Origin of the sequence: Actinomadura napierensis, from assembly GCF_039529375.1 — a bacterium.
In the GTDB taxonomy this organism is placed as follows: Bacteria; Actinomycetota; Actinomycetes; order Streptosporangiales; family Streptosporangiaceae; genus Spirillospora; species Spirillospora napierensis.
Map to the genome: position 1 here is coordinate 1 of NZ_BAAAMR010000060.1, position 56622 is coordinate 56622.

Consider the following 56622-nt stretch of genomic DNA (forward strand, 5'->3'; position numbering starts at 1 on the left):
GCGGGCGCGGTCGCGGCCCAGCCGGGCGCCGCCCGGGTCGCGCCGGCCACCGCGGCCGCGACGTCCACGGCCGTGCCGACGGGCACCTCGCCCACCGGGTCGCCGGTCGCCGGGTCGGTCACCGTGAACGCGCCGTCCCCGCCGCCGCGGCTCCAACGCCCGCCCGCCAGCGTCCACCTGTCGCCTCGTCGCATGCCCGTGAACCCCCTGTCCCGTGAGATCTCGACCGCGGTCACCTACCCGGGGAGCGGCGCTTCAATGACGGCGGGGACCTGCGTCAGTGCTCACTTACTGGATCGGCTACGGTGGATCCCCACGCGAGTTCGAGGGAGGCGCGGGTGGACTTCGATCTGCCGGAGAACGCGGCGGCGGTGCGCGAGGGCGTGCTGGCCATCGCCGGGAAGTACGACCAGGACTACTGGAGCCGCTGCGACGCCGACAAGCGGTGGCCGGAGGAGGTCTGGCGGGAGCTGGTCCAGGGAGGCTGGCACAGCCTGGCGATCCCCGAGGAGCACGGTGGCGCGGGCCAGGGCCTGCTGGAGCTGGCGGTCGCGCTGGAGGCGCTCGCCGAGGGCGGCGCGGGCGGCGCCGCGTCGTTCATGTACCTGCTCACCCCGGCGTTCGGCGGGCTGACGATCGCCCGGCACGGCACCGAGGAGCAGAAGCGCGAGTTCCTGCCGCGGATCGCGGCGGGCGAGATCGAGACCTGCTTCGCGATCACCGAGCCGGACGCGGGCAGCAACGCGATGAACATCACCACGCAGGCCCGCCGCGACGGCGACGGGTTCGTGGTGAACGGGCAGAAGATCTGGATCTCCGGGGTCGAGCGCGCCGACTACCTGGTGCTGGTCACCCGCACGATCCCGGCGGCCGAGGCCAAGCCCCGCACGAACGGCTTCACCGTCCTGCTGGTGGACATCAAGCAGGCCGTCGCCGACGGAACGCTGACCTACCGGCCGATCCCCAAGCTCGGCACCAACACCGTCGCGTCGAGCATGGTGTTCCTGGACGGGGTGCGCGTCCCGGCCGACCGGGTCCTCGGCGAGGTCGACCAGGGCTTCGCCGTGCTGTGGGACATCCTCAACCCCGAGCGGATCCTGGCCGCGGCGGGCGGCGTCGGCTCCGGCGACCTCGTGCTGAAGATCGCCTGCGACTACGCCACCGAGCGGGCGCCGTTCGGCAAGCCGATCGGGTCGAACCAGGGCATCGCGTTCCCGCTCGCCCGGATCAAGGCGCAGCTGGAACTGGCCCGGCTGATGACCTACAAGGCCGCGTGGCTGTGGGACCGGGGCCGTCCGTGCGGCTCGGAGGCCAACATCGCCAAGCTCACCGCGGCCGACGCCGCCTGGCAGGCCGCCGACCGCGCCTTCCAGACCCACGGCGGCATGGCGTACTCGCTGGAGTACCCGGTCGCCCGGATGTTCCGCGACGCCCGCATCGCCAAGAACATCCCGGTCGCCGAGGAACTCGTCCTGGCCCACATAGCCCAGCACGAACTGGGCCTCCCCCGCTCCTACTGACCGCCGGCTTGCGGCGAGCCGTCCTCATGTCGCGCGCCATGGGGACGGCTCGCCGGTTCTAGCCGCCTTCGGGGAGGCGGACGGACCGCTCCGGGTCGTGGGCGGTGCGCAGCTCCCGCTTGAGGATCTTGCCGGAGTGGTTGCGGGGCAGCGCCTCGACCACCTCGTACCAGCGCGGGCGCTTGAACCCGCCGAGCAGGGCGCGGCAGTGCTCGTCCAGGTCGGCGGGCGTCGTCCCGTCGCGCACGACGACGAGCGCCTTGACCGCCTCGCCCCACCGGCGGTCCGGGACGCCGATCACCGCGGCGTCCAGTACGCCCGGATGCCGGACGAGGACTTGCTCGACCTCGGCGGAGTACACGTTCTCGCCGCCGCTCTTGACCATGTCCTTGGCGCGGTCGACGAAGAAGAAATGGCCGTCGGCGTCGCGGCGCATCAAGTCGCCCGTGTGCAGCCAGCCGTCGGCCATCGGGTCGGGAAGCCCCGCGTACCCGGCCATGACGCTGGCGCCGCGCAGCAGGAGCTCGCCGACTTCACCGGGAGCGTCCGCGCCGTCGAGTGCCAGGTCGAAGGGCGGCAGGGGCAGGCCGACGGTGCCGGGACGCTCCAGCTCGTCGTCCAGCGTGCTGATCGTGACGAAGTTGCCGGCCTCGGTCGACCCGTACACGCCGCGGTACCCGATGCCGAGGTCGCGCAGCGCGGTCAGGGTCGCGGCGCGCTCGGTGGCGGCCATGCCGAACACCAGCCGCAGCGAGCCGGGCGCGGCGGCCGGGTGCCGCAGCGCCCGCCCGGTGCCCATGGGGAAGATCGCGACGGTGACCCCGTGCTCGGCGACGAGCGGCCAGAGCACCTCGGGAGACGGGCCGGGCGGCAGCACGACCGCGCCGCCCGCCGCCAGATGGCCGAGCGCCGCACCGTACCCGGCGACGTGGAACAGCGGCAGCGCGCCGAGGAGCCGGTCGGCGCCGGTGATGCCGAACGCGTGCACCGCGTTGGCGGTGGCGGCGACCCACCCGCGGTTGGTGAGCAGGCAGCCCTTCGGGCGGCCGGTGGTCCCGGACGTGTAGAGCTGGATGATCGGCGCGTCCGAGGCGGGACGCGGAAGCTCGTGCGGCGGGGCCTCGTCGAGCGCCCGGTCGAGGCCGGGCCCGATCGTCCAGTGCGTCAGGTCGAGCAGCCCGGACTCGCGGGCGAGCCCGTCGAGCGCGGGGTGGACGACCGCATGCCGCGCGGCGGCGTCCTCGACCTGGAACCGGATCTCCGCCGGAGCCAGCCGGACGTTCAGCGGCACCACGACGGCGCCGATCAGCGACGCGCCGAAGGCGGCCTCGATCGCCTCCGGCGCGTTCACGGTCAGCAGCGCGATCCGGTCGCCGGCCCGCGCGCCCCCGGCGGCCAGCAGCCCGGCCCAGCGCTCGACGCGGGCGTGCAGCTCGCGGTAGGTGCGGATCCGTCCGTCCCAGGCGAACGCCGTCCGCTCCGGCCAGAGCGCGGCGCCGCGGTGGGCGAGGTCACCGAGCAGCATCCCCCGATCCTTCCGAACCGCGTTCGGATCAGTCAATGTCCGGACCCGTCCGGCCGTTGCCGAGATCACAACGCGGGGCCGCGAGCATGGGGGCGGCATCCCGCCGCAGCGCCGAGGAGAACCGATGCCGAGGGCGTACGCCAGCGCCGTGCTCAACGCCACCGCCGACGAGGTGTGGGCCTACCTGCGCGTCGCCCCGGTGACCGGCACCGGGCAGGCGCTCGTCGAATGGTGGGGCGAGTTCTCCGCCGACCCCGGCGACGAGGAGGCCATGGACAAGACCCTGTCCCACGGCATCTACGCCACCGGCCTGGACGCCCTCGCCAGGCGCTTCGCCTGACGCCCCGGCCCGCCCGGACGCGCCGGACGCGCGGCGTTCAGCGGAACTCGGGCGGGCGCTTCTCCCGGATCGCCGCGACGCCCTCGCGCACGTCCGGGCCGGCGAACCCGAAGAACTCCATGGCCAGCGACGCGTCGAAGGTCGGGCCGGCCAGCCGCAGCCAGTTGTTCAGCGCGTGCTTGGTGAACGAGATCGCCTCCGCCGGCCCGGCGGCGAGCCGCCCGGCGATCTCCAGCGCGCGCTCGTGCACCTCGCCGTCGTCCACGCACACCGAGACCAGGCCGATCCGCTCGGCCTCCTCGCCGGTCAGCACGTCGTTCAGCAGCAGGTAGTACTTCGCCTTGGCCATTCCGCACAGCAGCGGCCAGATGATCGCCGAGTGGTCGCCCGCCGCGACGCCGAGCCGGACGTGCCCGTCGATGATCTTCGCGGAGCGGCCCGCGACAGAGATGTCCGACAGCATGGCCACCGCCAGCCCGGCGCCGACGGCCGGGCCCTGGATCGCGCTGACCACCGGCTTGGCGCAGTTCAGCACGTTCATCACGATGTCGCGGGCCTCGCGCATGATGCGGCGCCGCGCCGCGTGGTCGTCCATCATCTCCTCGATCATGGACATGTCGCCGCCCGCGGAGAACGCCGTCCCCTCCCCGCGCACCAGCACCGCGCGGACCGCGTCGTCGGCGTCGGCGTCCCGCCAGATCTCCGCCAGCTCCCGGTGGCCCACCGTGTCCACCGCGTTGAGCTTGCCGGGCGTGCTCATCGTGACGCGCAGCACCCCGTCCGCCGCCCAGTCGAGCTTCAGCCGCTCGTACCTGCCGTAAACGCCGTCCACGTCGCTCATGCCGCGCTGCCCTCCCGCGCTTGATCGCCGAATGCCGCGCGCAATCGTCGCACAGCGAACTCCATCGCCTCGGCGCCGGCGTCGAAGATCTCCGGGAGCAGGAAGAACGAGTGCACGACGCCGTCGTAGCGGCGCGCCCGAACCGGCACGCCGGCCTCGGCGAGCCGCCGCGCGTAGGCCTCGCCCTCGTCGCGCAGGATGTCGTACTCGGCGGTGATCACGGTGGCCGGGGCCGCGCCGGCGAGGTCCGGCGCGCGCAGCGGCGCCAGCCGCGGGTCCGCGGGGTCGGCGCCGCCCCGGTACAGGTCCATGAACCGGGCGAGCGTCGCCGCGTCGAGCCCGTAGCCGGTGCCGTACTCGCGCCAGCTGGGCGTGTCCATCGCCGTGTCCGTCACCGGGTAGACCAGCAGCTGGTGGGCCAGGGGCAGGCCGCGGTCGCGGGCCAGCAGCGCGACGCCGGCGGCCAGGTTCCCGCCCGCGCTGTCGCCGGCCACGGCGAGCGCGCCCGGCTCGGCGCCGTAGCGGTCCGGTTCGCGGGCCACGGCCGAAAGGACCGCCCAGGCGTCGTCCACCGCCGCGGGGAACGGGTTCTCCGGTGCGAGCCGGTAGCCGACGTTCAGCACGGCGCATCCGGCGCCCGCCGCCAGGTCGCGGCACGCGGCGTCCACGTTGTCGACGCCGCCGAGCACCCAGCCGCCGCCGTGCAGGTAGACCAGCGCCGGCAGCGGGCCGCGCTCCAGCGGCTCGGGACGGTAGAGGCGCACCGGCACGGGACCGCCCGGGCCCCGTACGGCCAGATCCGCCACGTGCGGCAGCTCGCGGCGGTCGACCGGGAAGGCCTCGCCGATCCTGCGGCGCATCGCCTCGATGGCGGGCAGGGCGTCCGCCTCGACCGGCGGGGCGTCCGGGGGCAGGGCCGTCCAGGCGGACAGCAGCTCCAAGAAGCTCACGGTCTGCGGATGCAAGGGCATGCGGCGGCCTCCGGGGGGCGATGTGCGCGGAATCTACCGCTTCGCCTTCCCCGGCACGCGGGGGATCAATCCCCCGTCAGCGGCCGGCGGCCTCGGCCACCAGCGCCTCGAACAGCCGCTTGTCGTCGCCGTCTTCGGGGTGCCACTGCACCGCCAGGCCGAACCGGTGGCCCTGCAGCTCCACGGCCTCGACGACCTGGTCGTCCGCCCAGGCCACGGCCGACAGGCCCTTGCCGAGGCGGCTCACCGCCTGGTGGTGGTAGGTGGGCACGTCGGCGGAGTCGCCGAGGATCTTGCCGACGGCGCTCGTCGCGCTGATCTGCACCCGGTGCGTGCCGATCTTCCCGACCTCGGGGGCGTGCGCCTTGTGCCCCACCGCGTCCGGCAGGTGCTGGACGAGCGCGCCGCCGCGGGCCACGTTGAGCACCTGCATGCCCCGGCAGATCGCCAGGAACGGCAGGTCCGCGTCCACCGCCGCGCGCACGAGCGCCAGTTCGAAGCGGTCGCGCTGCGGCTGCGGCGGCCCGGTCTCGGCGTGCCGCTCGGCGCCGTACAGGTCGGGGTCGAGGTCGCCGCCGCCCGCCAGCACGAGCCCGTCCAGCCGGGACACCAGGGCGGCCAGCCCGCGCAGGCTCCCGGTCGAGGGCACCATGACCGGGACGCCGCCGGCCCGCTCGACCGAGCGGACGTAGGACGCCGGCAGCAGCGCGGCCTCGCGCACCCACACGCCCCAGCGGGCCGGTTCCTCGTACGTGGTAATGCCGATGAGCGGCGGCGCCCCTCCCCCTGCGGCGGGGCCCGGAGCCCCTCGGATCGCCTCTGACATGCGTGGATTCCCCTCTGCTGAGCACTGGCCACGGGTCGGCTACCGATATGTGGTGATTGACCACCGTTGCGTGCACATCATGGCGCATCACCCGCCCCCACGGGCCGCCCCGCCCCCGGCCTTTTCCTGGCAAGCTTGCCGCACGCCCTGGATCCGCGCAGGCCGAAGCCCCCACCCCGGGACCGGCCCCCGACCTGGACGATCATGGTTCCGCGGCGCCGGCCGCGCCGCGTCCACCGCGCGGAGAACATCCCCTACCGGACGAGGAAATCTTCTACCGAGGCGTAGATCCGTCCACTGATCCCGTTCGGTTCCGCTCCGGGGACCGCCGCCCGGATTCGGGGCGACCCGTCCGCGAGCATCAGCGCCTACCGAAATACCGGCAATCCTTGACGATCATCCGGGGCAAAGCAGGTACCGATCAGTATTCACCCCATATGTCACGTTAATTTTGATCACAGAGAATTGATATCCGATTACTCTTCGTGACATCAGAGGTCGGTCGAAGCACGGAACCTTGAGGACGTGGGATTTCCGATGCGAGAATCTCACCGAGCCGGGCACCCGGCGGGCGCGGAGGGCGCCGAGTGGTCACCGGTGCCGGCCGCCATCCGCCGAGGGGACGTGCTGCCATGTCAACGGAACCCCGAATGCTCAAGGAAAGCTTCAACCGCCTCGAAAACCGCTCCGACAAGGCCGTCGGCTATTTCTACGGCCGCCTGTTCGCCGCGCACCCGCGGCTGCGCGCGCTGTTCCCCGTCGCGCTCGGCGACCAGCGCGCCCGCTTCTTCCTCGCGCTCACCCGCATCGTCTGGAGCCAGGACAACCCCGAGGAGCTCGCCGCCTACCTGACCGGCCTCGGCCGCGGCCACCGCAAGTACGGGGTGACGGCCGAGCACTACCGCGCGGTCGAGGACGCCCTCATCGCCACCCTGCGGGTTTACGCGGCCGACGTCTGGAGCCCGCGGGCCGAGGAGGCCTGGGTCGAGGCGTTCCGGTCCGCCTCCGCGACGATGATCGAGGCGGCCGAGCGGGACGCGGGCGGCGCCCCGCCGTGGTGGACGGCCGAGGTCGTCGAGCACGACCGCCGGTCCGACGACCTCGCCGTGCTGACGCTGAACCCGGAACGCCCGCTGCCGTTCGCCCCCGGCCAGTACCTGACCGTGCAGACCTTCCGCTGGCCGCGCGTCTGGCGGCCCTACTCGATCGCCAACGCGCCCCGCTCGGACGGCCGGCTCCGGCTGCACGTGCGGGCGCGGCCGGGAGGATGGGTGAGCGGCGCGCTGGTGCGCGGGACCGCGCCCGGCGACACCGTCCTGCTCGGGCCCGCCACGGGCACGATGACCCTCGACCCGGACTCCGGCCGCGACCTGCTGCTGGTCGCCGGCGGCACCGGCCTCGCCCCGGTCAAGGCGCTCGCCGAACAGGCGGTCATGTCCGGCCGGGAACGGCGGGTGCGCCTGGTGGTCGGCGCCCGCACCGAGTCCGACCTGTACGACCTGCCGGACCTGCGCCTGCTGGAGGCGGCGTACCCGTGGGTTCGGGTGCACCCCGTCCTGTCGGACGAACCGGGGTCCGGCGGCCCGCACGGCACGCCCGCCGACGTCCTGGGCGATCTGGACGACTGGGACGGAGCCTGGGACGACCGCGACGCCTACGTCGCCGGACCCGCCCCGATGGTGCGGCGGACGGTGGCCTGCCTCCAACGGCTCGGGGCGCCGCTGGAGCGCATCCACCACGACCTGCTGAAAGCCGAGGAGTGACGGGCCCTACCAGCCGGCGCGCTCGCGCAGGAAGGCGGTGGTCGCCTCGTCCGCCGGGTAGAACGACTCGATCGCCAGCTCGGCGACGGTGATGTCCACCGGCGTCCCGAACGTCGCGATCGTACTGAAGAAGGAGAGCTCCCGGCCGCCGACCCGCATCCGCAGCGGGACGAAGACGTCGTGGTCCGCCGGCGGTGCCATCGCCTCCCCCACGTCCCCGGGGAAGCTCCGCAGCTCCTGGTACAGCTGCGTCAGCGCCGAGTCGGCGGTGAGCGCGACGTGGCGGCGCACCCGGTCGATCATGTGGGCGCGCCATTCCGCCAGGTTGAGGATGTTCTTGGCCATCCCGTCGGGATGCATGCTGAGACGCAGCACGTTCAGCGGCGGCTCCAGCAGTTCCGGAGGCGCGCCCTCCAGGAACAGCTGCGCGGCCCCGTTGGAGTCGATCAGGTTCCAGAACCGGTCCACCACCACCGCCGGGTACGGCTCGTGGCCTTCCAGCACCTGCCGCAGCGCCGCCCGGACGCTGTCCATCCGGGGTTCCTCGATCGGCGTCTCGTCGAACACCGGCGCGTAGCCGGCGGCGATCAGCAGCAGGTTCCGGTCCCGCAGCGGCACGTCCAGATGCTCGGCCAGCCGCAGCACCATCTCCCGGCTCGGCACCGACCGGCCCGTCTCCACGAAGCTCAGGTGCCGGGTCGACACGTCCGCCTCCGACGCCAGCTCCAGCTGGCTCAGCCTGCGCCGCTGCCGCCACGCGCGCAGCTGGTCTCCGATGGGTCGCACGTCGCTCAACGCCGTCGTCATTGTCGTCACGCCCCGACGCTACCGGCGCCGCGTCATGCCGGCGATTACCCCGCAGGTAATCCGCCCACCCACGTCAGCCGCCTCCCGCGGCCGGAAGGAAGCCAACTCAGGCGGACTTGCTCCCTGGCGTCTCCGACCCGGCGCTGAAGACCGTGTCCATGACCTCGGCTCCACCCGTGATCACGGGCCTGAGCCGGTGACGTGTGGGCCGGCGTTGTATTGGGCGGCGGCGACGCGTGGAGTTGGGTGCCGGCTTTGGCCCAGGCGTATTGGGTGAGGCCGGAGCAGTCGAAGCCTTTGGTGCCGGCGCCTTGGGCGATGCCGTAGCTGGGGCCCGCTGAGCCGCCGCCGCCCCAGGAGTAGGGGGTGCCGAGCCAGTGCAGCGCGGCGCGTACCGCGATGGTGCCGCGGCCGCTGGCGGCGGGTGCGGGGGTGGCGTAGGCGGCGGCTTGGTCGAGGACTTTGTGGACGTACCAGTCGGCGTGGTTGTACTGCCAGATCGCCTGGTGGAGGTGCCGGCCGCCTTGGCCAGCGTGGTTGGCGCACAGGTAGTGGGCGGCGCCGTAGATGGCGTCGGCGGGGTTGTAGCGGTCGGTGTGTCCGTCGTGGTCGCCGTCGACCCCGTAGCTGGCCCACGTGGCGGTGAGGAACTGCATGGGCCCGCCGGCGCCGGCGCTGTTTTGGCCAGTGTGGATGCCGAGATTAAGACGGAATCAGCTCACGGACATCATCAACCAGCTCGAGCAGCACATGGAGCGATAAGACCGTGAAATGGCGCAAGAGTTCCTTCAGCGGCGGAGCAGACGACCAGCACTGCGCTCAGCTGGGACGTCTTGCGCCAGAGGTCGGTATCGGGGTGCGGGACTCGAAGAACCCTGGCGGCGGGCATCTCACCCTCACGTCCACCGAGTTCGCCGCACTCCTGACGCGCATCAAGCGCGCCCCGGCCCCCTGACCCGCGCGCCCCCGGGCGGGGACGTGCTTGTGCCAGGGGGCCGTCGGCCAGGGCGAGGCCGAGGCCGTGCGATGTGAGGAGACGCCCGATGCTCGGTCACACGACGGCCCCGGCGCACGAGGGTCAGGCCGCGTCGTCGTCGGTGACGACGAGGCGGGCGAAGCCGTCGCCGATCTCGGCGTTCTCGGGTGCGGACGCGACCACCTGGTAGGACTGCGCGACCGTCGCCGCGATCGTGTCACCGGCCAGCGGCACCTCGAAGGACGCCGCCGTCGCCCCGGCGGGGACGACGACCTGCCGGGCGACCTGCGCGATGACCGGCGCCGCGCCGCTGGCGATCGACTGGACGTTCACCGTCACCGGGACGGTGCTCTTGCGCGACAGTGCGAGCGTCATCGTCGCGGTGCCCGGACCGTCGCCCTCGGGGACGGTCAGGTCCCGCACCGACACCTGCGGCAGCGCCGACGCGTCGGCCCTGCCGGTATCGGCGCCGGTGAAGGCAAGGTCGGCGAGGTACACGCTGCCGGTGCCGCTCGCCGCGGACAGGCGGACGGAGGCCACCGAGGACAGTTTGAGGCCCTTCAGCGCGGACACCGGGATCCGCACCGTCCGCAACCAGGTCTTGGGCAGCGGTGAGACGGTGCCGGGGAACGGGGTGAGCGCGTCGCTCACGTCCGACAGCCGGACGCTCTTGCTGTAGCCCTTGTCGTCCACGACGGTGACGGTCAGGTCGGCCGCGGTGGTGGATTCGTCCAGCGCCGCGCGGAACGTCAACGCGTCGTACCGCTTGACGTTCGCGGCCCTGGCGGGGACGGCGGCCGCGACGTACCCGGTCGGGTCCGTCCAGGTGAAGTGCAGGACGGGCGTGGCCGGCACGTTCGGCGCGTAGGTCGCTGGCGTCCACGAGGGCGCCTGCGAGGTGGTGAGCCGGGTAGCGCAGGACGGCAGGCCGCTCTGAATGGAGCGATCCAACATGCTGGCGCAGATCACGCCGGTGGCCGCGCCGCCGACGGTGACCGAGCCCGGCAGCGAGGTGAACGCGGCGACGTCGGAACGTTCCTTCGCCGGAGCCTGGGCGACGGTGTGCACGACCGCGCGGCCCGCGGAGGCGGCCGTGCCGCCGCTGCCGTCGAACAGCGGGAGGAACGCGTCCTCACCGCCCTGGACGAGGCGGAAGAATCCGGCGATGTAGGCCGTGCCGACCTTGTACTGCTCGGCGGCCGACAGCCGGGTGGGCGCGGTGTTCCCGCAGACCGGGTCGGCGTTGTTCGACCAGTCGTCGCCCGCCGGGAAATGCGCCGTCCCCGGCGTCCACTCGGTGTTGAAGAAGTTGTGGTCGGCTCCCATGACCAACTGGGCGGCGCGGAACGCGCGGTCGCCGGCGTCCGCGTACAGGGTGTCGTCGTAGAAGTGCTGTCCCTGCTGGTTGGAGACGTCGCCGTCGCAGTAGGGCAGCAGCACCCCCATCGGGATGTTCGGCAGCGTCGCCCGCGCGAAGTCGGTGGGCGCGAGCGGCAGCACCGCCTTGATGCCGTAGGGGTGGTCGCGGCCGTCGTTGAGCAGCGCGGCCTTGACCACGCCCTCGCCGCCGCGCGAATGCCCCATCAGCCCGATGTCGTTCATGTCGAGCCGGTTGTCGAAGATCGCGCCGAGCGGGCCCTTGCCCTTGGTGCCCTGGGCCAGCAGGTCCAGGTGGCGCATCACCAGTTCCCCGCGGGCGAGGGCGCCGCGGTCGTCGCTGTAGGGGTTGTCGGCCGCGTTGACGCCGTTCGCGCTGATCGACACGACGGTGTAACCGTGGCTGGCGAGGACCTTCGCGGGCTCCTGGTACCCCTTGTAGCTGTCGATCGGCTTCTGCCCGTCCGGGCAGGGCCATTGGGAGTTCGACGTCGTCCAGGCGACCGGGTCGTAGCAGGCCGAGTGGCGGCCGTGCAGGAACAGCACGAGCGGCCCCTTGCCCCGCTTGTCCGGCAGGTACGCCTCCGCACGGACCTCGGCCTTGCGGCCGCCGAGGCCGGACGGCTCCATCGCGGTGTCGCCGAGGTCGTAGCCGGTCACCTTCACGCTGTACGGGCCGGGATCGGCCGGGTCGACCGGGAGCTCGCCACCCCGGGCGGACGGCGCGGGCGCCGGCGCGGCCTTGGCCGACTTCGGCGCCGTGGCGGACGGCACCTCGCCGTTCCATGCCACCTTGACCGACGACGGGTCGGCGGCCTCGGGGGCGGCGGTGACGATGGTCAGGGTCCTGCCGTCGGGGGACTCCTGCGCCGGGCCGAGCGATCTCCCGTCCACGGCCAGTTCGGGGACGGCGTCGCGGACGGGCAGCGGCGCGTCCAGCTTGAGGGTCAGGCGATGCCCGCCCTGGACCGGTTCGACCGTCCAGGCCGGGGGGTTCGGTGCGGCGTTGACCGGGGAGACGGACAGGACGGCCGCCGCCAGGGCCGTCACCGCCACGGCGGCCTGCCGGCCGCGTCTGTGCACGCGCATGCGGTGCCTTTCGAGGACCAGACCCCGGAGCGTCGGGCGACAGGTGTGTCACACGACGTCTGAAGAGGTTTGTGAGGTTTGTCCTCGCATGGGACCGCAGCCACCGGCGCGATCGCGTTACGCGATCATTGCCTCCCCGTTAACCTCGCGACCGTCCGGCCGAGGCCGTCCACCGGACGGCCCGCGGCCCTGCGGGGCCGCCCGCGGTGCCGCGGACCGGGCGCTTCGGGGAGGACGTGCGGAACGTCCTCGCAGCGTCCATCACCGACGTCCTCACCCGCACCGGCACCACGCTGCAGGACGGCGACACGCCACCACCCTCAAGCAGTGGCACATCCTGCGTAAGGCCCGCCGCTCACCCAGCCGCATGACCGCTGTGTTCAAGCGATCCTTACCCTCGAATACTAGGACCGATGACGATGGAATCACCTCAATGATCACCCGCTTCCCACCAAGATCACTTTCCATAATTGGAGAGATACCGCCCAGGTCACTGTCGGTTCTCAGAGTCCTCCGCCCTGATGCCCGAAGTCGTGTGCGCTGCTGTCCGTGGCACGTGTCTGATGATTGACACCCCATCCACCGTTCATACCGCGATGAACACCTGGTCCGGCGCCTGGGCCTCTTCCCGGCGCCGTTCGGCTGCGGCTCGCCAGGCGGCGGCTTGCTGAGCGCGCTCCTCAATGATCTTTATGGTGGTGATGCAGGCGCTCGTGTCGGTATGGCGTTCGTCGCATGGGAACTGGACCTCGCGCCATCGTGAGGCGTCGAAGTAGCCGCAGGGGTTGATCAGCAAGCCTGACCCGCCGGTAACGTCTCAGACGAGCGGGATCGAGGGCTGCCCACTCCGGCAGGCCCTACGGGCGTGCGGCGTGGGTGCCGGTCCCTCCGGCTGTGCCGATCGGACGGCGAGCCACTCAGGCCGCCCTTGCTCGTCTGAACCCGACATGTCGGCCTCGTGAACGTGACTTTCGAGGCGGCCGGTTCAGCAAGCCCCAGTTGACGATCTAGAGCGCGTCCAATAAACATCGATCTATCGGTCCGGTCGTTGCCGGCCGATAACGCGGCGGTTCGAGCCGGGTGCGAGTCCGCCGAACTTTAACGCCACCCCATCCGCTCAGCGGGATCAGTCAGCAGACTCGGCAGAATGATGCCGCCTGTTCCCTTCCAGAAGGCCATCGATTCCATCCAGAATCCGGGTCAGACCGAAAGTCACATCGCTGTCGTCGATGACGTCTGAATAATCAGACCCCACCATCAGGGACGCCACAATCGGATATCCGTGCTCGTGCAGCAATGGCAGCAGGAATTCCTGCACGGCGGTCGATTGAACGGAGTCCGCGCCGTTCTGCCTGAGGTCGCGGCGCACGCCGGCGATCCGGCGCGCATACAAGTCGAGCAGTAGCGCGCATTGAATCGCCTCCTTGGGGTCGAGTCCTGCGCCGGTAAAGGTTTGCAAAATGACCTCGGTCCAGCGCAGCAGGTTCGGCGTCAACGGCGCGCCCCGGGCGGGCAGGTCCACCAGCCAGGGATGGACATCACATCGGTCGATCATCGCCTGGGTCCAGGCCGTCGCCGCGGTTCGCCAGCGACCGGCATCGGACTCCAGATCCGGGGCGGGGCCCCACCCGGCTTCGGCGACCAGCACCAGAAGCTCGTCCCTGGATCTGACATACCGGTAGATCGCGTTGGCCGTGAGGCCGAGCTTCTTGGCGAGCTTCGGCATCGACAATGCCGCGAAGCCGTCCGCGTCGGCCAGGTCGACAGCCGCCTCGACGACCTGCTCGACACTTCGGGACGGCGTCCGCCCGAGCCTGCCCGTCTTGCCGGGCAGCCCCCAGGCGAGGGCCACCCCCGGCGGTAGCTCCAGCGGATCAACGCCAGTCGACATCAGTGGATCGCCCTCACAGAACTTGCCGAACGCTTGACTTCGTGCGCCCCTTACACTTTTATTCGTGTGAGCCTTACACGAAGAGGATCGGGGACGTGAACACGTGAGATGCCTCCCGCAAGGCCCAACAACAGGTCGCAACCGCTCGCGGCCCACCATGCCAGGTCACCTACGGACACTACTCGCCGCAGCGGTGCTCTTCGGCGCCTCGGCATGCGCCGAGGCGGCCGATGTCAGGCCGGCGAACCACGCCGAGACGGGCCGCGACTACCCTACGGTGATCTCGACCGATGCCGGCGCCGTACACGGCATGCTCACCGCGAACGCGCGGTTGTTCCAGGGAATCCCGTACGCGGCGCCGCCGTCCGGGCCGCTGCGCTGGGCCTCCCCCCGGCGTGCCGCATCATGGCCGGGAGTCAGGGACGCGACCAAGCCCGCCAACCGGTGCGCGCAGGCGAAGGGATTGATCGATGACGCCAGCGACGCTGAGGACTGCCTCTACCTCAACGTCGCAACGCCCCGCCACAGCAGCGCTCGCAAACTGCCGGTGATGGTGTGGATCCACGGCAACGGCTTCATCAACGGCGCCGGCAGCCTCTATGACGCACAGCGCCTGGCGAGCACGGGCAACGTGATCGTGGTGTCACCCAATTACCGCATGGGCATCTTCGGATTCCTTGCACATCCCGCCCTCGATCACGGTGCGGCACGGCATCTTTCGGGCAACTTCGGACTCGAGGACCAGCAGGCCGCGATGCGATGGGTCCAGCGCAACGCGTCGGCATTCGGTGGTGATCGGGCGAACGTCACCATATTCGGCGAGTCGGCAGGAGGTACGAGCGTCTGTTCCCATCTCGTGGCCCCCGGCTCGGCAGGGCTCTTCCAGAAGGCGATCCTGCAGAGCGCGCAATGCACCGGAGAGAGATGGTCACCGGGTCCGCCGACCTGGTTCCCACTCCCTCGCAAGGAGCGCGAGCAGCACGGACTCGACGTCGCCTCCAAACTCGGCTGTCCCAAGGTCCGCACGGCCGCGGCCTGCCTGCGACGCAAGTCACCGGCGGAACTCGCCAAGTGGTCCGACGTCGACCTCGGATCCGGGCCTACAACGGGTGGCGGCGTGCTGCCCCTCAGCCCGCAGAAGGCGTTCACCACGGGCCATTTCACTCGCGTGCCGCTCATCGAGGGAACCACGCGCGATGAGCATCGCCTCTTCACCGCCGCCATGGAGGTCGCGACCGACAAGCAGACGACCGACGCCAGCTACCGGGATGAGATCCGCAAACTCTTCGGGCCGAGCGACTCCGCACGGGTCCTGGCTCGATACCCCGTCGCCGCTTTTCACTCCGCCGGCGAGGCGCTGTCCACCGTCGTGACGGACTGGGCATGGGGCTGCCCCGTTCTCGATCGAGACCGCGTGCTGGCCGCACACGTGCCCGTCTTCGCTTATGAATTTAGCGACGAGGGTGCCCCGTGGTTCCCCGACCTGGCGAAGCCGAACTTTCCCACCGGTGCATTCCACGGCGGTGAGCTGCAGTACCTCTTCGACGACGAGCAGCTTCCCGGCCCGGCGACGGCAGCGCAACGCCGGCTCTCGACACAGATGATGCGCTACTGGGGCCGATTCGCGCATACGGGAAACCCGAACGGTCCCGACGTGCCGAAATGGTCGCCATTCCAAGCGGGCGAACACGTCCAATCGCTTGCGCCGGGCGCGATCGAGTCGGCGGATCTCGGCAAGGAACACGGGTGCGCCTTTTGGGCCTCGATCGGCGACTGATCGCATGATGCGACCCGCGCACGCGGGGACGGCCCGGCGAACTGATGACCGCTCTCGGCGTCCAGCATCGCTCTCCGCACGCGGGACCATCGGAACCGGTCTCCCCCACCGGACAGCCGATCCATCAGCCAAAGCCGACCACAACCCCTGGCCGCAGGCCGCCCGGCAGTTTCCAGGGCTGTCCGAACAGAACCCGCTGGGACGGGTTGATGCGTTCGATCACGGCCAGGATGTTCGTCACCCTTGATGACGTCGTGCAGGGGCTCGGTCGCCCGGACGAGGACACCCGTAACGGCTTAGCGCACGGTGGGTGGGCCGCAGTACAACGAGGAGGTCACGAGGCGCGAACTGGCCAAGGGATGAGCAAGCCCGTGGACATGCTCTTCGGCCGCCGGACCTGGGAGGATGCCACTAGAGAAGAGGAGCTGTGATCACATACGCCTTTGACGAGGACCGTCACGCCATCGTCGCAGTGCGTGAAACCGGCTCGAACTGCTCCGCCTCCACTTTCGCGGAACTACCACGCGATATTCCGGCCGCCCCGATCAGCCACCTCGCTCAGGCTCTGCCCCAGTTGTCCGCCCAGGTCTGGCGCGCCTACATCATTGAAAGGGCCGAACTCGGCAATCTCACCGACCGCGCTCGCCAAGCTCTGGCCCTTATGCGCGCCGACGCCTCGCCCGTTCAGGTCCAAGCCGCCGACAAGATTCTCAACGCGAACCCGTTCGGCAATCCAAGTCTGTTCACCGAAATCGAGCCTGCAGCCGCCGCCATAGCGGCGGCGCACTGACTCCAAGCCGCCGCCAATGTCACCACGGAGATCACTCAGGTCGAGATACGCGCCCTGCAGCACCAGGATCCAGGCCTCCCACCGCGCAGACAACGAGCGCTCCGGTGAGCTGGAGCAACGCTACCCGCGGTCGTCCGCTCTCCAGACGACCCGCGCGCATGTTCCGGCGACATCGGGGCATCGCACATCCTCCTCGTGAACCGAGCAGGGACCGTCGACGGGATTGAAATCGGTGGAGGCAGCAGGATGCTGGAACTGCCTGCGAGGAAATGCTTTCAGCAGTGCTGCGTGCTCCCGTAGAACAACAGCGGGGTCAACGTCCCTCGGGTGCCCGCTCCGAGCAGCGCTACGGGCGGCATGATTGAGCCTTCTACCAGCGGGGTGATGGACCGTCGTTGGTCGAAGCCGGTCCGGTGTGTTCACAGTGGTTGGCCGGTTGCCCGTCGTTTGTGAGGAGCGGATCGGGCCGGGTCGTAGCGGAAATATCGCTGGTCCCAGTGCCGAGGAGAGGGGCCAAGGCGCCGGTGCGCAAGCGGGCGACCAAGGGCGTGAAGAGGTGACGCAGAGCCAGGCTGACCAGGTAGGCGATAGGAAGGGCGAGGATCGCCGAGCCGATGATGTCGTGGGGATAGTGGCCGCCGACGTAGACGCGGGTGAAGGCCTCCAAGACGGCGAAGACGGCGGCGATGGCGCTCAGCTGGCGGTCGAGCAGGAAGAGCGCCGCGACGGTGGCGACGGCTGCGGTGGTGTGTCCGCTGGGGAAGGCGTAGTCGCTGGGAACCGGGCAGGCCTCGACGATGAACGCATGTGGCATCGAACGGCAAGGCCGGGGTTCCACCGCGATCTTCTTGATGACCTCGGCGGCGGCGAAGGCCACCGCGACGCTGAAGGGCGCGGCCAAGGCGATCGTCATGGCGGACGCGTCACGCCGGCGCGCCATCCACCAGCCCGCCACCATCAGGACGGCGAAGACGACCAGGCCCGCGTTGGTCCACCACTCCATCGGCGCGTTGAGCCACTTGGTCTCGCGGGCGAAGTCGGTGACGGCGGTGAACAGGGATCCGTCGATGCGCGAGCCGTCGAAGGCCAGCGGCACCGGGGCAGCTGCGGTCATCAGGCGAACTTTCCAACTCGGCCCCAGCCGCCGGCCCCGTTCGAAGGGCGTCCAGAGCATCCGGTGGCAGGTTCGGCACAGCACGCCTTCTCGCCCTAGGCAGCACGGTGATGAGGCCGGGGAGCACGCTGCGACGGAACCTGATCTTCTACAAGCTTGTAGAAGATTTATGAGACTCTAGACGATTGCGGATGGGGAACCAAGTCGTGAACGCCGAGCGCACTTCGGCCGACCAACGGCCGAACGGGCGAACGGGGAAGCCGGACTACCGGCCGTCAAGCGCGGCGGGGGACGTCGACTGGCGTTGCTTGAGACGGGAGGCGACGTGAACGGCCCCGTTCACATCACGCACTCACCCGTGCCGCCCGGGTAAGAGTCACCGACGTGGAGCCCGCGCGTCCAACCGAACCGGCGCCGCCTGCCCGCAGCGGGCAGCGCGTTTCGATTCGTGCGCCGCCCGGCTATTGAGTTACTAGGTCTGAGCTGTGGTTATGCGGCGTGCTGGTATTCCTTGGTATGGGCGGCTCGGCGACCAGCGGGCGGCTCCTACGCGCCCCGAGGAACTGGACGAGACGGTCGGGCAGCGCGTCCTGCCGGACTGCGGAAGCGGGCATGACGGTTCCCGCTGACCTGCGTTCCTGACCGTCCATTCGGCCCTCGGTATCGCGAGGTCGTTCGGCCGCTGGACACGAGCGGCCGTCCCCGCATGACAATGGGAGCCGTGAACGTGGAACTGGCTGATGTCGAAGTGTTCCTCGCGCTTGCCGAGGAACTGCATTTCGGCCGCACCGCCGAACGCCTTCACCTGTCGTCCACGCGGGTCAGCCGGCGCATTCAGGTTCTGGAGCGGGAGGTCGGCGGCCCGGTGTTCACGCGCACGACCCGCCAGGTGGCCCTCACCCCGCTCCGCAGACGGCTGCGCGACGACCTGCGCGAGGCGCACGACCGGTTCAGCGCGGCGATCACGACGGCGCGCACCGCGGCCCGGACCCCGGCCGGAGTGCTGCACATCGGATTCGTCGTCACCACCGCGGGCACCGAACTGGACCGGCTCGTCGGCGCGTTCGAGCGAGAACACCCCGACTGCACCGTGACGCTGCGCGAGATTCCCCTGGGGAACCCGCTACCGGCTCTGCGCGGCGATGATATCGACGTGATGGTCAACTGGCTCGTCCTGGACGAGCCCGACCTCACCATCGGGCCGGTGATCGCCGAACATCCCCGCGTACTCGAGGCACGTAGCCATGCCCCGGCGCCTCCATCGCCGCCTCTGCCCGCGGACGTTCGACCGTAGGCTGTGCCGCAAGCGCGGGGACCACCCCTACCGAGCTACTCGTTCACACAAAGGGCCCGCTGGGCACGGCAGGCGTTCCATCTCCCCCCTGGCAAGAGCACGGCATCCTGCGCGCGCTGTTCGACGAGGTCACCTGGGATGAGCAGGCCCGGATGTGGGTGCGCCGGTACCGGATCGCGTATCTGTCGATGACACGCAAGAACGGCAGGACCGAGATCGCCGCCGGATCCCACCACGCAGAGCGTCCCGGCTCTCATCGGCCGAAGCCCCCGACCGCCCGCTGAAGGCGTCACGGCAGGATCCGGGCCAGGACAGCCAGCCTCAGCTCCCCGTAGGCGGCGTCGAGGTCGAGGCCCGACGGGGCGACGAGGTGCTGCTGAGCGATGCCGCGCAGCGCGCCGAGGAACCAGGCGGCCAGGCCGCCGGGGTCCACGTCGTCCCGGATGGCGCCCGCGCCCTTGGCGCGGGCGACGAGGTCGGCGATGCGGCCGCGCATCCGCAGGTCCAGTGCGGCGAACTCGTCCTTGACGGCCGGGTTCCGCCCGATCGCCTCGGCCATCAGGTTGTGGTGGAGCGCGAACATCGCCGGCTGCTCGGCGAGCAGCCGGCGATGCGCGCCGATGCCGGCGGCGACCAAGGCCTCCGGTGACGTCGCGGCGCGTTCAAGATCCGGTAGCAGCATGCGCTGCTCCCACTCCTCCACCACATGCCGGACGATCGCCAGGAGCAGGGCCTCCTTGGAGCCGAAGTGGAAGTTGACCGCCGCGCGGCTCTGTCCGGCGCGGGCGCCGATGTCGGCGACGGACGTGGCGTGGTAGCCGCGCTCGGCGACCAGGGCGATGGCCGCGTCCACCAGTTCCCGGCGGGACGCCGCCGACCGCTCTGCCTGGGTGGGCACCCGCCCTCCTCCCCTCGGAAACCGTGCCGGTGAACCTATCGCGCTTGACACGGGCGGACGGGGTCGATCACGCTTACTAAGCGAACGTTTAGCAAGTTTTGCCCCGGCCCGGTCCCCGCCCAGGCCGTCCGCGCGCGACCACGAACCCGGAGGCTCACATGCACGTTCCGCGCTTACCGCGCCTGTCCGCCATAAAGACCCTGTCCGCCGCAAAGACCCTGGGCACTGCCAGGGCCCTGCTCGCGGCACTCGCCCTACTCCCCCTGACGGCCCTCACCGCGTCCCCCGCCCGCGCCGCCACCCCAGTCCTCCCCAACCCGAACTCGCAGGGCATCACGCTGAACAGCCTCACCGAGGTGAACGGCAATCCGCGCATGCTGGACGCGGTCGTCAGCACAGCGGCCATCTTCGAGCCCGTCCACGTGCGCATCTACCTGCCGTCCACGTACAACAACTCCGGCAACACCACCCGCTACGACTCCCTCTACCTGCTGCACGGGGCGAACGACCCACTGGACGCCGCGCTGCCGTGGGCTGACACGTCCACCGACTCCGGGCAAATCGCGAACACGCTGGCGACGAGCGGCAGCCCGTTCGACGGGATCGTGGTCATGCCGGAAGGCGGCAAGTCCGGCTTCTACACCGACTGGACGAAGGGCGACAAGGGCGGTCGCCGCCCGCTGTGGGAGACGTTCCACATCCAGCAACTGCTCCCTTGGATCGACGAGAACTTCCGGACGGCCGCCGACCGCGGCCACCGCACCGTCGCCGGGCTGTCCATGGGCGGGTTCGGCGCGCTCAGCTACGCGGCACGCCACCCCGACCTGTTCTCCGCCGTCGGCGCGTTCTCCCCGCCGTCCGACATCCGCACCGACACCGGGACGCGGGAGCTCATCGTGTCCAACAACCTCACGCTGATCTCGGGGTCGGCGATCACCGAAGCCGAGCGGCCGGTGAACGGCGGTGACGGCGGCTACCTGGCCGCCGACATCAAGGACGTCTTCGGCGATCCGGTAAGCACCTGGACGCGGCTCAACCCGCTCGACCTCGCCGCCGTCTACAAGAACGAGGGCATCAAGCTCGCGCTGTACTCCGGCAGCGGCTACGACTCCGCGCACGGCGTCGACCTCCTCGAAGCCGGCGTGAAGGGCCAGTCGGACAACTTCCACGGGGCGCTCAACAACGAGGGCTTCACCCACCGCTACTGCCAGGGAAGCGGCACCCACCACTGGGAGTACTGGCGAGCTGACCTGAAGGACTTCCTGAACTACCGGTACGGGACGCCCCCCGCCTCCTGCCCGAACGGCTGGGGCGCGCCCAAGCCGTAGATCCACAGAACCGTAGATTCGGGGGGCGGGGAGGAGGAAACCGTCCCGTCCCCCCGACCGGCGCACGGCATGGACATGCCCTGCACGCTGTCCGCCAACAAGCTCCGGAAGTGGGCGGCGAAGGGACCGCGTCGTGGCGTCGAGGCGTGCTGCAAGCTGGGACGGACGTGTATCGGCGAATCGCCGACCTTACGTCCGCCGAAAACGACGTCCGCGCCGGTCAATCGGCATGTTCATACTCGTTGAGGATTCCGCTCAGACGTTGGGTTCTTCGAACTTTCAGGTGAGCAATCTCCTCCGGTTCGGTGATCGGTGGACGCACGGCTTCAGCGGGCGGGTGTCAGCGATGCCCGCTGAGGCCGACTCAGGTTGTAGAAGGTCGCCGAGCACCAGCAACTCGCCGTACACCCGTCAGTAGCCCCAACTGGGGTTCTCCCGCACCAGGCGAAGGACGAGGGCGCGGATGGAGCGGACGGTCGGTGGGCGGCCCGGACGCTTGGGCGTCGAGCCGGCAGCGTGCCGCCCGGCGACCAGGTCTCGGTGCCAACGCAAGACCGTGTCCGGCCGTACCAGCAACCGCATCCGCCGCAACACCGCGAGAGGCAACCGGTGCGGCAACGCCGCCAGAAGCGCCCGGCCCGCCGCAGCGAACCGCACTCTCTTCCCGGCCGGCTGGCGCTCCAGCCCGGCGATCTGATGCCGCAGCACCAAAATCTCAGCGTCCTTCTCCCGATCGGGGCTGGTCAAGCCCCGTGCCGAAGCCCGCATCCCCTGCGCGTCCCACCTGCACGGGCGTGGTTTTCGGCAGACACAGAGTTCGGCGATGTCGCGCAGCGAGGCCACGGAGTTGCCGCGCTTGCCGAAGCCGACATGTGCCGCCCGGACGATGGCGTCGCGCCAGGCATTGGTCTTGGCGTGCAGGCCGCACGCCTTCTCGGGTTGCATCGCGCGCTTTCCATGCACGGTGACTAGTGTTCTGCGCCTGAAATCCGTTGTGTAAATCTATGTGGGGCCGATGGCGAGGACGGGGCGGCCGAAGGCGCCGTTTTCAGTGACCGCGGTTGAACGAGCGGAGTTGGAGCGCGGGGCTCGGGCGGCGACCTCGACACAGGCGTATGCGTTGCGGTGCCGCATCGTGCCGGCATGCGCGCAGCCCGGTGCTTTCCACACGCATGTGGCCGCCGAGTTGGGCGTCTCGCCGCCGACGGCGCCCCGAGTGGCGCCGCCGGTTCATCGAGCACGGCCTGGCCGGGCTGGCCGACGAGCCTCGCCCCGGCCGGCCGCCCTCGATCCTGCTGGACAAGGTCCAGCAGGTGGTCACGCTCACGTTGGAGCAGACCCCGCCGGGCGCCACGCACTGGTCGAGGGCCTCGAGGGCCGAACGCACCAGGCTGAGCAAGTCCACCAACGGACGGATCTGGCGCCGGTTCGATCTCAAGCCGCACCGGGCCGTGGTCCTGTGCGCGGACGAGCATCGCAGATGCAGACCCTCGACAGGTCACAGCCGGTGCTGCCGATGATGCCGGGCATGCCCGAGCCGACGCACCCACGACTACGCCCGGCACCAGACCACCAGCCTGTTCGCCGCCTTCAACATCGCCGAACTGCACCGCCGACAACGCGCGGCCGAGTTCAAGAAATCCCAGGTCGCGATCGACAAGACCGTCCCGGCCGAGCTGGAGGTGCGTCTGGTCTGCGACAACCTGGCCACCCACAAGACACCGCTCGTGCACGAATGGCTGGCCCGCCACCCCCGCTTCCACGTGCATTTCACCCCGACCGGATCGTCTTGGCTCAACCAGGCCGAGCGCTGGTTCGTTTACCTCACTACCCAGCTCACTCAACGCGGCGTCCACAGAAGCCTCCACGCCCTCGAAGCCGACATCCGCGCCTGGGTCCAGTAGTGGAACACCAACCCCAGACCGTTCGTGTGGACCAAGACCGCCGAAGAGATCCTCGACTCCCTCGCCCGATATCTACGACGGATTTCAGGCGCAGAACACTAGCCCTCGATGAAGATCAGGTCGGTAATGGGCTTGGTGAGCCGGACGGTGTCGCCGGTGACCTCGACAACGGTGTCGAATCCCGTCGCGTGGGCGTCGGAGATGATGTACAGCCGGTCGTTGAGACCGGCCATGTACGTCTTGAACCCGGCCAGCGATGGATCGCCCGGTGCGAGGGCGTAGTACTCGGCGAGGCGGCGAAACAGCTTGGGCACGATGACCAGCCGCTCGGACAGGTCCTGCTGGGCGTGAATGGTGGCGCCACTGGTGGTGGCGTCGGAGTCCCAGACCCCTGCCTTGGCCGCGCGGGCGGTGTCGGCGGCTTCGGTCAGCGTGGCTCGAAGGTCGGGGTAGAGCTTGCTGTAGAAGGTCGGGTAGACCAGCCCGTCCGCCAGCAGCCGGTGGTTCACGCTGGTCTTCAGCAGCGCGGAGTCGGTGAAGACCGGCCGCAGGTCGGGGCGGTCGGTGTCGCCGGCGAAGGCGAACGCGACGGGGCGGCCGTACTTGTCGCCGAACCGGGTCAGGATGTAGCCGGGTGTTGCGTCCGGGCTCGCACTGGTGACGACCTCGCCGGTGCGGATCACGTCGGTGAATCCGAGCAACTCGAGGAGGCGGGCGCCAGCGGCGTGCGCGAGTTCCAGCGGCTGGTGCAGGGTGTGGCCGCCGTGCCCGGGCGGCGTGTAGTGGGTCTCCAGCGCGTCGATCGCGTCCAGTCGCAGTTGGGCCGCACCGCTCGCGCCCAGGCGCACATCCAGGTGCAGTCGGGTGAACGCGTCCGGGGTGCTCGGATAGAAGTGCACGGAATCCCCGTCGGGCTGACTGCGCACGATCCGATACTGGCCCTTGATCAGATACAGCGACACCGCGCTCTCCTCACAGCCGACGACCTCGTACAGACCAGAGTCAAACAGGGGTCAGGCGGCTACGCACCGTCCTAGCCAAGGTTGGCCACAAATTGATGGCTCGGAGCTATCCCCGTCTGCGAGCAAATGAGCACAAACCAGCTGCTTCACTCCCTCTAACACCACCCCGCCTAGCCTCACTAACCAGTACTGCCGGGCGGGAACTAAACGAAGGCAGTGGGCCCGGCGTCGTGATCGCCCGGGTGTCCGCACTTGCCGATAGCTCCATCCGTGCAGGTCAAGTGAGGCCACCGACTGGCATGCCACAAGATCGTCAAGGACCCATGCCGGCTCGTTGTCGGCTCGGCGGTTCCGAACGGACCGGCATGCGGCGGCATACTTCGACACAAAGTTCGGGCTCAATGCGGACAGATCAGCACAGGCTGACACTGAGGGAGCCGCTCTGATGCGACAGTTTCAGACTATTAATCCGGAGGCTACACAACCCTGCATCATTCCAGAATGACACAGACATATTGGACGATCCCTTCCGCTTGATGTCTCCTTGCCCGACCCGCTTCGAGCAGGACGCCTAGAGGGCGTCTGAAAAGGGTCGGGGGCGTGGTGGGGCATGTTGGTAGTTGCCACGTCCTGAACGCGGAGCGCGATGATGGTCGAGCGTCGCCCCTATCCGACCGATCTGCCCGATGCCGAGTGGGAAATGATCGCCGATCTGGTCCCGGCACCATGGCCGGGTGGCCGGCCGCCGGTGCACTCACGGCGAGAGATCATCATCGCGCTGGCGTATTGGCTGCAGACGGGGTGCGCCTGGCGGCTGCTGCCGCATGATCTGCCACCCTGGCAGACCGTCTACCACTGATGGACACTTTCGGCACGGTGCTGCTCGCGTGTGTCGCCGCGGCCAGTGTCGGTGACCGGGACGGAGCCGCGGTGCTGTTGTGGCGGGCGCAAGCGAGGACGGCAGACCTCCAAGAAGTATGGACCAGGGCTACCGCGAGGGTCGACGGGCAGTGCGCTCCCCAGCCGCGGCTTCCGGCTGGTAGACGAACAGGAGCCCGTCGGTGCCGAGTTTCTCGTCGATGACGGATCCATCTCCACCACCGAGCGCTACCTGCACACCCTCGACGACGCCGACAACACCGCCCCCTCGCCGCCTTACAAGATCCACAGCCGCCGTCACACCGATTGACGAAGCCGGACTCGCCGCCCACGACCACGTTCTGCTCGTCCGGCACGGCCACCACACCCCGCAGTCCACGCAGCAGGTCCTGCACGCCATCGCGCCCCGCGCTCTGATCCGCTTCGGCGAGACCTACCTCCCCGGCCACGAACTCGACGACATAGGGGGCGGCTGGCGCGGCGGCCTCGCCGCCCACACCACGCTCCAGATCCGCCACCTGGCCGAACGCGGCCACATCCGCATCGCCCTTGCACTTCCCGACACTGAAACCCCCATCGCCGCCGCCCGAGTGAAGTTCACCCGTCACGCCGCGTCCGAGCTGGGCATTCCCGTTCCGGACGCCTTCGTGGCGCTCGGTGACCCCGCCGCCTGCGTCGAGGCCCTCGGCGCGGTCATGGTCCACCTGCCCGAAACCGAAGTTCTGGCCGCGGACTGGATTGATCGTCGGCCTGACCGCCGTCCACGCGGCCCGCTCGGCGGCCATCCGCCGCCTCACGCTGGACGACCTGGCCCGCCGAACCGACGCATCACTCTCGCCGGCCACGACCGACTACGAAGTCATCGCCGAAGCCGTCTGTTCTCTGGCCGGCGACCGTGCCGGCGCCGTCAGCAGCCAGTAGGCCAGTCGCACGAACACAGCCGCCCATCACCCCGCGGCGACCGCCTTGCCGCCGCCCGTTTCGCAGCTGATCAAGCACGGCACTCGAGCACCCCTCTATGCCTCACCTGCAAGGACGTAATTTTCGGCAAGCGCAGCGTTCTTCGCATGATCGCGGCCGTCCTGAGATTCGAGCGTTTCCGGGACGACGGTCGGCACCTGGCGTTCGGTAACTATCTACAGACTGGTCTAGATGTTATCTAGACCAGTCTGTAGATTCAGGGAGATGCGCATCCATCGTCTGAACTGCGGGACCACCAGACCGCTCGGCGGCCGTCTGGTCACCGGGGCCGCCCGTCCACTGCTGTTCGCCCGGCAGGTGTGCCACTGCCTGCTGATCGAGGCCGGCGACGGCCTCGTCCTGGTCGACACGGGATTCGGGCTCGGCGACACCGCTCATCCTGAGAGGCTGAGCCGAAGGTTCCGCTTCTACTCCCGGCCGGTGCTGGACCCCGACGAGACCGCGGCCCGCCAGGTCGTACGGCTCGGCTACTCGGTCGGTGACGTGCGGCATATCGTGCTCACCCACCTGGACGTCGACCATGCGGGAGGGCTTGGGGATTTCCCGAACGCCAAGGTCCACCTGTCGGCCGCCGAACTCGACGCCGCACACCGTCCGCGCACCGCGCAGGAACGCTTCCGCTACCACGCCCCGCAATGGGCGCACGGCCCGGACTGGGTGCCGCACGCCGCGGCCGGCGACACCTGGTTCGGGTTCTCGGCCGTCCGGGACCTGCCCGGGCTCCCGCCCTCGATCCTGCTCATCCCGCTGGCCGGACACACCCGCGGGCACCTCGGCGTCGTCATCGACACCGGCGGCGACGGCAACGACCGATCACGACGCTGGCTCGTCCACGCCGGCGACGCCTACTTCAACCACGGCCAGCTGGAGCGTGAACCCTCATGCCCGCCGTTCCTCACCGTGTTCCAGTCGCTGCTGCAAGCAGACCGGACCACCCGCGTACACAACCTGGACCGGCTCAACGAACTGGCACTCAACGGCGAAGCGGACATCTTCTGCGCCCACGACCAGTTCGAACTCGACCGCGCCCAGACCTCGCACGTGACCGACGCCGAGGCCGGCCCGGTCGCACAGCCTGTCACCGAAGCGTGATGGCAGCCCGAGGAGAAACCAGATAGATCTGGACGCAGCCACGACCCTGTTCACCGGCAGGGCCACCACGCCACCGGGGTGAGACAGATCCTCACCGAAGCGGCCGCGCCCAAGGGGATTGAGGCAGCCGCGGAGTCGCCCGAAGCCAGTTGGACGCGGCCGACCGGCTACTGGGCCCTGGCAGGTTCCAGGAGGTGTCTGGCGAGTGCGGTGATCCCTGCGACCAGTGTCGCGGGGTCCTTCGTGTCGTCGTGGACGATGGCGTGGTAGACGAGCCCGAAGGCGCCGTGGATCAGCAGTCCGGCGGCCATCTCCACGTCGATTTCGCGAGTGACGGCACCGGACTGCTGGCCTGCCCGGAGCCCCTCGGCGAAGTTCGCGGCCAGCACGGGGGCGATCTGTGCGGCGTCGTCTGCGATGCTGCCGCGTAGCACCACCCTGGAGCGGTCTCTGTCTTCGAACCAGAACCGGACGGTCGAGTCGATCACGGCCGTCGCCGTCTGCCACCACGCGTCCGCTCCCGGCCCTGCCGGCTCAGGGGCGGCCCGTTCGAGGAGGCCGTCGAGCACTGAGCATCGGAGCTGGAGCAGGACGTCGTCCTTGCTGGTGAAGTAGCTGTAGAAGGTCCCCGTGGCCACGTCGGCCGCGCGGGCGATGTCGGCGATGGCCACGTCGGAGAAGCCGCGGGTCGCGAAGAGCCGGGCCGCCGCCGCGAGCAGGTCGGCCTGCACCTGCTCGGCCGGCTTGCTGGTGCGGCGTCGCCGCTGTGGTGCGTTCGCCATCACGCGAACGAGTATGAATGAGGGTCGTTCATGACCCCAAACTCCTTGACTGAATGAATAATGTTCATTCATAGTGGCGCCATGACAACGCGGGTTCGAACACCGAAGGTCAACGGGCTCCGCTTCGCCCGCGACACCTTCCGCCACGGACTGCGAACAGAAGGTCCGGCACTGGACGGCACGGCGGACATCGTCCGGCTGACCTTCAACCGGCATCCCCTTTTCGTGGTCCGCCACCCAGACCATGTCGACCATGTCCTCCGCGCGCAGGTCGACCGCTACCGCAAGTCGGTCGAGTACGAAACGCTCCGCGCGGTGCTCGGCCTGAGCCTGTTCACCGACGAGGGCGGGTCGTGGCGGCGGCACCGGACATTGATCGGTCCGGTGCTCGCCAGGCCCCGGCTCGCGGACCTGTTCGAGCTGATGGTCGACCCGGTGGACCGGCTGCTCACCACGCTCGACCGTGACGGCGATCGCTTCGAACTCGAGATGGCCGAGGCGATGACCGCGCTGACGCTCGACGTGGTGGGCTCCGCCCTGTTCGGACGGGGGATGGCCGACCTCGCCCGGCGCATCGGCCCGAACGTCACGGCGGGGCTGCGCGGAGCCGAGCGCGCGACCCGGACGCTTCTCATCGCGGATCCACCGGCCGTGCTGGTGCGCGCGATCGCCGCGGCGATCCGCCACAGCCCCGTCCTCCCCCGACGGCAGGCCCGGATGCGCGAGGTGATGCGGACGATCGACGAGACGGTCTGGGGCGTCATCACCGACCGCCGAGCCGAGCCCGGTCGGGCGGACGACCTCCTCGGGCTGCTGCTGTCGGTCCGCGACGCGGACGGGCGGCCGCTCCCCTTGAAGCGGGTACGCGACGAGGCCGCCACCTTCATGCTCGCCGGTCACGAGACGACGGCGAACGCCCTGTCCTGGATGTGGTACCTGCTCGCTACCAACCCCGGCGCGCGCAACCGCCTGCTCGCCGAGGTGGACGAGGTCCTCGGGGACCGGCGGCCGGTCTTCGCCGATCTGCCGCGGCTCGCGTGGACCACGGCATGCTTCATGGAGGCGATGCGGCTCTACCCGCCCGCGTGGTCGATCCCCCGGCGCTGCGTGATCGGCGACGACATCGCCGGTCACTCGATCCCCCGTGGCTCGAGAGTGATCATCCCGATCTACGCCGTCCACCGCGACCCGCGCTGGTGGCCCGCCCCAGAGACATTCGACCCCGGCCGCTTCCTGCCCGGAGCGGCACGACAGCATCACCGCGCGGCGTACCTGCCGTTCGGCGGCGGGCGGCGGGTGTGCGCCGGCCAGCACTTCGCGGTGATCGAGGCGACCCTGCTCACCGCGATGCTGAGCCGCCGCTACACCTTCGACCAGGTGCCGGGATTCCCCGTCGAGCCGGAGGCCACCCTCACTCTGCGTCCGAGACACGGCCTGCGGATGATCGCCCGCCGTCGCCTGGGATCGTCATGAACGGGTTCCGACCGCGGGACGCACGGGTGGTCATCACGGGTGCGGGCGGCGGCATCGGCCGCGCCACCGCCATGCTCTTCGCCCAGCATGGCGCTCGTGTCGTCTGCGTGGACATCGACGGGGACACGGCGGCCGCAACCGCGTCGGACTGCCGCTCGAAGGGTGCCACGGCGGACTCGCGACCTTGCGACGTGTCCGACGCGGCCGCGGTCGTCGCCCTGTCACGATGCCTGCGCGCGGACTGGAGCGCGTGCGGCGTGGGCGTCAGCGTGATCTGCCCAGGTGTGATCAACACGCCGATTCCAACACGCGTACGGCTGGTCGGCCCGCTCGCCGGAAGCCGCGACCGAGCCGTGCAGGCGTTCCGGCGTGGTCACTCCCCCGATCTGGTTGCCCGGGCGATCCTGGGCGGCGTGCGGAGGAACGGCCGTCTGGTTCCGGTCGGCGTCGAGTCGACGGTCGCCTATCGCCTGCACCCGCTGGTGCCCGCGTCGCTGCGAGAGCTCCTCGCCCGGGCCGGGAGCCGCCGATGACCGCCGGGCATCATCGCGTCGTCATCATGGGCGCCGACTTCGCCGGGATCGGCCTGGGCGTCCGCCTGCTCGAGACCGAGATGCGCGACTTCGTGATCTGCGAACGCAATCCGCCCCTCGGCGGCACCTGGTATGAGCACACCTATCCCGGTTGCGGCTGCGACGTGCCCACCCACCTTTACTCTTACTCATTCGCGCCCAATCCCGCCTGGACACGGGCCTACCCCGGCAGCCCGAGATCCTCGCCTACCTCACCGACATCCCCGGCCTGGACCGCCTCGCCGGGCACCGTTTCCACTTCGCGCGCTGAGACTGGAACCACGACTTGACCGGTGAACGCGTCGCGGTCATCGGCACCGGACCGGCGGCCGCCCAGTTCATTCCCGAGATCCAGCCCCGCATCGGGCACCTGAAAGTCTTCCAGCGCACCCCCGCATGGGTCCTCCCCCGCCCTGACCGCGCACTTCGCCCCGAAGCGGCCCACATCCGGACCCTGCGCCGCGGCCACCGGTGACCCACCAGGGCGGCGATCGACACGACGGGCGTGCCGTGATGGACAACGACGCCACCACCGCGTCGAAGAACGCATCCGCGCCCACATCAGCCCGACCCGCCCAACCGCCCGTCCGCATCATCCAGCGCACTGACCTGCCCCCAGCGACAGAAAGGCACCCCGGACATGCCATTGCCCCCTCCCCGGCCCGACACCACAGCGCTCATCACCGGTGCGTCCTCCGGAATCGGGGCCGGGCTCGCCCGCGAACTCGCCGGCCGCGGCCACGGCGTCACGCTCGTAGCCCGTCGCCAGGACCGCATCGCCGAACTCGCCCGCCGGCTGTCGGCACAGTACGGAGTACGAGCCGAGGCGCTGCCCTGCGACCTGCTCGACCCCGCCGCCCGCGACGAACTCCCCAGCCGCGTCGACGATCTCGGACTACGCGTCAGCGTGCTCATCAACAATGCCGGAATCGCCAGCGGCGGCGACTTCACCGATCAGGATCCCGGCCACGAGATCGACATGGTCCGCCTCAACTGCGAAGCCGTACTCGGGCTCACCGCCGCATACGCACCCGGCTTCCAAAAACAACCCGGCGCCATCCTCATCGTCGCCTCCGCCTCGGGGTTCGCACCCATTCCGCGGCAGGCGACCTACGCCGCCACCAAAGCCTTCGCGCTGTCTCTCGCCGAAGCCCTCCATTTCGAACTACGCCCGACCGGCACCAGCGTCACCGCACTGTGCCCAGGCCCGGTCAGCACCGAGATCGCAGACGGCTCCCCGGCACTTCGGAACCTGTTCGCACGTGCACCGAGGTTCGCGGTCATCTCCGCTGACCGATGCGCGGCCCTGGCGATACGGGGGCTGGAGAGGAACAAACGCGTCGTCGTCCCGAGCCCGGCCATCCGTACCGCTTCGTTCTTCACCCGAAACACACCCCACCGCGTGCTGATCCCCGCCACCAGAAGGATCTACCGGATCTGACCCTCACCAAGAACACCCGACCGCCATGCACGCCTCCCGCCGCATAAAGGTTCCAGATCAGAGCGCGGTCGAGGAGTTCGCGGGGGCGGTTCTGCGCCCGCCGTTCCCTGACCGCGCCGGTAGCTTTGGTTTGGCTTAGGTTTTTCATCAAGACACAGAAGCCCATTCCTTTACGATGTAGATTTCGAGCCTCGGTGGACGATTGCGTGGACCTCGGGGCGAAGCCCGGGCTGCCCGGCACGCAGGAGCCGCCACGCGGCCTGCTCGCCGCCGACGAGCGAGGTCGCTCCTCGCGGCTGCTGGTGTCATTGCCGCGGGCGTCCGCGGGAGCCAGAACAGGGAGCCTGCGGGCTCGAACCGCTCACGATCTCTTGCGACCCCCTCGGTGCATCGCTGCAGGTAGGAGGCTGCCCGATCGACTCCCTCCGACGTGGTCGGACGCCTCGTTCTTACGCCGCAGGTAATCCGTCCACCCACGTCAGCAGCATCCGCCGGCCGGAAGAGTGCCAATCATCGAGGCGGCCGCCCTGGTGATCTTCTGGAAACCGGCCCGACCCGGTCTGCGTCGGCGGAGTCGGCGCAAAAGACAGCCTGGGCTTCAGCCCCCGGCCACCCCGCCCTTTGGCCAGAACCATCGCGCCGCGTTCGCGTTTTCGAGGTGTCGAGGCCGGAGACGCGGGACGCGGGGCCTGAAGATCGATACCAGTCTGGTTGTGAGACTTCCTCGGATTTGAGGATCGTGGTTCCATAGGCGCCGAGCAAGCGTTTGGGACGATTCGGGGCGCTGAGCGAGGGAGTACCGAATGGGCCGGCGGTTTCTCGGGAGGTCGTGGGTGCCCCTGGCGGCCGTGGCCGTGCTGCTGCTCGGCATGGTGCAGGCGGCGCAGGCGCACATCGAGCGGCCGTCGTACTGGCCGTCTCCCGGTCCCGACTGCTCCGTCAGCCCGTGCGCGGGCGGGACGGTGCCGACACCGCGGAGCCTGGCGTCGGCGGTCGAGACCGTCCCGCGGAGCACGACCCGCGTGGTGTGCCAGAAGGACTCGCTGGAACGGCTGGACGCCTCGATCAAGCGGGCGCTGAAGTCGGGCTACGACGTCCGCCCGCACGACCACCGGACGCTCGGCGCCACCGAGGCCCGGGACCTGAAGCGGATCAACCGGGCGTTGTTCGATCGGTGCCGGTACAGCGAGATCCAGCCCGCGGTGACCGATTCGCGAAACAACGACCGGGTCGTGGTGCTGCCGGGTGTCTACACCGAGCTCACGGCGCGCCAGAAGCCGACCCACGACCCCGCATGCGACAAGTACAAGCTGAGCACGGGCGCGTACTCCTACCTCGGCGAGTACAACTGCCAGAACGACGCCAACCTGATCGCCGTGCTCGGCCGGACCCCCGGCGGCGGCAAGGACCCGGACCCGCCGCTCGTCGACCGGCACGGTATCCCCAACCGGGGCTCATGCGTGCGCTGCAACCTCCAACTCGAAGGATCGGGCGTGAGCGCCGACGACGTGGTCGTGGACGCCGGTGACCCCTCGTCCGGCAACGGAGGCCCGCGCAACTCGGCGAAGGACGTGGGCATCCGCGCCGACCGGGCCGACGGCTTCGTGCTGCGGAATCTGACCGTCCGGCACGCCGACGAGCACGACATCTATGTGCTGGAGAGCAACGGGTACCTGCTGGACCGCTTCAAGGCCTTCTACGCGGGCGAGTACGGCGTGCTCACCTTCGTCGAGGACCACGGCGTGATCCAGAACTGCGAGGCGGCCGGCAACGGCGACTCCGGGCTGTATCCCGGATCGGGCGCGAAGACCGCGGCCGGACGCGACGAGAGCGTCTACCCGGCCGCGCGCTACAGCCAGCAGATCCGCTACTGCGACTCGCACCACAACACCAGCGGCTACTCGGGCACCGACGGCAGCGCCACCTGGGTGCACCACAACAACTTCTACGGCAACGCCCTCGGCTTCACCACCGACGTGTTCACCGCCGCCGGGCATCCCGGATTCCCGCAGCAGGGCGACCTCGTCGAGAACAACGATTTCTCCTCCAACAACTTCAACCCGTACCTGGCGGACAGCGACGTGGTGCCGACCGTGCCGGTCCCGGTGGGGAGCGGGATGTGGATCGCCGGCGGTGACGACAACGTCGTCCGGAACAACACCTTCCGCGACAACCTGCGGCGCGGGGCCATGCTCTTCGCCGTCCCCGACGCGTTCGTCTGCGCCGACCAGCCCATGACGGGCTGCGACCCGCTGAAGCTGTCCACCTCGCACCGCAACCGGTTCTACGGCAACAAGATGACCGGCAACGGCGTGGACTTCTGGTGGGACGCCTTCCCCGGCAATTCCGGCAACTGCTGGTACTCCAACGGCACGGTCACCAGCTCGCCCAATAACCTGCCGGACTGCCTGAACGGCAAGGCGCCCTTCCTCAGCTTCGGGTTCGGCAACCTGGGCAACGAGCTCGAACTGCTCACCTGCATGGCCAACCTGAAGCCCGGCGGCCCGTGCCCCTGGTTCACGACTCCCAAGGCCACCGCCCCGGCCGCATTCAGGACGGCGTCCGCCGGCGACCCCGACCATCCCGGGACGAGCGAACTCGACGACGCGATGCTCGCCGCGATGACCTGCCATTCCTGGCAGGAGATGACGACCGGCCAGCGCGACCACATGCTGGTCAAGATGGCGGTGTTCATGGGCGGCCAGATCGACCATCCGGGGGCTCGCGGCACGACGCTGAGCAACCAGAACGCGACCAGCGTGCTCAACAACGCCTGCGGGCTTTCCTTCGCAGGGCCGTTCAAGCTCTACAAGCTCTACGCCCGCGCGGCGGCCTTCCCTCTCCACCTCCCATAACGGCTCAAGGGACTGAGGCCCGACGGCGCAGACCCCCAGGAACGCAGGTGCTGGCGGCTAGGCTCCTGCCCCGCGGCATTTCGGCGACTCGCATGGGCTTGAACTGGCAGTTCAGCAAGAGCAATCGGCAGCTGGCGCGCGATCTTGCATCGGCTGAAGAATTACCGAATGCTCCACGACCGCTACGAAGCCGAGCAACGCTGAGTTTGCGGTTGCGGAACTACTCAATGGCAGTTTTCAGCTCCGCCAGCTGTCGCTGAATGCGATCGTCGGCCGCAGACATCCCGATGAAGTCGTGCACGCTCACCTGGCCGGGCTCTCCGGAGCTGCAGCCCAGCACGACGATTGTGCCGCCGGGCGTGACCTTCTTGATCGCGCCCGTGAGTGCGGTGCCCCCCACCAAGTGCGCAGCCAGTGCCGCAGGTCGGCAGAGTCGTAAGCCTTGTCGGCCCGGGCCTTGGCCGGTCGCCGGCGGCGTCGACCGCGCCGGGAGCGGACCGGCGGGACGGCCATGAACAGCGACTTGAAGACCCTCGATTTCGTTGATGTTGGCGGCCGAGACGCCCACGACCAGCGGCAGCCCATGGGCGTCGGACAGGACGTGGAGTTTGCTGCCCTTCTTGGCGCGATCGACCGGATTGGGGCCGGTCAGCGTGCCCTTCTTTCGCCCGGACGACGGCGGCGTACCGATCGCGCTGCTCCACGTGCCGCAGCCAGCCGCTCGTCCAGCGACGCCGTCCCACCACCTTGCGGCCTCGGCGAGAACCCCGGGATCAAGGGCATGGCGATCTCCCACAGCTCATCAGGGACCAACCGACGCGCAAGCTCTGACAGGGTTCACGGAGAAATTCGTTCCTCACGCGGGGGACTTGAATGCGGACGTCTCGAGAAGTTCAGCCGCTGAATCGTGGGTCGCGGCCGAGGAAGGCTACAAGCCGGTCACTTGGGCTGGCCACACGCGAGACCGGGACAGGGGCCGCGAACATCGGATGGCGCGGGGCACCGTCAACCAGGAGCGGGCACAGCATGAGCAGGTCGAAAGCCAGGCCTTTGGGAATGGGGTGGCGGCTGCCGCAGGCTGCCAGGATGTCCCAGCCATGCACCGTGATCTCGACAGCGCTCGTGATGGCCATGAACCCGGTCGGCATCCGCTCCCCTGCAACATCAATCGAGTCAGCGCATTTCTCGGCCCACGCCTTCCGGAGGCATCGCACACCCTTCTGGAATGCCACTACAAGGTGAGTTGCCGGGTCTCCTCCACCGCCTTGGTCACCATCATTGCCGGGCATACTCCCTGCCTCAGCTACGTTTCCCAGTTCAGCGGCCTCGTCCACTCGAGCCGGATCCAGATCGACACAGCCCGACGCGATCCCATGGCTCAAAACGCTGACCGATTCATTGAGGTGGAGCAACAGCGTATTCAGGTCCCAATCCGCGCAGGGCGTCGGACGGGACAGCAAACCAGGCGCGACCGCCTCCATGCTTCTGAGCCCGTAGCTGATCGCCCCTTCCAGCAGGGCGGTGGGGCCGGTTGGCATCACGAAATCGCCGGTATACGCGCCGGGGCAAGAATCAACGGTAGGCCGAAACCGGCGAACAGCGCGGGTGCAAGGAACGAGACGATCCGTGAGACCTGCGAGCCGCTCACGGTGAGCACCTGCAACGCATGCGCACGATGGACTCCGTCACGGTCGCGCGCGTATGTCGCGAGCGCCGGCTGCCCATTGGCGGTGGTGCGGACCGACCGGAACACACCGGGTACCGCGAGCACCTTGGCCTCGATGAACCGGCCGACAGCGTCGCGTCCGTAAAACCAGGTCGCGTGCGGAGGCATCTCCATGACGACGTCATGGCGCAGCAGTTGCAACAGGACGTCCATGTCGGCGCTCTCGAACGCCGCCATGAATTGGTCGAGCAACAACCGTTGAGCTGGTTCGTCGGGCTCTACAAGATTGTCTTCCGTCGGCGCCACGTGCTCGAGGCGCGCTCGGGCGCGCTGCAGCGCGCTGTTGACCGATGCCGTCGACATGCCGAGCAGATCGGCGACCTCGACCGCGCGCCAGGCCAGCACGTCACGCAGGATCAGCACCGCCCTCTGCCGGGAGGGGAGGTGCTGCAACGCGGCGATCAGCGCGAGCCGGACACTGCCCCGGGAGGCGATGATCGCCGCCGGGTCTGCCGCCATCGGATCGACGCCCCGCCCGGGCAACGGCCACACCCAATCGGTGCCCGGGGCGAGGGCCAGGGGTTCGTCCGGGTCGTCGCTCGCCGCACCCAGGCCGGACGGCAGCAGACGGCGGCTTCTGTGCCCCAGCGCGGTCAGGCACGCGCTGGTCGCGATCCGGTAGAGCCAGAAGCGCAGCGAGGAACGTCCCTCGAAACTGCCGTAAGACCGCCAAGCCCGCAGGTAGGTTTCCTGGACCAGGTCCTCGGCATCGTGCATCGACCCGAGCATGCGGTAGCAGTGGACGAGCAGCTCCGGACGGAAGGGATCTGCCAGGCGGGCGAACTCTTCGTCATACCGCATTAGTGCCGCCTCTCCACTTCACACAACACGCCGTACACGTTCCTTCACCTGCCAACAGCTCACATGACCGGTCCACGGCTGTGGCCATTTTTGGAAAGAGACCTCAAGCGACGGAGTCGCAATCGTCGATGGCCTCGTCCCAGCCACCGCTCGAGTCATCCGGGTGCGACAACCGTCGAGTTTGCAGCACCCGATGTTGAAGACCTTCCAAACATGAGACTAGGATCGCCAGCCGAACTTCGACGGATTGGAAGCCGTCTTCTCGCCGCGGAACACACTTGCGTTGCGGCGGGCGAACTCGGCGAACGTGGTCGGCCTCACGCCGAACTTCCGGTGGGTGCTCAGGTTCACCCGGGACTCGTCGGCCCCCCGGCGGCGCTGGCTGAACAGCTCCTCCATGGCGTCTGCGAAGTAGGCGGGAACCCCGGCATCGAGCATCGCCCTGGTCTTCTCGGCGGGATCGATGTCGACATAGCGAACGGACTTGCCGGCCGCCAGCGAGATCGTCGCGGCCACCTGGTCGACGGTCAGCGCTTCCGGGCCGGTCATCTCATACCGTTTGCCCTCGTGACCACCACTGTGCAGAAGCGACACCGCGACCTTCGCGATGTCCTCGGTATCCACCGGCGCGATCCGTGCATCGCCCATCGGCAAGGCCAGTACACCTTCGGCACTGATGGCGTGAGCCTCGCGAAAATAGTCACTCATGAACGTGCTGGGACGAAGATGCGTCCACGCCGCCCCTGACTTCTCCAGATACTCCTCGACCTCGGCATGCATCCGGGCGAATCGAAATTCGGCGTCATTCCAGCACCCCATGCCCGAGAACTTGACGATGTGGCGGACTCCAGCATTAACGGCGGAATCAATAAACGAGGATTGCGTCCGCACCAGATCCGGATCAGCAGTAGAGATCAGCAGAACCTTCTGGACGCCCGCGAGCGCATCGCCAAGCGTCTCCGAATCCGCCATGTCGCCCTCGACGACTTCGACGTTCGCCGGCACATCGCCACCTACCCTCGCATGGTCTCGCACCAGCGCACGCACCGGCAACTGGCGGCGCACGAACTCTCCGATGACGGCCGCGCCACTTTCGCCAGTTGCTCCCGTAACCAAGATCATGCCCGTTCTTCCTTCCATTGCTCGAATAGGACACAGGGACGGCCGCCACGGACATTCTTTTTCGTATCGGCAACATCGTCCTGCCAGGGATGAGCTCGATGCGACTGCGCACCCACATGGATATAGACCGAGTTTCAACCCAGGACTCATCTATCCGAGGTGGAAGTGTGACGTGCCTCACAAGGCCGTGACCAACATCCGCGACTCCAGTCGGCATGCCCTACCTGACAGGCCAAGGCGACGAAGTTCGACGTATGCGCGAGCCGGAGGATGTCGAGGATCCTCGCACGAACAGATCGTGGCTGGGCCGCGGCGATCGACGTGGCCAAGGCGACCGGGATGGGCGAGCACCCCGACCTGGAGCGTTGGGTCGAGTCCGGCCCAGCGGCTGAGCGTCGCCGACGGTTCTCGGACGACCCAGGTACGGATGTTGTACTTTGAAGTATCGGATTGTAATCTTCGTGGCATCCTCAGCAGAAAGAGCGAACGACGATCCTCATCACAGGAGCGAACGGGCGGCCCGAGTCGACGGTCGTGCGCGAGTTCACGCCGAACAGGCGGTCGACCCGCGCGCTCGCACGGGAGCCGACAAAAGCCGAGATCCTGCGGGATCTGCCGGGCGTCGAGATCGACAAAGTGGCCTACAAGGTGCTCGCCACACCTGGCCATGAAGGCCAGATCCACCCTATGACCGACCCCAAGGCCCGCACCATGACCAGGCCACCCGCAAAATCTCCGACACCATCGGCAAGCCTGCCCGCTACGTTGACGTGTCCTACGACCAGAAGAACTCGACTTGGAGGCCTGCAAATGAGATACGCCCTCCTCCTTTATGGAACGGCGGACGAAGACGCCGAGCCCGATGGCTCTCGACCGGAGTGGGAAGCGTATTTCGAGGCCACCCGGGAGGCCGGCGTCTTCGTCACGGCGCAGGGTCTCGACAGCGTCGAGACGGCCACGACGGTGCGCACTTCGGCCGGCGAGACCCTGCTGACCGACGGCCCCTTCGCCGAGACGACAGAGCACCTTCTCGGCTTCTATCTGATCGATACCCCTGACTTGGACACCGCGATCCGGTGGGCATCGCGGATGCCGATCACGGACCGCGGCTCGGTGGAGATCAGACCGCTGAAAGACCGGCTGACACACCGGCCTGATCGATACTCCTAGCCTGGACACAGCGATCCGGTGGGCATCGCGGACGCCGATCACGGACCGCGGTGCGGCAGAGATCAGACCGCTGAAAGACCGACGACACACGTCAGCCGCATCCGCTGGCACCCTGAAGAACCGGGCACCTCCGATATGAGTACGCCGAACCTGGACCGCCTCTTCCACGAGCAATGGCCCGCGGTCGTCGCCACGCTGACGCGGCGCCTCAACGACCTGCAACTGGCCGAGGACGCGGCCCAAGACGCCTTCGCCAAGGCCGCGGAACTGTGGCCGCGCGAGGGCGTGCCGCCGCGGCCCGGCGGCTGGCTCATGGTGACCGCGTGGCGTAAGGCGCTGGACCACCTCCGCAAGGAGGGCGTCGCGGCGCGCTACGCAGAAGACCTGTGGCGGATGGCCGGGTCCGGGGAGAGCATCGACGCAGCCGAGATCGCCGAGGCCGGCGACGACGCCCTGGTCTCAGAGGACGATCAGCTGTGCCTGATCTTCATGTGCTGCCATCCGGCGCTGGCGCTCGAGGTACAGGTGGCGTTGACCCTGCGCTACGTCGCGGGTCTGTCGACCGCTGAGATCTCCCGCGCCTTCCTGCTGTCTGAGCCGACCCTCGCTCAGCGCCTTGTGCGGGCGAAACGGAAGATCCGTGCGGCCGGCATCGGCTTCGGCGTGCCCGGCCCGGACGAACTCGTCGGCAGGCTCGCCAGCGTGCGGCGGGTCGTGTACCTGGTCTTCACCGAGGGTTACTCGGCGACGCGGGGCCGGCAACTGGTCCGCGCCGAGCTGTGCGACGAGGCGATCCGACTCAGCCGCCTTCTCTGCCGACTGGTCCCGAAGGACCCGGAGAATCGCGGCCTGCTCGCCCTGATGCTGCTGCATCACGCCCGGTCCCCCGGACGGCAGGACGCTCAGGAGCGACCGATCCCGCTCGCCGAGCAGGACCGTGCAACCTGGCGCCACGAAATGATCGCCGAGGGGATCGGTCTCGTCGAGAACGTCCCGGATCCGCTTCCCCCTGGGCCCTACCGTCTTCAAGCCGCCATCGCGGCGGTGCACGCCAAGGCCCCGAACTTCGCACGGACCGACTGGACCCGAATCGCCGCGCTGTACGGCGAACTCGCCCGGGTCTCCCCGTCCCCGGTGATCGAGGTGAACCGTGCAGTGGCCGTGGGCATGGCCTACGGGCCCCAGGCCGGGCTGTCCATCCTCAATCGGGTACTCGCCTCCGACGCGCTGACCGCCTACGCGCCCCTGCACGCCGCGCACGCCGACCTGCTGCGGCGCGCAGGTGCCGCCGAGGAGGCCGCCGCCTCGCTAGCGCGTGCCGTGGAGGCGACGCAGAACGAGGCGCTGCGCAGCGAGCTCTCGCGCCGTCTCGGCGCGAACGCCCGTCCCAGGTGCGATGATCCGTCCCGTCCTGAGACGGACCCACCGGAGGACCAGGTCGTCCTTGCCACCCCGAAAACTTCCCCGGCCCCTGTCGAATCCGGCGACCCTCGCACGTGGGACGGATGAAGGGGCCGCCGAGGGCGGCCGCGGAATCCTCTCGGAGGTCTCGCCATGGAACTCGAAGACTCCCCACCGACACGCCGCTCCGGCGCCGGCAAGTCCCTGACGGACCCACAGGGCTGGACGCTGGCGCTGACCGTCATGGCGTACAGCATGTGCGCGCTGGACGGGCTGATCGTCATCACCGCGCTCCCGGACATCGGCCACGACCTGAACACCAGTGCGTCCACCCTCCAATGGACCGTCAATGCCTACGCGATCACCTGGGCCGCCGGAATGATCACGGCGGCGGCGATCGCCGACCTGAAGGGACGGCGACGACTGTTCTCCATCGGACTGGCGGTGTTCACCGCCTCCTCCGCACTATGCGCCGTCGCCCCGAACATGGCCGTCCTCATCGCCGGCCGAGCGGTGCAGGGCGTGGGTGCCTCGATCATCCTCCCGCTTAGCCTGACCATCCTTGTCGGCGTGTTCCCGGCAGAGCGCCGCGGCTCGATCATCGGCATCTGGGGTGGCATCGGCGGCCTGGCAGTGGCCCTCGGGCCGCTGATCGGCGGCGCGATGACGCAGAACCTGAACTGGCACTGGGTCTTCTGGATCAACGTGCCGATCGGCCTGGTCTTGCTGGCTCTGGTCCCGCGGCGGATCGCGGAGAGCCACGGCCCGGGACGGAGACTGGATCTGCCCGGCGTCCTGCTGGTGACCGTCGGCGCCGTGGTGACGATCTGGTCCATGGTCCGCGGCGACGACCTGGGCTGGAGCGACCCCCAAGTGATCGGCGGCCTGGCGGTGGGCTCGGCGCTGATCGCCGGCTTCGTCGCCTGGGAGCGGGTGGCCCCGGAGCCGATGGTGCCGTTGCGGCTATTCCGCAACATGTCGTTCAGCGCCGCCAACACGACCGCGTTCCTGATGTCCGGTGCACTGTACGCGGGCAGCATCTACGTTTCCGTGTACTTCCAGTCCGGCCGCGCCACGGCGCCGTTCGCCTCCGGAGTGCGATTCCTGCCGATGATGGCGATGCCATTCTTCATAGCACCGATCGCCGGTTCGCTGTCCGACAAGATAGGCCAGCGTCGGCTGATCGTGACCGGCCTGCTCACGGAGGGCGCGGGCCTTGCCTGGCTGGCGCTGGCCGCCACCCGGACCGTGCCCTACTGGGAACTGGTCGCACCGATGCTGCTCACCGGCGTCGGCCTCTCGATGGCGCTGATGACGACGCCCACCGCGGCGCTGAACTCCGTACCGCCCGCCGACATGGGCCGGGGGTCCGGCATCAACGGCAGCCTGCAGCGCTTCGGGAGCGCGTTCGGCGCGGCCATCGCGACGGCGGCGTTCGCGGCGAGGGGAAGGCTGGACGACCCGTCCGCCGCGGTGAGCGGCGCGAAGGCCGGACTACTGGTCGGCGCCGGCTTCGCCCTGCTCGGCGCGCTCGTCGCACTGGGCATCCGGCGGCGCGCTCCGCATGCTCCACCGCAGCCGACGCCCGCCCCGCCGGTCGCGTCCGTGCTGACAGACCCCAAGGGCGGGAACGAGGTTGGCGGCGCCCGCGAGTAACGCCTTCCGCAGGCCGTAACCCGTCGGGATATCTCAGGAGGCCGAAGTCCGCGGTGCACACGCGTCGCGCCGGTCGCACTGCACGGAGATACGGTGCAGCGGCGACCGGCGCGTCTCCGTTTCGCGAGGGGAAACGATAACGCCGGCTGGCGCCTGCGACTTCCTCTCGCCTTTCGACGCGGTCTCCAACTGCGCGATCCGCCGCCGGGCGGCGACCATCTCGGCGTGTTCGGCCGAGGTCAGGCCTGGTTCCAAGGCCTGCGTCGATGCGGTCTTGGCGCAGCCAGGCATAAACGGTCTGGCTGGGCATCCGCAGGTCCTCAGCCGCCTGCCGGACCGGACGTCCCACCTTGACCAGATCCAGCACCTCGTGACATCACCGAACCCGGGGTACATCAAGGACTTCACCGAACCCGGTGGAGTCCGGGTTCAATCACGGACCTCGCGTTGGCGCTGTTCGGCCTCGATTACGCTGGCAAGAGCCGAGCGCTCGGCCTGATGACGACGAAGGAGTTCACCACTGAACTTCGTCCACGCGGCATCTTGCTCGTCGGTCATCTGCGCTGAGTGAACTTCGGACTCGACATCGGGATGGGCGTCGAGGAATCTTGCGAACAGCGAACCCATCTCCTGGCTGTGCCGCCGGTTGAGCGCGATGCGTCGCGGGTCCATCATCCTTACCTCCAGCAGTCAGCAGCCTATGCGCCCCGGTAGGGCGACGTGTAGGGGCAGGCACTCCTCACCCGCCACCGTGATGCGCGTGCTCCGCGATCACGACGCCAATCCCACCGCGACGCCGGTCTGACGATGAAGGGCTTGCTCAGGACCAACTACCGCTGCCAGCCGCTTCCTCAATTGCTGGATCTGAACGGTGAGGCGACCAGGCCGAGGCGCGCAAGCCACGCCTGGACGTCGGTGTCGGCTTTGTCGACCTCTTCGCCTCGGACGGCGAGGCCGTGGTCGATGGCGACGCCGGGGCATGAGGCGGCGTAGTCGCTTGGGGCGGTGCCGAGTCCGCTCATGACCTGGGTGGTGAACGGGACGACGGTCTTCCCGCGCAGGTTCAGGCGTCGGTGAAGGTCGTCATGATCATGGGTGCGCGGACGTTTTCCAGATGGGGCTGCCCAGAAGCACGGTGTCATAGTGATCGACTTCAGGTAGAGGGCTGGCGATGGCCGGGCGTGCGTCGGAGTCCTGCTCGCGGACGTTGCGTTGGACGGTCTGTTCGTAGTCGTCGGAGTAGGGGTAGGCGAGCAGGATGCGGCGTAGGTCGCAGTCGATGTATCGGCTGATCATTTGGGCGAGGCGTTCGGTGTTGCCGACCTTGAGGTGGGTGCGGCCGTCGTAGTGGTAGTTCCGCTGCTCACCGTGCTTGAGCACCACATCGGCGTCAACGGCCGCCCGGAGCCGATGCCCAGGGAGCAGCTGCTCACCGCCGGCGCGGAACCGGCCGATCCGGCCCTGCTGAACGGCCTGCCCGGCCGGAAAGTGTCAGTGCCCCAAGTGGACGCCGACGCCTTCCCTGTCGGCGGCGTGCGCTTCCCCGCGGCCGCGTTGCCCCTGGGCTCGCCCGTGCCACCGGCGTTGTCACCGGTCTCCACTCAGGACATCAACGCCGTCTACGGCAACTTCGGCGGCTGGCGCCCCTACACCGCCGACGAACTTCACCAGCGGTACCGTTCACTCCACCAGGAGAAGACCGCCCGTACTGCGGTGGTTTCCTCGTCATCGTCCATGGCCAGTGCGTCGAGCCGGGTTTGCTGGTCGGTCAGCTCCTCGACGAACGTGCTGAGGGGCCGTAGTGCATGGTTGGGTGGCGCGTTCGGCGACGATACGTAGAGCAAGGGGCAGGCGGACGCATTCCCGGTGAACATGTACACCGCCGTGAATGTCGCGGGCTTGCACGCTAGCGTCAGCGGTGCCGGAAAAGTCGTTGTGCATGCCGTCGGCGGGTGGCATTGCCTGGTTCATGACACACCCCGGAAGCACGAATAGCCAGCGATTCTGGCCTCTGATGTCACGGTAGCCGACCGCCCTTGCCCCTTGTCGCCTTTAAAGGATGGGCGTCTCGGTCGGGCCGTCAGGAAGGGAGCGGACCAATGGAACTACCAGGTCACCCGAGGATGAAAGGCTCACATGAGCAGAGGTGGCATCCCGAAGCTGCTGCCCGGCACGCTGGAGCCGCTACGCCGGAAGCTCGCCGGCGGCGAGCGAGGTCGCTCCTGATGGCTTCTGGTGTCAGAGCTGAGGGATCACGCGGAGTGCGTCCAGCGCTGTGGAGACGGACGTTGCGAAAGTCACCTCGGGCGGGAGGCGTTCGCCGTCCCAGCCGGGCCCGCCGACCACGATCCGCAGGGCGGGACGCGTGACGGGCAGGTCGGCGAGCCAGGACGGGTCGCCGGTCTCGGAGGTCTGCGACCAGACGAACACCGAGTGCGCCGCGGCCCGCTCGATCGCGGCCGCCAGGGCCGGCGCCGGTACCCGCGCGCCCAGCATGAGCCTCGCCGCGCCGGCCTCCGCCAGCGCGGCGGCCAGTGCGAGGAGCGGCAGGCTGTGCTGCTCCTCCGGAGCGCACGCCAGCAGCACGGGCCTGCGGCCCTGCCGGCCCGGGAACACGGCCTCGGGCGGCGCCACCGCCACCAGGGAGCGCGACACCACCGCCGACAGCAGGTGCTCCACCTCGACATATCTGCCGGTGGCCGCGTGCTTGCGCCCGATTCCGACGAGCACCGGCACCAGCACCTGATCCCACGCCGCCGCGACGCCCCCGTGCCGCAGAGCGGAGCGCACGGCGTCGGTCATCGCGAGTTCGTCCAGCGCCATCGCCGCGCGCGCCAGCTCCCTGACCTGCTCCGCTCGTGAGGCGTCGTGCTCGGCGGCCGGGGCGTCGAGAGGGATGCGGTCGCCGTCGGCATCGTGGGCGTGCGGCGCCGCGGGCTCGTCGGACGGCGTGTCCAGGGCGGCCACCGCGGCGTCGGCCGGTTGCGTCCCGGCGAGGAGGAGCCGCTGCATCGTCTCGACTCGGGCGACGTCGGCGGAGGTGTAGCGCCGGTCCCCGGCGGGACCGCCGCCCGTCGGCCCGACACCGTACCGGCGGTCCCAAGTGTCCAGGGTGGAGACCGCCACCCCCAGCCGGCGCGCCACCGCATCCGTTCCGAGCTCGGCCTCTTCGCCTGCCGTGTCCCCCATGGTCACCCAATACCCCGGTCCAGCAGGTCCATTAACGGCTCCCCGACCGGCCGTCCGGTTCGCTGCCGGCCGGTCGGGGAACGCGACGGCCCGGTCGACGGACTCGAAGCGTCAGTGCCGAGCCCTACCGTGACTTCGCAATGGCCGCCGGCCCCGGCGATCTGACGGCCCCCGATGGCAAAGCCGCAGGGAAGGGAAACCACCGATGCTGCCCTCTTCTCAGAGCACGCTGCTGATCCGCACCGACTTCTCCGACCAGGATGCCTGGGAGGCTCTGCGAACGGCCGTCCGAACGCCGAACGAGGAGGGTTTCACCGCCGAGGCGGTCTTCATCGACGACCGCGCCTACCAGGGTCTGGGTGCGCAGGAGATTCTGCCGCTCGTCTCGGAGAACAGCGGGCACCGTCTTCTGGCCTTGGCGGACGGGATCACGCTGACCTCTCCGGAGATGCCCCTGCTCGTCATCGACCTCGAGGGCGAGCCCCCGGGGCGGATCCGGGTCGTCACCGCCGAGTTCTGGTCGATCGAGAACAACCTCTCGCTCTACAACATGGACTTCGACGAATTCGCCGAATCGGTCGACGCCGACGGCACCTACCGGGGCTTCTGACGTCAACGCCTGTGGCGGCGGCCGGAGCCGGTGCCATCTGACGCCGTGGGGGTGCCGGTACGCTTTTCGGATGCGAATCGTCGCCGTCGCCGACACGCACACCTTTCATCACGAACTCGCCGTCCCTGACGGGGACGTCTTCGTCCATGCGGGCGACCTGTGCCGGCGCGGCGAGGACCTCCGGGAACTCCAGGACGCCGCCGACTGGCTGCACGCCCTCCCCCACCGAACGAAAATCGTCGTCGCGGGCAATCACGACCGGATGCTCGAGGACCGGCCCGATCAGGCCCGCGCCGTCCTGGCCGAGCGCGGCGTCCGCTACCTGCAGGACAGCGGAACCGCGATCGACGGCGTCACGTTCTGGGGCAGCCCCTGGCAGCCGGAGTTCAACGACTGGGCCTTCAACCTTCCCCGCGGCCGCTCTCTGGCCGAGAAATGGTCCGTGATTCCCGACCAGGTCGACGTCCTGGTCACGCACGGCCCCCCGCTGGGCATCGGTGACGCCGGTGCCCTGCCGGGCCGCCACGGCTGCGCGGACCTCCTGGCACGGGTGCGGCAGGTTCGCCCCAAACTCCATGTGTTCGGCCACATCCACCAGGACGGCGGCCTCTGGCACCGCGACGGGACGGCCTTCGCGAACGTCACCACCTGGGAGTGCGAACGCGGCCCCACCGTCATCCGGCTGGACCCTTCGGGTGCGGTCGGCGAGGTCGTCCCCGCCGCCCGCACCCGCTGAACACCGCAGGGCCGGTCGGCTTCTCAGGTCACTGGGAAAGGACGTCCTGCGTGAGGTAGAGCGGCATCGAGTCCTCCCACTGGCTGTCGGTCAGCAGCTTCTTGTCGGAGCCGTCCGCCTTCATGCTGAAGATCTGGCCGTAGGGCTGGAAGGTGTTGTCGTACAGCGCCGCTTCCTGCCGGAAGCCGTACATGCCGCTGTTGTAGAGGATGCGGCCGTCGTAGTTCCAGACGGCGTGGCCGTCGTTGGCGCCGCTGCTGGTGAGGACGCGCAGGCCGGTTCCGTCGGGGCGGATGGTGCACACGTCGAAATTGGTCGCGCTCGTCTTGCGGGTGAAGAGGATGAGCTTGCCGTCCGGGGACCAGTCGGGCAGGTTGTCGAACTCGTTGGTGAGGACGCGCGTCGCTCCCGTCGTCAGGTTGAGGATGCGGAGGCCCTTGTCGTCCGCGCCCCACACGCGGTAGACGATCTCGTTGCCGTCGGACGAGTAGCTCGGGAAGCCAGCGTTGGCCGAGCCGTCGGTGAGCTTCTCCCAGGTCGAGCCGTCGCTGCGCACCCGCGCGACCACGGCCGTCATCTCCGCGCGTTCCTGGAACCAGCCGCCCAGGCCGAAGGCGATCCATTCGCCGTCCGGCGACCACGCGGGACGGAACGCGCCGGCCAGCCCTTTGGCGATCAGGACCGGGTCGAGGCCGCTGGTCGCGTTGTCGAAGACGACCCGCCGGTCCGTGCCGTCGGGGCGCAGGGTGACGATCGAGGAGTTGCCGAGCTGCTTCTCGGTGATCGCGAGGCGGCCCTGCCTCGACAGGACGGGGAACACGTCGCAGTGCCGGTACTCCCAGTTGGAGTCCCAGCTGTAGAGCGGCGTGTCGATCGGACGCGGGGTGAAGCCGACCTTCTGGTAGATCACCGATTTCCCGTCCGGCGTCCAGACCGGTGAGCGCAGCGCCCGCTTGACCGCCGGCAGGGACCCGCCGGTGTAGGCCAGGCCCTCGTCGGCCCCGCCCTTGACGAGGTAGCCGATCTCGGTGGCGCTCACGTACTGGGGCGAGACCTTCAGGTTGGGCCCGGAGGTGTGCTCGACGCGGGCGCCGGTCGCGACGTCGACCGAGACGATCTGCGACTCGACCTTCCCGATGCCCTCCGGGCGGTGCGCGAGCCAGGTGCCCTCGGTCGTGATCTCGTAGAAGACGATCCGGCCGCCGTCCGGCGACCACTTCGGCGAGCCGAGGCAGTAGCCCGCCCTGGACGCGACCTGCCGGAACCCGCTGCCGTCGGGGCGGATGATGTAGACGCCGAGCTCCTGCGTGTGCTCCCAGCCGCGGCCGTCGTCATGCCCTCGCCACGCCGTGTCGCGGTCGCTGGAGAAGGCGATCCACCGGCCGTCGGGCGACCAGGAAGGGCGGAAGTGGCCGTCGGGGAGGGCGGGGTCGCCGGCGACCGCGGAGCCGTTGGTCAGGCAGCGCAGCGCGTTGGTGCGCAGATCCATCACCCAGATGTGGGCCTTGTGGTCGCCGCGGGTGGAGACGAACGCCAGTTTGGTTCCGTCGGGTGACAGGACGCCGGAGTCGTTCATGGCCGCGTTGACCACCAGGGGCTGGATCCGCGTGCCGTCGATACGGGCCCGGTAGAGGCAGGAATTGCCGTCGCCGGTCCGTTCCGAGGTGAAGACGACCGACCGGCCGTCGGCGGAGATGCCGGCGTTGTAGTCGTAGCCCGCGGTCGCCAGCAGTTCGCGCTCGTTCGCGCCGTCGCTGTCGGCGATGTAGAGGTCCGACGATGACGGCCCGATCCGGTTCATCAGCATCACGCCCTTCTTGCCTGCCGCGGCCGCCGCCACGGAGAAGGGCTTGGGCAGCAGAGTGGCGCCGACCGTCGCCGCACCGGCCGCCAGGAACGTCCTGCGCCTCATGCTGGTTTCCATCGCTCTACCATTTCCTTTCGCTTCTCCCCCGAGATTTCCGTCGACGTACGCACGTGCCGCACCGGGAATCCGCCGCACCCGATGCGGCCGTCAGGCAAAATCGAAACGCCAAAGGCGGGGGACGCGGCAAGCGCGATCGGGCCTTTTCCTGCCGCCGCTCATGTCACGACTGGCCGCCGGCCGGCAGGTACTTGTTGGTCCAGTTCTCCGAGGAGACCTCCGCCCCCTTGGGCAGCGCCCCCAGCGAGTTGACGAAGGCGAGGGTCTTGGTCCACCCTGCGGCGTCCATCGAGCCGCTCTTCGGCCACTCGACCAGCGCGACGCTGCTCTTCAGCACCTCGTCCGGGACGCCTTGCTGCACCTTCCTCGCCACGTCCATCACCGTGGGGTCGCCCTGGTGGGTGGCCAGGTAGTTGTTCGCCTCCTGGACGGCCGCGACGAACTTCTTGGCCGCGCCGGCGTGCCCCGACAGGTAGCTCTTGGTCGCCACGACGACCTCTCCGTAGCCGGCCTGCGCGGCGGCCCACATGGGGGCCTTCTTCGGGTCGGCCACCACGATGCCGTCGCCCTCGTTCTGGACCTGGAGCGGGATCGGCTCGGAGGTGATGAACCAGTCGATCTGGCCGCTGCTGAGCGCGGCCTTGTCCGCGGACGCGCTCGGCAGCGTCACCCACTTCACCTTGCCGGGGTCGACGCCGTTCGCCTTGAGGAACAGGCCGGCCTCGGCCTTGGTGTTGGCGGAGCTGACACCGCCCTTCGAGTCGGACAGGGCCTGGGCCACCTGCGCCGCCGGGGTCTCCGCGGTCAGCTTGTGCGCGGCGGCGAACTTCTTGCTGACGACGAGGCCGAGCGGGTTCCCGAGGCCGGACACCGCGATCGCGACCTCCGGGACCTTCTTGGCGAGAGCGGAGGTGAAGCCGGTGGGGCTGTTGTTGAGGAACTGGACGGAACCCGACTGGAGCGCCGAGGTCCCGGTGGACGCGGTCGTGGTGACGAACTTGACCTTGAGGCCCTGCTTGCGGAAGTAGCCGGCGGAGTCCGCCAGCTTCAGCGGCATGTCGAAGATGTTGCCGTTGCTGCCGACCGTGACCGAGGTCAGCCCGTCCGAGTCGGAGGAGCCGCCGCACGCGCTCAGCAGCGCCGAGCCGAGGACCAGAGCGGCCGCCGGCGCGAGGACGCGCACGGGGCGGCGGGTGAGGGACGTGCCGCCGACGGAGCCGGGAAGTGTGTTGCGGTGTGCCATGAGGTCTCCTGTCACCAGGGTCGGGGGTGGGAAGCGGCGTTCTTCAGGTGGTGGGTCGCGCGGCTCGGGGGAGGCCCGGGCGGCCGCGGCCGGTCCGCCCGTGGTCGGTGCGGCGGCTCCCTCCGCGGCGGTCGTCGCACGGGTCATCGGTCAAGGAAGGTGAGGCATGCGGGCGCGGGGAAGGCGACCGGGTCGCCGACGGCGGTGAGGGCGCCCGTCCGGCGGTCCACGGCGAAGACCGTGACGGTGCCGCTCGCCTGGTTGGCGGCGATGAGCCAGCGGCCGCTGCGGTGGAGGGTGAGGCTCCACGGTTTCAGTCCACCGCTGGGAATGCGCTGGACGAGCCTCAGCAGGCCGGTCCGCTCGTCGGCGGCGAACACCACCAGGACGTTCTCGCCCCGGCTGGAGGCGTATACGAAGCGGCCGTCTCCGCTCAGGGCGAGCTCGGCGCCGCTCCTGGTTCCGGTGAAGGCGTCGGAGTCGAGCGCCAGGCGCTGCCGCGGCGTCAGGGTGCCGTTGCGCCAGTCGAGGGTCTCCAGGTCGCCCGACAGCTCGTTCAGGACGTACGCCGTCCGGCCGCGGGGGTGGAACAGGACGCGGCGCGGGCCGGAACCCGGGGCGGACGCGTACGACCCGGTGCCCGGGGTGATGGCGCCCGTGGAGCGGTCGAAGCCGTGGACGAAGACCCGGTCGGCGCCGAAGTCGGCCACCAGGGCGCGGCGTCCGCTCGGGTCGATCGTCACGTGGTGGACGTGGGGGCCGTTCTGGCGGGGGTTCGGTCCGCTGCCGGTGTCCCTGACCACCGAGACCGGCGGTCCCGGCACGCCCTTGGGCAGCGGCAGCGAGGCGGCCAGGCCGGCCTCGAAGTTGGCGACGAGCAGCGCCTGCGACGGCCGGTCCACGCCGAGGTAGGAGATGCCGCCGCCGGCCGTGCCGCCCTCGTCGGTGCGGACGGCGGTGCCGGTCCGGGTCAGGGCGCCGGTCGTCCGGTCGATCGCGTAGGTGTAGACGATGCCGCCGTCCTCGCTGCTGCCGACGTACAGCAGGGGCCTGGCCGGGTGCGGCGCGGTCCAGTTGGACGGGGCGTCGCCGACCGGGCCGAGCGAGGTCAGGGCGCCGCCGTCCGCGTCGAAGCGGGCGCCGTAGATCTGGGTGCCCTTCCATGGGCTGACGAACAGCAGGTCGCCGCGGCGGGCGGCGGCCCGGGCGGCCGGGACGCCGGCCAGCAGGGGCGCCGCGGCGGTCGCCGCCACCGCGCCCAGGACGGTCCGGCGGGTGGGGTGTGATTCGGGCATGACGAGACTCCCAGCCGCGGCCCGCGGGCCGCGCAAGGTGATGGTGGGGTGGGTGCGAGCGGGCCGGTCGGGGACAGCCCGTCCGCGGGGAGCGGGCCTCAGCCCTTGCGTCCGCGACGGCGGCCGGCGAGGCCGAGCTTCTTCAGGGCGTACGCGTCCAGCCAGCTCAGGATCCCGTTGAGGATGAGCGTCATGACCACGAGGACGATGAGGCCGGCGAACTCGTTCGGCGCGTCCAGGTTGCTGGCGGCCACGAACAGCTCGTGGCCGACCCCTTCCGCGGACGCGATGAACTCGGCGCCGATGACGCCGAGGATGGCGAGCGGCCCGCTGGTCTTCAGCGCCGCGAAGAACGGCGCCGCCAGCGTGGGGACGGTGACGTAGCTGAGCACGTGGTGCCTGCGGCCGCCCATCACCTGGACGACCTCGACGAGCTCACGCTCCCGCAGCCGCAGGCCGAGATAGATGTTGTAGAAGACGACGAACGCCACGCCGGTGACCGCGATGGCGATCTTGGACCAGATCCCGATGCCGAAGAACAGCAGGAACAGGGGGGCGAGCGCGATCTTGGGAATGCCGTTGATCGCGGCGATCAGCGGCTCCAGGACCTGCCCGGCGAGGCGGAAGGAGCCGAGCACCAGGCCCGCCACCGTTCCGAGCGCCACCCCGATGCCGAAGCCGGCGAGGATCTCGATCGACGTCGTCCTGATGTCGGTCCAGCCCTGCGCGGACTGCAGGAACGTCCACAGGGCGTCGACGACGTCCGTCGGCTTGCTGACGGCGTACTCCGGCAGGACGGGCCCGCTCAGCACCTGCCAGAGGACGCCGGCGACGGCGATCACGGCGACCCGCAGCAGCACCACGGTGGCCGTGCCCCGCCACCGTTCGCCCCGCCGCCCGGGCTCCGTCTCCGCCTCGGTCGCGCGTTCCGCACTTCTGGTCGCGGTTACCATGGTCCGCTCCTCCTCTACCGTGTCCGGCAGCGATACTGCAGGTACTGGTTGGTCCGGTCGTTCCGGTCGGTTCCGGTCGCCGCGCCGGGCCGGCGGTCTCCGGCCACCAGGCGTCTCACCAGGCGTCCCGGGTCTGGAAGAAGCGCTTCCAGAACGCGAGCCTGGACGGTTCGGCGATCGGGATCGGCCCGAACCCGCCGCCGACCTCCATCACCGCCTCCGAGTCCGGCGTGCAGGCCGGCCAGTGCGGAACCCCGGGGCCGTTCGGGTCGCCCGAGGCGACGAAGTTGGCCCAGTAGGTGGACATCGTGTCCGCGATCTCCCGGTCCTCGGCGGTCCACCCGGGGTCCTCGGGGGCGAGGTTGCCGAAGACGAAGTCGATCTCGGAGCCGTGGGAGGCGCGCCGGTAGTCGCGGCCGGGGGCGGCGGACCGGTGCGTCCAGAAGTAGGTGCGGACGGGCCGGGTCGCGTGCCGCGACCAGTCCGCCGCCCACAGCCAGGTCGATATGCGGGCGTTGTCGCGGATCGCCGCGCTGCTGGCCCGCGCGGCCTCCTGGTCGGTCGCGGCCGGGTAGAGCGCGAGGAACTCCTCCGCCAGCGGGCCGAACTTCTCGTGCGCCGCCGCGACGAAGGCGTCCAAGGTCACGTGCACCGCCGGCATCCCCGGGCGGCGGCTCCGCTTGCTCTCCGAGCGGTACGCCGCGAACATGTCGTCGGGCACGGCGCCGCTCTCGTCGAGGTTGTTGCCGGCGAGGTAGTGGACGTCGTTCTGCAGTCCCCTGCCGTAGGTCTCGTCGTAGCCGGCGGGGAGCACCCAGCCGTCCACCACCGGGCGGAACAGCGGCGGCTTGCCGGAGCTGCCGGTGTGCACGGCCGTGTCGACGGCCCCGCCGCCCATCAGCTTCTGCCACGGCAGTTCGCGCAGCTTGGCGGGCGTCCCGGTGCCGCGCTCCTTCGCGAAGGCGGCGCCCGCCTGCTCGGCGTCGTGCAGCAGCCGGTAGGACGTCGAGAGGTAGCGCAGCTCCGGGTCGCGGGAGTAGCGGGCGTGGCTCTGCGCGATCGCGCGCTGGAACAGGCCCCGGGCCGGCGGCGACATCGCCAGGAAGTTGACCGTCCCGGCGCCGGCCGACTGGCCGGCGATCGTCACCCGGTCCGGGTCGCCGCCGAACGCGGCGATGTTGCTCCGCACCCACCTGAGGACCGCGATGCAGTCGAGCAGCCCGTAGTTGCCGGACGCGCCGTGCCCGGACTCCTCGCTGAGCTCGGCGGTGGCGAGGAAGCCGAACGCGCCGAGCCGGTAGTTGAACGTGACGACGACCAGGCCCTTGCGGGCGAGGTTCACGCCGTCGTGGCGGGGGTCGGCGCCGGTGCCGAGCCGGAAGCCGCCGCCGTGCACCCACACGAGCACCGGGCGCCTCTCCTCGGGGGACTCCGCGCCGGTCCACACGTTGAGGGTGAGGCAGTCCTCGCTCATCGGCAGGTCGAGGCCGGCCAGCTCGCCGCTCGGCGGCTGCGGGCAGACCGGGCCGAAGGCGTGCGCCCTGCGGACGCCCTCCCACGGCTCGGCCGGCCGCGGCGGCCGCCAGCGCAGGTCCCCGATCGGCGGGGCGGCGTAGGGGATGCCGCGGAAGACGGTCACCGACCGGTCCCGGCTCTGGATCCCCTCCACCGGCCCCGACTCGGTCGCCACCGGATGTCGCATCACGTCGTTTCCCGATCAGTGGTGGTTTCCAAGGCCGATTCCCGGGTCTGGAGCAGCAGGGCGCGCCGGGCGGAGGCCACGTGGTGGCGCATCGCGGCGACCGCCGCGTCCGGGTTGCGCGTCACGATCGCCAGGAGGATGGCCTGGTGCTCCTCCAGCGACCCGCCCCGCGGATGCCGCGCGGACAGGTTGCGGTACTGCCGCATGACGAGCGGGTACAGCAGGGTGTCGTAGGCCCGGGCCAGCGTCTGCTGGTGGGCCGCCTCCTTCACCTGCTGGTGGAACCGGCGGTTGCACTGCGAGTAGGCGGCCTGGTCGCCGCGGGCCTTGCAGTCCGCCATCTCGTCGAGGATGCGGCGCAGCGCGTCGATCTCCTCGTCGGTGGCCCGCTCGGCGGCCTTGCCGGCGAGCGCGGACTCCAGCGTCTCGCGCGCCTCGAGGATGTCGAGGGCCTCCTCGACGGTGAAGCTGCGCGTGCGCACACCGCGGTTGACCTCGCTGGTGACGAAGCCCTCCTGCACCAGCCTGACCAGCACCGCCCGCATCGTGCTGCGCGAGACGTTGAACATCCTGGTCAGGTCGGCCTCGGTGAGCCGCGTCCCCGGCGCCATGCTGCCGGACAGCAGCAGCGAGCGCAGGCCCTCGTACGCCTGGTCCTGCCGGGTCTGCGAGGTGCGGCCCGGCTCGGCCACGTCGTCGTATTCGCTGGAGTCCATCATGATCACCCGTTCATCTCCGCCTGCCGGCCGCCGCCGGCCCGATACCGCCCCGAGTAGGGGACGCTCCCATACTCGGAGCCCGCGTCCGGATCAGTGATCGGCCTTCCCGAGCGCGGGGTACAGGCGGCGCGCCGTGCCGGCGAAGATCTCTGCCCGATCGTGCTCGGTCAGGGGCGCGAGGACGTCCTCGGCGAGCGCCAGCAGCTCCGGCAGCGGCTGCTCGGCGGCCGGGCAGTTCGACCCCCACGCGATCCGGCCCGCACCGAACGCGGCGACGACCGGTTCGAGGAACTCGACGGCCCGCTCCCCCACGTCCTGCAGCCGCTCCAGGTTGCGGTGCGTCAGCTTCAGGTGGAGGCGCTCGTGCCGCGCCAGCGCGGCCACCTCCTCCCCCGCCTTGGCCGGGGACGCGGCGATGTCGGGGTAGCCGATGTGGTCGAGCAGCACCCGGACGCCGGGGAACCGGTCGAGGACCTCCTCGGCCTGCGCAGTCGCGGGGCCGAGCCGCATCTGGAGGCAGACGGGCACGTCCAGCGCCTCGGCCCGCTTCCAGAACGCGTACGACTCGGGGGCGGCGAACCACTCGCCCTGGGTCTGCATCGTGCTGCCGGTCGTGAACAGCCGCACGCCGGACAGCCCGCCCTCGCCGACGGCCTCCGCCAGCGCCGCGGGCGCGTCGGGCCGCAGCGGGTCGAAGGTGCCGACCGCGACGAACCGCCCCGGCTCCTTGCGGGCGCTGTCCAGCACGTACGCGTTGTCGTAGCCGTAGTTCGTGGTGGCTTGCACGAGGACGGACTGGGCGATGCCGGTCTCGTCCATGCGGGCCACCATGCCCTCGGCCGTCACCGGCCGGGTCGCGGCCCAGTCGGACTGCTTCCCGCCGAGCGGCGCCCTGGGGTAGGCGGCCGGGTCGGCGGAGATGATGTGGCAGTGCGCGTCGACGACGTCCACGGTGATGTCTCCTTGGGGGTCAGGCGTCCGGGTAGTCGCCGGCGGCGAACAGCGCCTTCGGGTCGGCGGGGAAGTCGGCGTCGAGCAGGCCCTGCTCGCGGGAGTAGCGGACGAGCGCGGCGAGGGTCGGCTCGTTGCGGGCGATGCCGTAGGGAGCCGGGTCGCCGTCGATCCGGGCCGCCTGCTTGGCGAAGCGCTTCTGCGCGGTCCAGCCGGGGTCGGCGGCGACCTGGCGCCGCTTCGCGTCGGCCAGCGCCGCATAGAGCCTGGTGGGCAGCTCGGGGTCGCGCTCGACGAGTTCGGTGCGCAGCGCCACGACCGAGTGCAGGGGGTAGATCCCGGTGCGGACGTAGTGGTCCACGCCTAGGGCCTCGGCGTCGGCGAACAACGGGTAGGGACCGTCCGGTCTGCTCTCTGTTTCGGCGGCGGCGGCCCAGCCTGCGCGGGGGGCGCCCGCGCGTCCGGTGCCGGCGTTGCCGGAGAACGCGGCGTCGATCTCGCCGGCCCGCAGCAGTTCGCCGAGCGAGCGGCCGTCGGCGACCCGCTCCACGTTGGCGGGAGCGCGGCCCTCGATGTGGTCCTCGTCGTCGACCACCCAGGTGATCGCGCCGACGTTCACCCCGTACTCCTCGGCGAGGATCCCGCGCACCCACACGCCGGTGCTGACCGTGTACGCCCGGACGCCGACGCGGCGGCCCTCCAGGTCGCGCGGAACGCGGATCCCGCTGTTCGCGGCGCACTGCACGTCGCCGTGGTGGAACCGCCGGTTGAGGAACACCGGGACGGCGGTGAGCGGAACGCCGGCCTGCACCGCCATGAGGTACGACACGGGCGCCAGCTCGCACACGTCGAACTCCAGGTCCCGGATCATCCGCCGGTAGGCGCCGATGATCGGGCGGACCTCGACCGGCTCGACCTCGTAGCCCGGCACGTCGAGGCCGGTCGCGTGGGGGTAGTCGCCGAAGGCGACCGTCAGCTTGTCCATTGCAGTACTCCTAGAAAGTCAACGGGGAGGTCAGCCGCCGAGCCGGGCCGGGGGCACGCCGAGGGCGGCGCAGGACGCGTCCACCAGCTCGTCGAACTCCACCGGCCGCGGCAGCACGCCCTGCTCCAGCGCGTACGCCGCCGCCCGCGAGACCACGCCGCGCATGGCCGCGAAGCCGACGGGGTTCATGTCGACGGGCTCGGTGCCGCGCGGGAGGGACTCGACGGCCTTGCGCATCGCGTCGTACGCCGCGCACACGGAACCGGAGTGCTCCCGCGCCGCCTGCTCGGTCACGGCGAGCACGTGGTTGACCGGGGCGAAGCCGTTGGCCCGCGACCACTCGGCCGCGACCTCGTGCGCGTCGGGGATCG

55 protein-coding genes and 1 pseudogene (1 of these 56 only partly in view) are annotated in these 56622 nt (G+C 69.8%); 24 read left to right on the forward strand and 32 right to left on the reverse strand.

The window, feature by feature from the left end:
* Positions 1 to 194, reverse strand: a 194-nt coding sequence (locus tag ABD296_RS29135) for an aldehyde dehydrogenase family protein (protein WP_344274049.1), incomplete at its 3' end; no start/stop codon positions are given.
* Positions 195 to 338: 144 nt separating this feature from the next.
* Between ABD296_RS29135 and ABD296_RS29140 the strand changes: the two genes are divergently transcribed.
* The gene (locus ABD296_RS29140; RefSeq protein ID WP_344274054.1) at positions 339 to 1520 is read left to right on the forward strand and encodes an acyl-CoA dehydrogenase family protein; all 1182 of its coding nucleotides are present in this window, start codon (positions 339 to 341) and stop codon (positions 1518 to 1520) included.
* Positions 1521 to 1578: 58 nt separating this feature from the next.
* Here the strand turns inward: ABD296_RS29140 and ABD296_RS29145 are convergent, their stop codons facing one another.
* Positions 1579 to 3045: a class I adenylate-forming enzyme family protein gene (locus tag ABD296_RS29145; RefSeq protein WP_344274056.1), complete on the reverse strand. Its 1467-nt coding sequence runs from the start codon at positions 3043 to 3045 to the stop codon at positions 1579 to 1581.
* A gap of 124 nt (positions 3046 to 3169) precedes the next feature.
* Here ABD296_RS29145 and ABD296_RS29150 point away from each other — a divergent pair, with 124 nt between their 5' ends.
* Positions 3170 to 3385 (forward strand): SRPBCC family protein, encoded by a 216-nt coding sequence (locus ABD296_RS29150; RefSeq protein ID WP_344274058.1) that lies wholly within the window; start codon positions 3170 to 3172, stop codon positions 3383 to 3385.
* Positions 3386 to 3422: 37 nt separating this feature from the next.
* Here the strand turns inward: ABD296_RS29150 and ABD296_RS29155 are convergent, their stop codons facing one another.
* The 3 genes from ABD296_RS29155 to ABD296_RS29165 all read right to left on the reverse strand — a co-directional run bounded on the left by ABD296_RS29155 (position 3423) and on the right by ABD296_RS29165 (position 6023).
* Positions 3423 to 4226, reverse strand: coding sequence for an enoyl-CoA hydratase/isomerase family protein (locus ABD296_RS29155; RefSeq protein WP_344274060.1), 804 nt, complete (start codon positions 4224 to 4226; stop codon positions 3423 to 3425).
* Positions 4223 to 5197 (reverse strand): alpha/beta hydrolase, encoded by a 975-nt coding sequence (locus tag ABD296_RS29160; protein ID WP_344274063.1) that lies wholly within the window; start codon positions 5195 to 5197, stop codon positions 4223 to 4225. The genes ABD296_RS29155 and ABD296_RS29160 overlap by 4 nt, the downstream gene beginning before the upstream one ends.
* Positions 5198 to 5273: 76 nt before the next feature.
* Positions 5274 to 6023, reverse strand: coding sequence for a gamma-glutamyl-gamma-aminobutyrate hydrolase family protein (locus tag ABD296_RS29165; protein ID WP_344274066.1), 750 nt, complete (start codon positions 6021 to 6023; stop codon positions 5274 to 5276).
* Between the two features lie 650 nt (positions 6024 to 6673).
* On the opposite strand from ABD296_RS29165, the gene ABD296_RS29170 reads away from it, so the two are divergent.
* A complete protein-coding gene (locus ABD296_RS29170) occupies positions 6674 to 7786 on the forward strand; it encodes a globin domain-containing protein (protein ID WP_344274069.1) in 1113 nt (370 codons plus the stop codon).
* Positions 7787 to 7792: 6 nt separating this feature from the next.
* Here ABD296_RS29170 and ABD296_RS29175 read toward each other — a convergent pair whose 3' ends face one another.
* Positions 7793 to 8593: a helix-turn-helix domain-containing protein gene (locus ABD296_RS29175; RefSeq protein WP_344274216.1), complete on the reverse strand. Its 801-nt coding sequence runs from the start codon at positions 8591 to 8593 to the stop codon at positions 7793 to 7795.
* Positions 8594 to 8637: 44 nt separating this feature from the next.
* Positions 8638 to 9288, reverse strand: coding sequence for a lytic transglycosylase domain-containing protein (locus ABD296_RS29180; protein WP_344274219.1), 651 nt, complete (start codon positions 9286 to 9288; stop codon positions 8638 to 8640).
* Between the two features lie 71 nt (positions 9289 to 9359).
* Here ABD296_RS29180 and ABD296_RS29185 point away from each other — a divergent pair, with 71 nt between their 5' ends.
* The gene (locus ABD296_RS29185; RefSeq protein WP_344274072.1) at positions 9360 to 9548 is read left to right on the forward strand and encodes a DUF397 domain-containing protein; all 189 of its coding nucleotides are present in this window, start codon (positions 9360 to 9362) and stop codon (positions 9546 to 9548) included.
* A gap of 123 nt (positions 9549 to 9671) precedes the next feature.
* On the opposite strand, the gene ABD296_RS29190 is transcribed toward ABD296_RS29185, so the two are convergent.
* From ABD296_RS29190 to ABD296_RS29200, 3 genes are all read right to left on the reverse strand, one after another.
* Positions 9672 to 12035, reverse strand: a complete 2364-nt coding sequence (locus ABD296_RS29190) for a poly(ethylene terephthalate) hydrolase family protein (protein ID WP_344274075.1) — start codon at positions 12033 to 12035, stop codon at positions 9672 to 9674.
* Between the two features lie 586 nt (positions 12036 to 12621).
* Positions 12622 to 12831, reverse strand: coding sequence for a hypothetical protein (locus tag ABD296_RS29195; RefSeq protein ID WP_344274077.1), 210 nt, complete (start codon positions 12829 to 12831; stop codon positions 12622 to 12624).
* 330 nt (positions 12832 to 13161) lie between these two features.
* Positions 13162 to 13926 (reverse strand): TetR/AcrR family transcriptional regulator, encoded by a 765-nt coding sequence (locus ABD296_RS29200; RefSeq protein ID WP_344274080.1) that lies wholly within the window; start codon positions 13924 to 13926, stop codon positions 13162 to 13164.
* A gap of 193 nt (positions 13927 to 14119) precedes the next feature.
* Between ABD296_RS29200 and ABD296_RS29205 the strand changes: the two genes are divergently transcribed.
* Together ABD296_RS29205 and ABD296_RS29210 are read left to right on the forward strand one after the other, a co-directional pair.
* Positions 14120 to 15703 (forward strand): carboxylesterase/lipase family protein, encoded by a 1584-nt coding sequence (locus ABD296_RS29205; protein ID WP_344274083.1) that lies wholly within the window; start codon positions 14120 to 14122, stop codon positions 15701 to 15703.
* A gap of 427 nt (positions 15704 to 16130) precedes the next feature.
* The gene (locus ABD296_RS29210; RefSeq protein WP_344274086.1) at positions 16131 to 16493 is read left to right on the forward strand and encodes a hypothetical protein; all 363 of its coding nucleotides are present in this window, start codon (positions 16131 to 16133) and stop codon (positions 16491 to 16493) included.
* 370 nt (positions 16494 to 16863) lie between these two features.
* Here ABD296_RS29210 and ABD296_RS29215 read toward each other — a convergent pair whose 3' ends face one another.
* Positions 16864 to 17607: a phosphatase PAP2 family protein gene (locus ABD296_RS29215; RefSeq protein ID WP_344274089.1), complete on the reverse strand. Its 744-nt coding sequence runs from the start codon at positions 17605 to 17607 to the stop codon at positions 16864 to 16866.
* Between the two features lie 721 nt (positions 17608 to 18328).
* Here ABD296_RS29215 and ABD296_RS29220 point away from each other — a divergent pair.
* On the forward strand, positions 18329 to 18901 hold the full coding sequence (locus ABD296_RS29220; protein ID WP_344274092.1) for a LysR family transcriptional regulator: 573 nt from the start codon (positions 18329 to 18331) through the stop codon (positions 18899 to 18901).
* Positions 18902 to 19190: 289 nt separating this feature from the next.
* Here ABD296_RS29220 and ABD296_RS29225 read toward each other — a convergent pair whose 3' ends face one another.
* Complete coding sequence (locus ABD296_RS29225; RefSeq protein WP_344274095.1) at positions 19191 to 19799, reverse strand: TetR/AcrR family transcriptional regulator; 609 nt, start codon at positions 19797 to 19799, stop codon at positions 19191 to 19193.
* Between the two features lie 158 nt (positions 19800 to 19957).
* Between ABD296_RS29225 and ABD296_RS29230 the strand changes: the two genes are divergently transcribed.
* Positions 19958 to 21127, forward strand: coding sequence for an alpha/beta hydrolase (locus ABD296_RS29230; protein WP_344274098.1), 1170 nt, complete (start codon positions 19958 to 19960; stop codon positions 21125 to 21127).
* A gap of 411 nt (positions 21128 to 21538) precedes the next feature.
* On the opposite strand, the gene ABD296_RS29235 is transcribed toward ABD296_RS29230, so the two are convergent.
* The gene (locus ABD296_RS29235; RefSeq protein WP_344274101.1) at positions 21539 to 22072 is read right to left on the reverse strand and encodes a hypothetical protein; all 534 of its coding nucleotides are present in this window, start codon (positions 22070 to 22072) and stop codon (positions 21539 to 21541) included.
* A gap of 70 nt (positions 22073 to 22142) precedes the next feature.
* Here ABD296_RS29235 and ABD296_RS29240 point away from each other — a divergent pair.
* A pseudogene (locus tag ABD296_RS29240) lies at positions 22143 to 23133 on the forward strand (IS630 family transposase).
* Here ABD296_RS29240 and ABD296_RS29245 read toward each other — a convergent pair.
* A complete protein-coding gene (locus ABD296_RS29245; RefSeq protein WP_344274104.1) occupies positions 23130 to 23993 on the reverse strand; it encodes a hypothetical protein in 864 nt (287 codons plus the stop codon). The pseudogene ABD296_RS29240 and the gene ABD296_RS29245 sit on opposite strands and share 4 nt — an antisense overlap.
* A gap of 646 nt (positions 23994 to 24639) precedes the next feature.
* Between ABD296_RS29245 and ABD296_RS29250 the strand changes: the two genes are divergently transcribed.
* The 3 genes from ABD296_RS29250 (at position 24640) to ABD296_RS29260 (ending at position 26945) form a co-directional block, all read left to right on the forward strand.
* Positions 24640 to 24852, forward strand: a complete 213-nt coding sequence (locus ABD296_RS29250; protein WP_407061524.1) for a transposase — start codon at positions 24640 to 24642, stop codon at positions 24850 to 24852.
* Positions 24853 to 25054: 202 nt separating this feature from the next.
* Positions 25055 to 26035, forward strand: coding sequence for a type 1 periplasmic-binding domain-containing protein (locus ABD296_RS29255; protein ID WP_344274107.1), 981 nt, complete (start codon positions 25055 to 25057; stop codon positions 26033 to 26035).
* A gap of 22 nt (positions 26036 to 26057) precedes the next feature.
* On the forward strand, positions 26058 to 26945 hold the full coding sequence (locus ABD296_RS29260; protein ID WP_344274110.1) for an MBL fold metallo-hydrolase: 888 nt from the start codon (positions 26058 to 26060) through the stop codon (positions 26943 to 26945).
* Between the two features lie 167 nt (positions 26946 to 27112).
* Here ABD296_RS29260 and ABD296_RS29265 read toward each other — a convergent pair whose 3' ends face one another.
* Positions 27113 to 27727, reverse strand: a complete 615-nt coding sequence (locus ABD296_RS29265; RefSeq protein ID WP_344274222.1) for a TetR/AcrR family transcriptional regulator — start codon at positions 27725 to 27727, stop codon at positions 27113 to 27115.
* 81 nt (positions 27728 to 27808) lie between these two features.
* On the opposite strand from ABD296_RS29265, the gene ABD296_RS29270 reads away from it, so the two are divergent.
* From ABD296_RS29270 to ABD296_RS29295, 6 genes are all read left to right on the forward strand, one after another.
* Entirely contained in the window at positions 27809 to 29200 is a 1392-nt protein-coding gene (locus ABD296_RS29270; protein WP_344274113.1) for a cytochrome P450, read from the forward strand.
* Positions 29201 to 29226: 26 nt separating this feature from the next.
* On the forward strand, positions 29227 to 29733 hold the full coding sequence (locus tag ABD296_RS29275) for an SDR family NAD(P)-dependent oxidoreductase (protein ID WP_344274116.1): 507 nt from the start codon (positions 29227 to 29229) through the stop codon (positions 29731 to 29733).
* Positions 29730 to 30062, forward strand: coding sequence for an NAD(P)-binding protein (locus ABD296_RS29280; protein ID WP_344274119.1), 333 nt, complete (start codon positions 29730 to 29732; stop codon positions 30060 to 30062). Before ABD296_RS29275 ends, ABD296_RS29280 begins: the two co-directional genes overlap by 4 nt.
* Positions 30059 to 30247, forward strand: a complete 189-nt coding sequence (locus ABD296_RS29285; protein ID WP_344274122.1) for a hypothetical protein — start codon at positions 30059 to 30061, stop codon at positions 30245 to 30247. Before ABD296_RS29280 ends, ABD296_RS29285 begins: the two co-directional genes overlap by 4 nt.
* Before the next feature lie 165 nt (positions 30248 to 30412).
* Positions 30413 to 31213 carry an SDR family oxidoreductase gene (locus ABD296_RS29290; RefSeq protein WP_344274125.1) on the forward strand — a complete coding sequence of 267 codons (801 nt, stop codon included), beginning with the start codon at positions 30413 to 30415 and terminating at the stop codon, positions 31211 to 31213.
* 833 nt (positions 31214 to 32046) lie between these two features.
* Positions 32047 to 34068, forward strand: a complete 2022-nt coding sequence (locus ABD296_RS29295; protein ID WP_344274127.1) for a right-handed parallel beta-helix repeat-containing protein — start codon at positions 32047 to 32049, stop codon at positions 34066 to 34068.
* A 220-nt stretch (positions 34069 to 34288) separates the two neighbouring features.
* On the opposite strand, the gene ABD296_RS50680 is transcribed toward ABD296_RS29295, so the two are convergent.
* The 4 genes from ABD296_RS50680 to ABD296_RS29315 all read right to left on the reverse strand — a co-directional run bounded on the left by ABD296_RS50680 (position 34289) and on the right by ABD296_RS29315 (position 37717).
* On the reverse strand, positions 34289 to 34864 hold the full coding sequence (locus tag ABD296_RS50680) for a hypothetical protein (protein WP_407061525.1): 576 nt from the start codon (positions 34862 to 34864) through the stop codon (positions 34289 to 34291).
* A 97-nt stretch (positions 34865 to 34961) separates the two neighbouring features.
* Positions 34962 to 35606: a maleylpyruvate isomerase family mycothiol-dependent enzyme gene (locus ABD296_RS29305; RefSeq protein WP_344274225.1), complete on the reverse strand. Its 645-nt coding sequence runs from the start codon at positions 35604 to 35606 to the stop codon at positions 34962 to 34964.
* Positions 35606 to 36595: a sigma-70 family RNA polymerase sigma factor gene (locus tag ABD296_RS29310; protein WP_344274129.1), complete on the reverse strand. Its 990-nt coding sequence runs from the start codon at positions 36593 to 36595 to the stop codon at positions 35606 to 35608. Before ABD296_RS29310 ends, ABD296_RS29305 begins: the two co-directional genes overlap by 1 nt.
* A gap of 219 nt (positions 36596 to 36814) precedes the next feature.
* Positions 36815 to 37717: an SDR family oxidoreductase gene (locus tag ABD296_RS29315; RefSeq protein ID WP_344274133.1), complete on the reverse strand. Its 903-nt coding sequence runs from the start codon at positions 37715 to 37717 to the stop codon at positions 36815 to 36817.
* A gap of 534 nt (positions 37718 to 38251) precedes the next feature.
* On the opposite strand from ABD296_RS29315, the gene ABD296_RS29320 reads away from it, so the two are divergent.
* The 3 genes from ABD296_RS29320 to ABD296_RS29330 are packed head-to-tail and all read left to right on the forward strand — an operon-like array spanning position 38252 to position 41944.
* Positions 38252 to 38887, forward strand: coding sequence for a YciI family protein (locus ABD296_RS29320; protein WP_344274136.1), 636 nt, complete (start codon positions 38252 to 38254; stop codon positions 38885 to 38887).
* A gap of 18 nt (positions 38888 to 38905) precedes the next feature.
* Complete coding sequence (locus tag ABD296_RS29325; protein ID WP_344274140.1) at positions 38906 to 40396, forward strand: RNA polymerase sigma factor; 1491 nt, start codon at positions 38906 to 38908, stop codon at positions 40394 to 40396.
* A gap of 45 nt (positions 40397 to 40441) precedes the next feature.
* Positions 40442 to 41944 carry a DHA2 family efflux MFS transporter permease subunit gene (locus ABD296_RS29330; protein ID WP_344274143.1) on the forward strand — a complete coding sequence of 501 codons (1503 nt, stop codon included), beginning with the start codon at positions 40442 to 40444 and terminating at the stop codon, positions 41942 to 41944.
* 429 nt (positions 41945 to 42373) lie between these two features.
* Here the strand turns inward: ABD296_RS29330 and ABD296_RS29335 are convergent, their stop codons facing one another.
* The 3 genes from ABD296_RS29335 to ABD296_RS29345 form a co-directional block, all read right to left on the reverse strand.
* A complete protein-coding gene (locus ABD296_RS29335; RefSeq protein ID WP_344274146.1) occupies positions 42374 to 42619 on the reverse strand; it encodes a hypothetical protein in 246 nt (81 codons plus the stop codon).
* 176 nt (positions 42620 to 42795) lie between these two features.
* Positions 42796 to 42966 (reverse strand): hypothetical protein, encoded by a 171-nt coding sequence (locus ABD296_RS29340; RefSeq protein ID WP_344274149.1) that lies wholly within the window; start codon positions 42964 to 42966, stop codon positions 42796 to 42798.
* Between the two features lie 67 nt (positions 42967 to 43033).
* A complete protein-coding gene (locus ABD296_RS29345) occupies positions 43034 to 43327 on the reverse strand; it encodes a flavodoxin (RefSeq protein WP_344274152.1) in 294 nt (97 codons plus the stop codon).
* On the opposite strand from ABD296_RS29345, the gene ABD296_RS29350 reads away from it, so the two are divergent.
* Positions 43313 to 43783 (forward strand): hypothetical protein, encoded by a 471-nt coding sequence (locus tag ABD296_RS29350; protein WP_344274155.1) that lies wholly within the window; start codon positions 43313 to 43315, stop codon positions 43781 to 43783. The two genes, ABD296_RS29345 and ABD296_RS29350, sit on opposite strands and share 15 nt — an antisense overlap.
* 399 nt (positions 43784 to 44182) lie before the next feature.
* Here the strand turns inward: ABD296_RS29350 and ABD296_RS29355 are convergent, their stop codons facing one another.
* Positions 44183 to 45133 carry a MerR family transcriptional regulator gene (locus ABD296_RS29355; protein ID WP_344274158.1) on the reverse strand — a complete coding sequence of 317 codons (951 nt, stop codon included), beginning with the start codon at positions 45131 to 45133 and terminating at the stop codon, positions 44183 to 44185.
* A 205-nt stretch (positions 45134 to 45338) separates the two neighbouring features.
* Between ABD296_RS29355 and ABD296_RS29360 the strand changes: the two genes are divergently transcribed.
* Together ABD296_RS29360 and ABD296_RS29365 are read left to right on the forward strand one after the other, a co-directional pair.
* A complete protein-coding gene (locus ABD296_RS29360) occupies positions 45339 to 45743 on the forward strand; it encodes a DUF6924 domain-containing protein (RefSeq protein ID WP_344274161.1) in 405 nt (134 codons plus the stop codon).
* 70 nt (positions 45744 to 45813) lie between these two features.
* Positions 45814 to 46479, forward strand: a complete 666-nt coding sequence (locus ABD296_RS29365) for a metallophosphatase domain-containing protein (protein WP_344274163.1) — start codon at positions 45814 to 45816, stop codon at positions 46477 to 46479.
* A gap of 28 nt (positions 46480 to 46507) precedes the next feature.
* On the opposite strand, the gene ABD296_RS29370 is transcribed toward ABD296_RS29365, so the two are convergent.
* From ABD296_RS29370 to ABD296_RS29410, 9 genes are all read right to left on the reverse strand, one after another.
* Positions 46508 to 48391, reverse strand: coding sequence for a hypothetical protein (locus ABD296_RS29370; RefSeq protein ID WP_344274165.1), 1884 nt, complete (start codon positions 48389 to 48391; stop codon positions 46508 to 46510).
* Between the two features lie 175 nt (positions 48392 to 48566).
* Positions 48567 to 49646, reverse strand: a complete 1080-nt coding sequence (locus tag ABD296_RS29375; protein WP_344274168.1) for an ABC transporter substrate-binding protein — start codon at positions 49644 to 49646, stop codon at positions 48567 to 48569.
* Positions 49647 to 49789: 143 nt separating this feature from the next.
* A complete protein-coding gene (locus ABD296_RS29380) occupies positions 49790 to 50941 on the reverse strand; it encodes a lactonase family protein (protein WP_344274171.1) in 1152 nt (383 codons plus the stop codon).
* Between the two features lie 98 nt (positions 50942 to 51039).
* Entirely contained in the window at positions 51040 to 51894 is an 855-nt protein-coding gene (locus tag ABD296_RS29385) for an ABC transporter permease (RefSeq protein WP_344274174.1), read from the reverse strand.
* Between the two features lie 115 nt (positions 51895 to 52009).
* Positions 52010 to 53596, reverse strand: a complete 1587-nt coding sequence (locus ABD296_RS29390) for a carboxylesterase/lipase family protein (protein WP_344274228.1) — start codon at positions 53594 to 53596, stop codon at positions 52010 to 52012.
* The gene (locus ABD296_RS29395; RefSeq protein WP_344274231.1) at positions 53596 to 54315 is read right to left on the reverse strand and encodes a GntR family transcriptional regulator; all 720 of its coding nucleotides are present in this window, start codon (positions 54313 to 54315) and stop codon (positions 53596 to 53598) included. Before ABD296_RS29395 ends, ABD296_RS29390 begins: the two co-directional genes overlap by 1 nt.
* Positions 54316 to 54405: 90 nt before the next feature.
* Complete coding sequence (locus ABD296_RS29400; RefSeq protein WP_344274176.1) at positions 54406 to 55266, reverse strand: amidohydrolase family protein; 861 nt, start codon at positions 55264 to 55266, stop codon at positions 54406 to 54408.
* A 19-nt stretch (positions 55267 to 55285) separates the two neighbouring features.
* Positions 55286 to 56251: a substrate-binding domain-containing protein gene (locus ABD296_RS29405; protein WP_344274178.1), complete on the reverse strand. Its 966-nt coding sequence runs from the start codon at positions 56249 to 56251 to the stop codon at positions 55286 to 55288.
* A gap of 30 nt (positions 56252 to 56281) precedes the next feature.
* A protein-coding gene (locus tag ABD296_RS29410; RefSeq protein WP_344274181.1) for a hypothetical protein crosses the window boundary here: on the reverse strand, positions 56282 to 56622 show its final stretch. The gene runs 526 nt beyond the window's last position; 341 of the gene's 867 nt are visible here — the last part of the coding sequence; the start codon falls outside the window, past its right edge; its stop codon occupies positions 56282 to 56284.

Coding starts and splice junctions, on each gene's coding strand:
- ABD296_RS29145 (WP_344274056.1), bottom strand. CDS start 3,045: ATGCTGCTCGGTGACCTCGCCCACCGCGGCGCCGCGCTCTGGCCGGAG.
- ABD296_RS29150 (WP_344274058.1), top strand. CDS start 3,170: ATGCCGAGGGCGTACGCCAGCGCCGTGCTCAACGCCACCGCCGACGAG.
- ABD296_RS29155 (WP_344274060.1), bottom strand. CDS start 4,226: ATGAGCGACGTGGACGGCGTTTACGGCAGGTACGAGCGGCTGAAGCTC.
- ABD296_RS29160 (WP_344274063.1), bottom strand. CDS start 5,197: ATGCCCTTGCATCCGCAGACCGTGAGCTTCTTGGAGCTGCTGTCCGCC.
- ABD296_RS29165 (WP_344274066.1), bottom strand. CDS start 6,023: ATGTCAGAGGCGATCCGAGGGGCTCCGGGCCCCGCCGCAGGGGGAGGG.
- ABD296_RS29170 (WP_344274069.1), top strand. CDS start 6,674: ATGCTCAAGGAAAGCTTCAACCGCCTCGAAAACCGCTCCGACAAGGCC.
- ABD296_RS29175 (WP_344274216.1), bottom strand. CDS start 8,593: ATGACGACGGCGTTGAGCGACGTGCGACCCATCGGAGACCAGCTGCGC.
- ABD296_RS29190 (WP_344274075.1), bottom strand. CDS start 12,035: ATGCGCGTGCACAGACGCGGCCGGCAGGCCGCCGTGGCGGTGACGGCC.
- ABD296_RS29200 (WP_344274080.1), bottom strand. CDS start 13,926: ATGTCGACTGGCGTTGATCCGCTGGAGCTACCGCCGGGGGTGGCCCTC.
- ABD296_RS29215 (WP_344274089.1), bottom strand. CDS start 17,607: ATGACCGCAGCTGCCCCGGTGCCGCTGGCCTTCGACGGCTCGCGCATC.
- ABD296_RS29230 (WP_344274098.1), top strand. CDS start 19,958: ATGCACGTTCCGCGCTTACCGCGCCTGTCCGCCATAAAGACCCTGTCC.
- ABD296_RS29235 (WP_344274101.1), bottom strand. CDS start 22,072: ATGCAACCCGAGAAGGCGTGCGGCCTGCACGCCAAGACCAATGCCTGG.
- ABD296_RS29250 (WP_407061524.1), top strand. CDS start 24,640: ATGATGGTCGAGCGTCGCCCCTATCCGACCGATCTGCCCGATGCCGAG.
- ABD296_RS29260 (WP_344274110.1), top strand. CDS start 26,058: ATGCGCATCCATCGTCTGAACTGCGGGACCACCAGACCGCTCGGCGGC.
- ABD296_RS29265 (WP_344274222.1), bottom strand. CDS start 27,727: ATGGCGAACGCACCACAGCGGCGACGCCGCACCAGCAAGCCGGCCGAG.
- ABD296_RS29270 (WP_344274113.1), top strand. CDS start 27,809: ATGACAACGCGGGTTCGAACACCGAAGGTCAACGGGCTCCGCTTCGCC.
- ABD296_RS29280 (WP_344274119.1), top strand. CDS start 29,730: ATGACCGCCGGGCATCATCGCGTCGTCATCATGGGCGCCGACTTCGCC.
- ABD296_RS29290 (WP_344274125.1), top strand. CDS start 30,413: ATGCCATTGCCCCCTCCCCGGCCCGACACCACAGCGCTCATCACCGGT.
- ABD296_RS29305 (WP_344274225.1), bottom strand. CDS start 35,606: ATGCCAACCGGCCCCACCGCCCTGCTGGAAGGGGCGATCAGCTACGGG.
- ABD296_RS29310 (WP_344274129.1), bottom strand. CDS start 36,595: ATGCGGTATGACGAAGAGTTCGCCCGCCTGGCAGATCCCTTCCGTCCG.
- ABD296_RS29315 (WP_344274133.1), bottom strand. CDS start 37,717: ATGATCTTGGTTACGGGAGCAACTGGCGAAAGTGGCGCGGCCGTCATC.
- ABD296_RS29330 (WP_344274143.1), top strand. CDS start 40,442: ATGGAACTCGAAGACTCCCCACCGACACGCCGCTCCGGCGCCGGCAAG.
- ABD296_RS29335 (WP_344274146.1), bottom strand. CDS start 42,619: ATGATGGACCCGCGACGCATCGCGCTCAACCGGCGGCACAGCCAGGAG.
- ABD296_RS29340 (WP_344274149.1), bottom strand. CDS start 42,966: ATGAGCGGACTCGGCACCGCCCCAAGCGACTACGCCGCCTCATGCCCC.
- ABD296_RS29355 (WP_344274158.1), bottom strand. CDS start 45,133: ATGGGGGACACGGCAGGCGAAGAGGCCGAGCTCGGAACGGATGCGGTG.
- ABD296_RS29360 (WP_344274161.1), top strand. CDS start 45,339: ATGCTGCCCTCTTCTCAGAGCACGCTGCTGATCCGCACCGACTTCTCC.
- ABD296_RS29365 (WP_344274163.1), top strand. CDS start 45,814: ATGCGAATCGTCGCCGTCGCCGACACGCACACCTTTCATCACGAACTC.
- ABD296_RS29370 (WP_344274165.1), bottom strand. CDS start 48,391: ATGAGGCGCAGGACGTTCCTGGCGGCCGGTGCGGCGACGGTCGGCGCC.
- ABD296_RS29375 (WP_344274168.1), bottom strand. CDS start 49,646: ATGGCACACCGCAACACACTTCCCGGCTCCGTCGGCGGCACGTCCCTC.
- ABD296_RS29380 (WP_344274171.1), bottom strand. CDS start 50,941: ATGCCCGAATCACACCCCACCCGCCGGACCGTCCTGGGCGCGGTGGCG.
- ABD296_RS29385 (WP_344274174.1), bottom strand. CDS start 51,894: ATGGTAACCGCGACCAGAAGTGCGGAACGCGCGACCGAGGCGGAGACG.
- ABD296_RS29390 (WP_344274228.1), bottom strand. CDS start 53,596: ATGCGACATCCGGTGGCGACCGAGTCGGGGCCGGTGGAGGGGATCCAG.
- ABD296_RS29395 (WP_344274231.1), bottom strand. CDS start 54,315: ATGATGGACTCCAGCGAATACGACGACGTGGCCGAGCCGGGCCGCACC.
- ABD296_RS29405 (WP_344274178.1), bottom strand. CDS start 56,251: ATGGACAAGCTGACGGTCGCCTTCGGCGACTACCCCCACGCGACCGGC.